The organism is Kineococcus sp. G2, from assembly GCF_037154035.1.
Classification (GTDB): Bacteria; Actinomycetota; Actinomycetes; order Actinomycetales; family Kineococcaceae; genus Kineococcus.
Genome location: NZ_JBBBEM010000093.1, coordinates 1 through 57671 on the forward strand (window position 1 = coordinate 1; position 57671 = coordinate 57671).

General features: G+C 75.6%; 54 protein-coding genes (1 of these 54 running past the window's edge). 16 read left to right on the top strand and 38 right to left on the bottom strand.

Annotation, left to right across the window (positions count from 1 at the left end; translation table 11 throughout):
• Positions 1–40: 40 nt before the first annotated feature.
• The 5 genes from V9U69_RS13465 to lysS all read right to left on the bottom strand — a co-directional run bounded on the left by V9U69_RS13465 (position 41) and on the right by lysS (position 4378).
• Positions 41–883 carry a hypothetical protein gene (locus V9U69_RS13465; RefSeq protein ID WP_337062329.1) on the bottom strand — a complete coding sequence of 281 codons (843 nt, stop codon included), beginning with the start codon at positions 881–883 and terminating at the stop codon, positions 41–43.
• On the bottom strand, positions 880–1887 hold the full coding sequence (locus V9U69_RS13470; protein WP_337062330.1) for an ATP-binding cassette domain-containing protein: 1008 nt from the start codon (positions 1885–1887) through the stop codon (positions 880–882). The genes V9U69_RS13465 and V9U69_RS13470 overlap by 4 nt, the downstream gene beginning before the upstream one ends.
• Positions 1888–2105: 218 nt before the next feature.
• On the bottom strand, positions 2106–2477 hold the full coding sequence (locus tag V9U69_RS13475) for a histone-like nucleoid-structuring protein Lsr2 (RefSeq protein WP_337062331.1): 372 nt from the start codon (positions 2475–2477) through the stop codon (positions 2106–2108).
• 168 nt (positions 2478–2645) lie between these two features.
• Positions 2646–2810: a hypothetical protein gene (locus V9U69_RS13480; RefSeq protein WP_337062332.1), complete on the bottom strand. Its 165-nt coding sequence runs from the start codon at positions 2808–2810 to the stop codon at positions 2646–2648.
• 41 nt (positions 2811–2851) lie between these two features.
• Positions 2852–4378 carry a lysine--tRNA ligase gene (gene lysS / locus V9U69_RS13485; RefSeq protein WP_337062333.1) on the bottom strand — a complete coding sequence of 509 codons (1527 nt, stop codon included), beginning with the start codon at positions 4376–4378 and terminating at the stop codon, positions 2852–2854.
• A gap of 178 nt (positions 4379–4556) precedes the next feature.
• On the opposite strand from lysS, the gene V9U69_RS13490 reads away from it, so the two are divergent.
• Positions 4557–5387 carry a type IV toxin-antitoxin system AbiEi family antitoxin domain-containing protein gene (locus V9U69_RS13490; RefSeq protein WP_337062334.1) on the top strand — a complete coding sequence of 277 codons (831 nt, stop codon included), beginning with the start codon at positions 4557–4559 and terminating at the stop codon, positions 5385–5387.
• Positions 5388–5480: 93 nt separating this feature from the next.
• On the opposite strand, the gene panC is transcribed toward V9U69_RS13490, so the two are convergent.
• From panC to V9U69_RS13530, 8 genes are all read right to left on the bottom strand, one after another.
• On the bottom strand, positions 5481–6338 hold the full coding sequence (panC, locus tag V9U69_RS13495) for a pantoate--beta-alanine ligase (RefSeq protein WP_337062335.1): 858 nt from the start codon (positions 6336–6338) through the stop codon (positions 5481–5483).
• The gene (locus V9U69_RS13500; protein ID WP_337062336.1) at positions 6331–7257 is read right to left on the bottom strand and encodes a Rossmann-like and DUF2520 domain-containing protein; all 927 of its coding nucleotides are present in this window, start codon (positions 7255–7257) and stop codon (positions 6331–6333) included. The genes panC and V9U69_RS13500 overlap by 8 nt, the downstream gene beginning before the upstream one ends.
• 151 nt (positions 7258–7408) lie before the next feature.
• Complete coding sequence (locus V9U69_RS13505) at positions 7409–8698, bottom strand: NAD(P)H-dependent oxidoreductase (RefSeq protein WP_337062337.1); 1290 nt, start codon at positions 8696–8698, stop codon at positions 7409–7411.
• Positions 8695–9240 carry a dTDP-4-dehydrorhamnose 3,5-epimerase gene (gene rfbC, locus V9U69_RS13510; RefSeq protein ID WP_337062338.1) on the bottom strand — a complete coding sequence of 182 codons (546 nt, stop codon included), beginning with the start codon at positions 9238–9240 and terminating at the stop codon, positions 8695–8697. The genes V9U69_RS13505 and rfbC overlap by 4 nt, the downstream gene beginning before the upstream one ends.
• Positions 9237–10283 (bottom strand): NAD-dependent epimerase/dehydratase family protein, encoded by a 1047-nt coding sequence (locus V9U69_RS13515; protein WP_337062339.1) that lies wholly within the window; start codon positions 10281–10283, stop codon positions 9237–9239. The genes rfbC and V9U69_RS13515 overlap by 4 nt, the downstream gene beginning before the upstream one ends.
• A gap of 28 nt (positions 10284–10311) precedes the next feature.
• Positions 10312–11133 carry a glucose-1-phosphate cytidylyltransferase gene (gene rfbF, locus V9U69_RS13520; RefSeq protein WP_337062340.1) on the bottom strand — a complete coding sequence of 274 codons (822 nt, stop codon included), beginning with the start codon at positions 11131–11133 and terminating at the stop codon, positions 10312–10314.
• Positions 11134–11364: 231 nt separating this feature from the next.
• Positions 11365–12519 (bottom strand): glycosyltransferase family 4 protein, encoded by a 1155-nt coding sequence (locus V9U69_RS13525; RefSeq protein WP_337062341.1) that lies wholly within the window; start codon positions 12517–12519, stop codon positions 11365–11367.
• On the bottom strand, positions 12516–13673 hold the full coding sequence (locus V9U69_RS13530) for a glycosyltransferase (RefSeq protein WP_337062342.1): 1158 nt from the start codon (positions 13671–13673) through the stop codon (positions 12516–12518). Before V9U69_RS13530 ends, V9U69_RS13525 begins: the two co-directional genes overlap by 4 nt.
• Before the next feature lie 385 nt (positions 13674–14058).
• On the opposite strand from V9U69_RS13530, the gene V9U69_RS13535 reads away from it, so the two are divergent.
• On the top strand, positions 14059–15063 hold the full coding sequence (locus tag V9U69_RS13535; RefSeq protein WP_337062343.1) for a glycosyltransferase: 1005 nt from the start codon (positions 14059–14061) through the stop codon (positions 15061–15063).
• A gap of 19 nt (positions 15064–15082) precedes the next feature.
• Here V9U69_RS13535 and V9U69_RS13540 read toward each other — a convergent pair whose 3' ends face one another.
• Together V9U69_RS13540 and V9U69_RS13545 are read right to left on the bottom strand one after the other, a co-directional pair.
• Positions 15083–16195 (bottom strand): glycosyltransferase, encoded by a 1113-nt coding sequence (locus V9U69_RS13540; protein ID WP_337062344.1) that lies wholly within the window; start codon positions 16193–16195, stop codon positions 15083–15085.
• Between the two features lie 289 nt (positions 16196–16484).
• Positions 16485–18029 carry a malectin domain-containing carbohydrate-binding protein gene (locus tag V9U69_RS13545; protein WP_337062345.1) on the bottom strand — a complete coding sequence of 515 codons (1545 nt, stop codon included), beginning with the start codon at positions 18027–18029 and terminating at the stop codon, positions 16485–16487.
• A 224-nt stretch (positions 18030–18253) separates the two neighbouring features.
• On the opposite strand from V9U69_RS13545, the gene V9U69_RS13550 reads away from it, so the two are divergent.
• The gene (locus V9U69_RS13550) at positions 18254–19102 is read left to right on the top strand and encodes a hypothetical protein (RefSeq protein ID WP_337062346.1); all 849 of its coding nucleotides are present in this window, start codon (positions 18254–18256) and stop codon (positions 19100–19102) included.
• A 72-nt stretch (positions 19103–19174) separates the two neighbouring features.
• Here V9U69_RS13550 and V9U69_RS13555 read toward each other — a convergent pair whose 3' ends face one another.
• Positions 19175–20665 (bottom strand): hypothetical protein, encoded by a 1491-nt coding sequence (locus V9U69_RS13555; protein ID WP_337062348.1) that lies wholly within the window; start codon positions 20663–20665, stop codon positions 19175–19177.
• Positions 20666–21018: 353 nt separating this feature from the next.
• Between V9U69_RS13555 and V9U69_RS13560 the strand changes: the two genes are divergently transcribed.
• Positions 21019–22413, top strand: a complete 1395-nt coding sequence (locus V9U69_RS13560; RefSeq protein WP_337062349.1) for a hypothetical protein — start codon at positions 21019–21021, stop codon at positions 22411–22413.
• Positions 22414–22483: 70 nt separating this feature from the next.
• Here the strand turns inward: V9U69_RS13560 and V9U69_RS13565 are convergent, their stop codons facing one another.
• Both V9U69_RS13565 and V9U69_RS13570 read right to left on the bottom strand, forming a co-directional pair.
• A complete protein-coding gene (locus V9U69_RS13565; protein WP_337062350.1) occupies positions 22484–23773 on the bottom strand; it encodes a hypothetical protein in 1290 nt (429 codons plus the stop codon).
• Between the two features lie 98 nt (positions 23774–23871).
• On the bottom strand, positions 23872–24906 hold the full coding sequence (locus tag V9U69_RS13570) for a glycosyl hydrolase (protein WP_337062351.1): 1035 nt from the start codon (positions 24904–24906) through the stop codon (positions 23872–23874).
• A gap of 357 nt (positions 24907–25263) precedes the next feature.
• Here V9U69_RS13570 and V9U69_RS13575 point away from each other — a divergent pair, with 357 nt between their 5' ends.
• Positions 25264–25974: a methyltransferase domain-containing protein gene (locus V9U69_RS13575; RefSeq protein ID WP_337062352.1), complete on the top strand. Its 711-nt coding sequence runs from the start codon at positions 25264–25266 to the stop codon at positions 25972–25974.
• A gap of 95 nt (positions 25975–26069) precedes the next feature.
• Positions 26070–26246, top strand: a complete 177-nt coding sequence (locus V9U69_RS13580; RefSeq protein ID WP_337062353.1) for a hypothetical protein — start codon at positions 26070–26072, stop codon at positions 26244–26246.
• A 21-nt stretch (positions 26247–26267) separates the two neighbouring features.
• Here the strand turns inward: V9U69_RS13580 and V9U69_RS13585 are convergent, their stop codons facing one another.
• Entirely contained in the window at positions 26268–27809 is a 1542-nt protein-coding gene (locus tag V9U69_RS13585) for a PH domain-containing protein (protein WP_337062354.1), read from the bottom strand.
• Positions 27806–28357, bottom strand: a complete 552-nt coding sequence (locus V9U69_RS13590) for a PH domain-containing protein (RefSeq protein WP_337062355.1) — start codon at positions 28355–28357, stop codon at positions 27806–27808. Before V9U69_RS13590 ends, V9U69_RS13585 begins: the two co-directional genes overlap by 4 nt.
• A gap of 56 nt (positions 28358–28413) precedes the next feature.
• Between V9U69_RS13590 and V9U69_RS13595 the strand changes: the two genes are divergently transcribed.
• The 5 genes from V9U69_RS13595 (at position 28414) to V9U69_RS13615 (ending at position 35731) form a co-directional block, all read left to right on the top strand.
• A complete protein-coding gene (locus V9U69_RS13595) occupies positions 28414–29655 on the top strand; it encodes an ABC transporter ATP-binding protein (protein WP_337062357.1) in 1242 nt (413 codons plus the stop codon).
• A 7-nt stretch (positions 29656–29662) separates the two neighbouring features.
• Positions 29663–30697, top strand: coding sequence for an endonuclease/exonuclease/phosphatase family protein (locus V9U69_RS13600; protein ID WP_337062358.1), 1035 nt, complete (start codon positions 29663–29665; stop codon positions 30695–30697).
• A 96-nt stretch (positions 30698–30793) separates the two neighbouring features.
• Complete coding sequence (locus tag V9U69_RS13605; RefSeq protein ID WP_337062360.1) at positions 30794–32404, top strand: methyl-accepting chemotaxis protein; 1611 nt, start codon at positions 30794–30796, stop codon at positions 32402–32404.
• A gap of 126 nt (positions 32405–32530) precedes the next feature.
• Positions 32531–34147 (top strand): methyl-accepting chemotaxis protein, encoded by a 1617-nt coding sequence (locus V9U69_RS13610; protein WP_337062362.1) that lies wholly within the window; start codon positions 32531–32533, stop codon positions 34145–34147.
• 84 nt (positions 34148–34231) lie between these two features.
• Positions 34232–35731, top strand: coding sequence for a GGDEF domain-containing protein (locus V9U69_RS13615; protein WP_337062363.1), 1500 nt, complete (start codon positions 34232–34234; stop codon positions 35729–35731).
• Here the strand turns inward: V9U69_RS13615 and V9U69_RS13620 are convergent.
• From V9U69_RS13620 to dacB, 12 genes are all read right to left on the bottom strand, one after another.
• Positions 35674–36147, bottom strand: a complete 474-nt coding sequence (locus V9U69_RS13620) for a DUF3180 domain-containing protein (RefSeq protein WP_337062364.1) — start codon at positions 36145–36147, stop codon at positions 35674–35676. The genes V9U69_RS13615 and V9U69_RS13620 overlap by 58 nt on opposite strands.
• Positions 36144–36659, bottom strand: a complete 516-nt coding sequence (gene folK / locus V9U69_RS13625) for a 2-amino-4-hydroxy-6-hydroxymethyldihydropteridine diphosphokinase (RefSeq protein ID WP_337062365.1) — start codon at positions 36657–36659, stop codon at positions 36144–36146. The genes V9U69_RS13620 and folK overlap by 4 nt, the downstream gene beginning before the upstream one ends.
• Positions 36656–37069 carry a dihydroneopterin aldolase gene (gene folB / locus V9U69_RS13630; RefSeq protein ID WP_337062366.1) on the bottom strand — a complete coding sequence of 138 codons (414 nt, stop codon included), beginning with the start codon at positions 37067–37069 and terminating at the stop codon, positions 36656–36658. Before folB ends, folK begins: the two co-directional genes overlap by 4 nt.
• Positions 37066–37962 carry a dihydropteroate synthase gene (gene folP / locus V9U69_RS13635; protein WP_337062367.1) on the bottom strand — a complete coding sequence of 299 codons (897 nt, stop codon included), beginning with the start codon at positions 37960–37962 and terminating at the stop codon, positions 37066–37068. Before folP ends, folB begins: the two co-directional genes overlap by 4 nt.
• Positions 37959–38582 (bottom strand): GTP cyclohydrolase I FolE, encoded by a 624-nt coding sequence (gene folE, locus V9U69_RS13640; protein WP_337062368.1) that lies wholly within the window; start codon positions 38580–38582, stop codon positions 37959–37961. Before folE ends, folP begins: the two co-directional genes overlap by 4 nt.
• On the bottom strand, positions 38579–40546 hold the full coding sequence (gene ftsH / locus V9U69_RS13645; protein ID WP_337062370.1) for an ATP-dependent zinc metalloprotease FtsH: 1968 nt from the start codon (positions 40544–40546) through the stop codon (positions 38579–38581). The genes folE and ftsH overlap by 4 nt, the downstream gene beginning before the upstream one ends.
• Before the next feature lie 372 nt (positions 40547–40918).
• Positions 40919–41326, bottom strand: coding sequence for a hypothetical protein (locus tag V9U69_RS13650; protein WP_337062371.1), 408 nt, complete (start codon positions 41324–41326; stop codon positions 40919–40921).
• Complete coding sequence (locus tag V9U69_RS13655) at positions 41323–41946, bottom strand: nucleotidyltransferase domain-containing protein (RefSeq protein ID WP_337062372.1); 624 nt, start codon at positions 41944–41946, stop codon at positions 41323–41325. The genes V9U69_RS13650 and V9U69_RS13655 overlap by 4 nt, the downstream gene beginning before the upstream one ends.
• Before the next feature lie 86 nt (positions 41947–42032).
• Positions 42033–42584 carry a hypoxanthine phosphoribosyltransferase gene (gene hpt, locus V9U69_RS13660; protein ID WP_337062373.1) on the bottom strand — a complete coding sequence of 184 codons (552 nt, stop codon included), beginning with the start codon at positions 42582–42584 and terminating at the stop codon, positions 42033–42035.
• A gap of 45 nt (positions 42585–42629) precedes the next feature.
• Positions 42630–43643: a tRNA lysidine(34) synthetase TilS gene (gene tilS, locus V9U69_RS13665; protein WP_337062374.1), complete on the bottom strand. Its 1014-nt coding sequence runs from the start codon at positions 43641–43643 to the stop codon at positions 42630–42632.
• Between the two features lie 13 nt (positions 43644–43656).
• Positions 43657–44841, bottom strand: coding sequence for a zinc-dependent metalloprotease (locus tag V9U69_RS13670; RefSeq protein WP_337062376.1), 1185 nt, complete (start codon positions 44839–44841; stop codon positions 43657–43659).
• A 73-nt stretch (positions 44842–44914) separates the two neighbouring features.
• On the bottom strand, positions 44915–46348 hold the full coding sequence (gene dacB / locus V9U69_RS13675) for a D-alanyl-D-alanine carboxypeptidase/D-alanyl-D-alanine endopeptidase (RefSeq protein ID WP_337062377.1): 1434 nt from the start codon (positions 46346–46348) through the stop codon (positions 44915–44917).
• A 203-nt stretch (positions 46349–46551) separates the two neighbouring features.
• On the opposite strand from dacB, the gene V9U69_RS13680 reads away from it, so the two are divergent.
• Entirely contained in the window at positions 46552–47079 is a 528-nt protein-coding gene (locus V9U69_RS13680; protein ID WP_337062430.1) for an inorganic diphosphatase, read from the top strand.
• A 37-nt stretch (positions 47080–47116) separates the two neighbouring features.
• Here the strand turns inward: V9U69_RS13680 and V9U69_RS13685 are convergent, their stop codons facing one another.
• Positions 47117–48313: a C40 family peptidase gene (locus tag V9U69_RS13685; RefSeq protein WP_337062378.1), complete on the bottom strand. Its 1197-nt coding sequence runs from the start codon at positions 48311–48313 to the stop codon at positions 47117–47119.
• 246 nt (positions 48314–48559) lie between these two features.
• On the opposite strand from V9U69_RS13685, the gene V9U69_RS13690 reads away from it, so the two are divergent.
• Positions 48560–48994 (top strand): MerR family transcriptional regulator, encoded by a 435-nt coding sequence (locus V9U69_RS13690; RefSeq protein WP_442907773.1) that lies wholly within the window; start codon positions 48560–48562, stop codon positions 48992–48994.
• A gap of 20 nt (positions 48995–49014) precedes the next feature.
• On the opposite strand, the gene V9U69_RS13695 is transcribed toward V9U69_RS13690, so the two are convergent.
• From V9U69_RS13695 to V9U69_RS13705, 3 genes are all read right to left on the bottom strand, one after another.
• On the bottom strand, positions 49015–49887 hold the full coding sequence (locus V9U69_RS13695) for an SMP-30/gluconolactonase/LRE family protein (RefSeq protein ID WP_337062380.1): 873 nt from the start codon (positions 49885–49887) through the stop codon (positions 49015–49017).
• Positions 49888–49968: 81 nt separating this feature from the next.
• Positions 49969–50673 carry a response regulator gene (locus V9U69_RS13700; protein WP_337062381.1) on the bottom strand — a complete coding sequence of 235 codons (705 nt, stop codon included), beginning with the start codon at positions 50671–50673 and terminating at the stop codon, positions 49969–49971.
• On the bottom strand, positions 50670–52301 hold the full coding sequence (locus tag V9U69_RS13705) for a sensor histidine kinase (protein WP_337062382.1): 1632 nt from the start codon (positions 52299–52301) through the stop codon (positions 50670–50672). Before V9U69_RS13705 ends, V9U69_RS13700 begins: the two co-directional genes overlap by 4 nt.
• A gap of 165 nt (positions 52302–52466) precedes the next feature.
• Between V9U69_RS13705 and V9U69_RS13710 the strand changes: the two genes are divergently transcribed.
• A complete protein-coding gene (locus tag V9U69_RS13710; protein ID WP_337062383.1) occupies positions 52467–53858 on the top strand; it encodes a cation:dicarboxylate symporter family transporter in 1392 nt (463 codons plus the stop codon).
• 143 nt (positions 53859–54001) lie between these two features.
• On the opposite strand, the gene metX is transcribed toward V9U69_RS13710, so the two are convergent.
• Both metX and V9U69_RS13720 read right to left on the bottom strand, forming a co-directional pair.
• Complete coding sequence (gene metX / locus V9U69_RS13715; protein ID WP_337062384.1) at positions 54002–55309, bottom strand: homoserine O-acetyltransferase MetX; 1308 nt, start codon at positions 55307–55309, stop codon at positions 54002–54004.
• 38 nt (positions 55310–55347) lie between these two features.
• Positions 55348–56682 carry a bifunctional o-acetylhomoserine/o-acetylserine sulfhydrylase gene (locus V9U69_RS13720; RefSeq protein WP_337062385.1) on the bottom strand — a complete coding sequence of 445 codons (1335 nt, stop codon included), beginning with the start codon at positions 56680–56682 and terminating at the stop codon, positions 55348–55350.
• 349 nt (positions 56683–57031) lie between these two features.
• Here V9U69_RS13720 and V9U69_RS13725 point away from each other — a divergent pair, with 349 nt between their 5' ends.
• Positions 57032–57388, top strand: coding sequence for a hypothetical protein (locus V9U69_RS13725; protein ID WP_337062387.1), 357 nt, complete (start codon positions 57032–57034; stop codon positions 57386–57388).
• A 62-nt stretch (positions 57389–57450) separates the two neighbouring features.
• Positions 57451–57671: the 5' end (the start) of a zinc-dependent alcohol dehydrogenase gene (locus V9U69_RS13730; protein WP_337062389.1), read on the top strand. 793 nt of this gene lie beyond the right edge of the window; only the first 221 of its 1014 coding nucleotides appear in the window; it begins with the start codon at positions 57451–57453; its stop codon lies beyond the right edge, outside the window.

Below are 57671 nucleotides of genomic sequence, written 5' to 3' on the forward strand. Positions count from 1 at the left end.
GACAGCATGGCCCATCAGCACCGACATCTGAAACAGTCACTCAGACGTCCCGGCTCTTCAGGGACAGCGCCCCCAGGCCCAGCAGGACCACGACCCAGGCGGCGAAGACGCCCAGTCCGGGCACCACGTCCAGGTACTGCGGCTGCTCGGTGACCGCGGTGGCGTTCATCACGGCGTTGTTGAACCAGTACTCGCGGATCGTGTCGCCGCCCCAGGACTCCGGGACCAGCATGAGCAGCAGCGGCACCACGAAGATCGCGGCCAGCACGGTGGAGATGGCGCCGGCGGTGTTGCGCAGCAGCGCGCCGACGCCGAGGCCCGCCAGCGCCACGCCCACGAGCATGGCGACGTTGCCGGCGAGGGCCCGCACCACCCCGTCGTCGCCCAGGGAGGCGCCCACGCCCTCCCGGTCCAGGAGGGCCTGGCCGGCGAGGAAGGCGAGGAGCACGGCGACGGCGGACAGCACCGCGACGGACACCGCCAGGACGAGCGCCTTGGCGGCGAAGGCGCCCAGCCGGCCGGGGGCGGTCACGAAGGTCGTGCGGATCATCCCGGTGGAGAACTCCCCGGCGATGACGATGACGCCGACGGCGGCGACGATCAGGGTGGCCAGCTGGGCGCCCTGGAGGCTGATCGCGGTGGCGTCGACGCCCTGCGCGGCCATCTGCGGACCGATCTCCGGGTTCGCCAGGGTGCTGGCGGTGCCCCAGGAGATCAGCACGCCCAGGCCGACGATCGCGACCGCGGCGGCCACCACGGTCACCACGACGGAGCGCACGCTCCAGAACTTGATCCACTCGGACCTCACCAGCCCGCCGAAGCTCACCCGGTAGGGGGTGCCGGCGTACTGGGGGAAGCCCTCGACCTCGGTCGTCGCGCTCACCGCGACACCTCCTCACGGGCGGGGCGGGCGTCGACGCCGGGCGCCGACGGGACCGCGGTGGACGGGGCGGGGGCGGCGGCCGGCGGCGCTCCCGCGCCGCCGGCGTGGGCCTGGTACTCGACCGCGCCGGCGGTCAGCTCCATGAACGCCTCCTCCAGGGAGGCCTTGACGGTGGTCAGCTCGTGCAGGGCGATGCCGCGGGCGGCCGCCGCGTCGCCGATGCGCTCGGCGGTCAGCTCGCGCACGTCGAAGGAGCCGTCGCCGATCGGGCGCAGCGTGCCGCCTGCCGCGCGCACCAGCTCGGTGAGCTCGGCCACCTGCGGGGTGCGCACGACCACGCCGCGCGGCTGCACCCGGTCCACGAAGGACTGCACGCTCTCGTCGGCGATGAGCCGGCCGCGGCCGATGACGACGAGGTGCTGCGCGGTCAGCGCCATCTCGCTCATCAGGTGCGAGGAGACGAAGACCGCGCGCCCCTCGGCGGCGAGGTCCTTCATGAGGTTGCGGATCCACAGGATGCCGTCGGGGTCCAGGCCGTTGACGGGCTCGTCGAACATGACGGTGGCCGGGTCGCCCAGCAGCGCGGAGGCGATGCCGAGGCGCTGCCCCATGCCGAGGGAGAAGCCACCGGCGCGCTTGCCGGCCACCTCCCCCAGGCCCACCAGGTCGATGACCTCCTCCACGCGGCGGCGCGGGACGCCGGCGGTGGCGGCCATGGCCTGCAGGTGCTTGCGGGCCGAGCGGCCGGTGTGGACGGCCTTGGCGTCCAGCAGCGCCCCGACCGCGGAGAGCGGGGCGTGGTGCTGCGCGAACGGCTTGCCGTCGACGAGGACGTGGCCGGCGGTGGGCCGGTCGAGGCCGACGACCATCCGCATGGTGGTGGACTTGCCGGAACCGTTGGGGCCGAGGAAGCCCGTGACGATGCCGGGCCGGACGGTGAAGCTCAGGTCGTGCACGGCCACCTTCTTGCCGTACACCTTGCGCAGGCCGACAGCTTCGATCATGAGCTGGCCCTTCCTCCTCGCGTCGGGTACGAGCAGGAGCCTGCCGGTGCGGGCGGCGGCGGGGCATCCCCCGACCGGCTGCGGGGGCATCCGGCGCAGGGTGCACCCGCACGACGACGGCCGCGCCCGCCGGTGAGGGCGGACGCGGCCGTGGTCGTCCGGGCGGCGCCCCCGGGGGCGCCGGTCGGCGCCCCGCGCGGGACGGGGCGCCGACCGGCTCAGCTGCCGGCGTGGGCGTCGTCGTAGGCCTGCACGACCTCGGCGGAGATGCGGCCGCGGTCGGAGACGGTGTAGCCGTTCTCCTTGGCCCAGGTGCGCACGGCGCCGGTGTCGCGCGACGGCTGCGACCCGGAGCCCGAGCGGGATCCGCCGCGCTCGCGCTGGGCGGAGCGGCGCGAGCCGCCGCCGGAGCGGCCGCTGACCTTGCGGGCGTGGCCCACCCACGTCGCCAGCGCCTCGCGCAGGGCGCCGGCGTGCTCCTCGGAGAGGTCGATCTCGTAGTCCACGCCGTCGAGCGAGAAGGACACCGTCTCCGCGGCGTCACCGCCGTCGATGTCGTCGACGAGCAGCACCTGGACCCTTTGAGCCATCGCGGAGCACCCTTTCGGGATCGAATCCTCAGCGCCTCGCAGGAATGCGGCCGCCTGCGGCAGTCTGGCGCATTTCCGGGATTCCTGTCAAAAAGGCGGGAAGGAGACCGGCGAGCGCGGCGGGCTTCCGGGGAACGGTGCGCGCAGAAGGGGCGCGGAGAAGCGGTGTCAGGAAGCGCCGCCCTGACGGGCGGCCTTTTCCCGGGCGCGCTCCTCGCGCGCCCGGGTGGCCGCGGCCCGTTCCCGGCGATCGGCGTGCAGGATCGAGCGCATCAGCAGCACGAAGAGCACGAGCAGGCCGGCGGGCGGCAGCAGCGCGACGAGGGCGTCCACCGCTCAAGGGTACGTCCGCCGCGCCGCCGCCCCGTCCGGGCTCAGCGCGGCTTGACCAGCGGGAAGGTGATGGTCTCGCGGATGCCCAGGCCCGTCAGGGCCATGAGCAGGCGGTCGATGCCCATCCCCATGCCGCCCGTGGGCGGCATCCCGTGCTCCTGGGCGCGCAGGAAGTCCTCGTCGATGCGCATGGCCTCGTCGTCACCGAGGGCCCCCAGGCGCGCCTGCTCGGTGAACCGCTGCCGCTGCACCACCGGGTCGACCAGCTCGGAGTAGCCGGTGGCCAGTTCGAAACCGCGCACGTACAGGTCCCACTTCTCCACCACGCCCGCCGTCTCGCGGTGCGCGCGCACCAGCGGGGACGTTTCCACCGGGAAGTCCCGGACGAACGTCGGGGATTGGAGGGAATCCGCCACGCGGTGCTCCCACAACTCCTCGACGAGCTTTCCGTGGGTCCACCGGACGGTGTCCACGGAAATCCCGAGGCGCTCGGCGACGGCGATGAGGTGCTCGCGGGACGTCTCCGGGGTGATCTCCTCGCCCAGCGAGGCCGACAGCGACGGGTACATCGACAGGGAGGTCCACTCCCCGCCCAGGTCGTACTCGGAGCCGTCGGCCAGGGTGACGACCTGCGTGCCGAACGCCTCCTGCGCGGCGGTCTGCACGAGGGTGCGCGTCAGCTCCCCGATGGAGTCGTAGTCCCCCCACGCCTGGTACGCCTCGAGCATCGCGAACTCCGGCGAGTGGGTGGAGTCGGCGCCCTCGTTGCGGAAGTTGCGGTTGATCTCGAACACGCGCTCGATGCCGCCGACGACGCACCGCTTGAGGAACAGCTCCGGGGCGATGCGCAGGTACAGGTCCGTGTCGAACGCGTTCGAGCGCGTCACGAACGGGCGGGCGCTGGCACCGCCGTGCAGGGTCTGCAGCATCGGCGTCTCCACCTCGAGGAACCCGCGGTCCTCCAGGGTGCGGCGCAGCGAGCGCACCACCGCCGAGCGGGCGCGCACGTTCTCCCTGGCCTGCTCGCGCACGATGAGGTCCACGTACCGCTGACGGACCCGCGCCTCCTCGGACAGCTCCTTGTGCAGCACCGGCAGCGGTCGCAGCGCCTTGGCGGCCATCGCCCAGGAGTCCGCCATCACCGACAGCTCCCCGCGCTTGGAGGAGATCACCCGGCCGCGCACGAACACCACGTCGCCCAGGTCCACGTCGGACTTCCAGCCCGCGAGCGCGTCCTCGCCGACGCCGTCGCGGGACAGCATCGCCTGCAGGCGGGTGCCGTCCCCCTCCTGCAGGGTGGCGAACACGAGCTTGCCGGTGCCGCGCAGGAACACCACGCGACCGGTGACGCCGACGACGTCGTCGGTCTCCTCACCGGGCTGCAGGTGCGCCCAGCTCTCGCGCACCTGCGCCAGGGAGTGCGTGCGGGGCACGCCCACCGGGTACGCCTCGCCACCGGAGGCGAGGATGCGGTCGCGCTTCTCGCGGCGGACCCGCACCTGCTCGGGCAGGTCCTCGAACTCCTCGTCGGCCCCCGCGTCCACCGGTCCACCCTGCTGATCGCTCACCCGGCAAGGCTAGCCGCGCGCGGGGCCACCCCGGACCGGACAGTGGCGCTGCAGCGCGACGGCGCCGCGCCGCGCCGGGAGCTGTGGCACGCCGTGGAACTCGGAGGGCCTGCAGCACGGCTGTCCACCTGTGGACGGCGCGGCGGCCTCGCGGACGGAACGGTCCACCCTGCGGGACGTGGACGTGCTGCAAGCGCTGGAACGGCTGGGGGGCGCGGGGCGCACCGGGGAACTCACGCACGTCTCACGTCGTGCCCTGCTGCGGGCGGTGGAACGCGGTGAGGTGCTGCGGCCGGCGCGCGGGGTGTTCGCCCTGCCCCGCTGCGAACGGCACCACCTCGCCGCCGTCCTGGTGGACGGCGCCCTGACGTGCGCCTCGGCGGCCCGTGCGCACGGGCTGGAACTGCTGGAGCCGCCCGGGACGCCTCACATCCGGTGCGCGCGGGGCAGCCGCCTGACGCACCCGCGCGTGGTGGTGCACCGGCGAGGGCGGCCCGCGGGCGTGCGCGTCGTGGACGTGCTGACCGCGGTCCTGGACTGCGCCCGGTGCCTCCCGCTGCCGGAGGCCGTGGCCGTGTGCGACAGCGCGCTGCGCCGGGGGCTCCTCGACGCCGACGACCTGGCCGCAGCCGTCGGGCACCTGCACGGCACGGACCCGCGAGTGCGCCTGGTGGCGCACGCCGACGCGCGCGCCGACTCCCTGCTGGAGTCGGTCGTCCGCGTGGAGCTGCGCGAGCGCGGGTTGCTCGTGGAGGTGCAGGTCACGCACGACGACGTCGGGCGCGTCGACCTCCTCGTCGGCGGCTGGCTCGTCGTGGAGCTCGACGGGTACGCCTTCCACGCGGCCCGGTCGGCGTTCCGCCTGGACCGGCGGCGCGGGGTCGAACTGGCCCGACAGGGCCGGGTGGTACTCCGGTTCACCTACGAGGACGTGCTGCGCCGGCGGGAGTGGCTGATCGACGCCGTGGTGGACGTCCTCGCAGCGGGGCGGCCGCCCTTCGCCGCGTGAGCGGACAGCGGTGCTGCAGGGGTGGCGGGACACGCCGCCGGTCGGTGGCCGGGGACGGGGCGTCTCGTGCGCCCCTGCAGCACCGCTGTCCGCTCAGCCCTCGCCGCGGCCGACGACGAGGGGGACGTTGTCGATGAGGCGGGTGGAGCCGACCCGCGCGGCCACGGCGAGCAGCGCCTCGCCGCGGTGGTGCTCGGGCACGTCCGCCAGGTCGTGCGGGTCCACCAACGCCAGGTAGTCCACGCGGGCGGCGGGTTCGGCGACGAGGACGTCGCGGGCGGCGCGGCGCACCGCGCTGGGCCCCTCGGCGGCGGCGGCCTCCCCCGCGGCCAGGGCTCGCCGCAGCACGAGCGCGACCTCCCGGTCGCAGGGGGTCAGGTAGCGGTTCCGGCTGGACATCGCCAGGCCGTCGGGTTCGCGGACGGTGGGCACGGCGACCACCTCCACCCCCAGGTCGAGGTCGCGCACCATGCGGCGCACCAGCAGCAGCTGCTGGGCGTCCTTCTGCCCGAACAGCGCCAGGTCCGGGCGCGTCAGGTGCATCAGCTTGGCGACGACGGTGAGGACGCCGTCGAAGTGGCCGGGGCGGCTGGCACCCTCCAGCACGGAGCCGAGCGGCCCGGCGCTGACCCGCACCCCGGGTTCGCCGTCGGGGTAGACGACGTCCGGGGTGGGGGCGAACACCAGGTCCGCGCCGTGCGCGGCGGCCAGTTCCAGGTCCGCGTCGAGGGTGCGCGGGTAGCGGGCCAGGTCCTCCCCCGCCCCGAACTGCAGCGGGTTCAGGAAGATCGTCACCACGACGGAGGCGGCGCGGGCTCGGGCCCGCTCGATCAGCCGCGCGTGCCCGGCGTGCAGCGCACCCATCGTCATGACGACCGCGACGGGCCCCTCCAGCTGCGAACGGGCGGCGCTCAGCTCCGCCCGGGTGCGCGCGACGAGAAGTTCACCCACGGTCCTGCTGCTCCTCACCTCGCCGGGCGCTGCCCGCCCGGGACTCCTCGAGAGCCTCCCGCGCCGCGCCGGCCACCCGGTCCGCGACCGGCGCGGGCAGGCGCCCGGCGGCGGCGGCGCGGTCGGCGGCGACGAGGGCGAGCTGCGCGTACGTGTCGGCGGTGCCCCGGCCGGCGCGTTCGGCGAGCACCCGCAGGTGCGCGGCGACGGTGCCGGCGTCCCCGCGCGCGACGGGCCCGGTCAGGGCCGCGTCCCCGGCGTCCAGCGCGTTGTCGAGGGCCGCGGACAGCAGCGGGCGCAGCACGTCGGGCGCGGCGTCGCCGACGGCCTCGCGGGCGGCGGCCAGCGCCTGCGCGACGAGGGTGACGAGGTGGTTCGCGCCGTGCGCGAGGGCCGCGTGGTAGACGGGCCGGTCCTCCTCCGCGACGGGCACGGGGACGGCGCCCCACTCGCGCACGAGGGCGTCGGCGATCGGCAGCAGCAGCGGCGGCACGGTGACGGCGACGACGGCGCCGCGCAGGCGGCCCAGGTCCAGCGAGGTGCCGGTGAAGGTCATCGCCGGGTGCAGGGCGGCGGGCATCGCGCCGGCGGCGGTCAGCGGTTCCAGGACCGCGGTGCCGTGCAGGCCGCACGTGTGGGCGACGAGCTGCCCCGGCCGGGCGCGGGGCGCGAGGTCCGCGACCAGCGGGGCGAGGACGTCGTCGGGCACGGCGAGGACGACGAGGTCGGCGGTGAACGCCTCCGCCGGCTCGATCCACGGCACCCCGGGCAGCAGCGCCTCGACGCGCTCGGCGGCGGTGCGGGTCCGGGCGGCGATCCCGGTGACGCGGTGCCCGGCGGCGCGCAGCGCGGCGCCGAGCACCGGGCCGACGCGGCCGGCGCCGACGACGGCGACGTCCAGGCGCCCGGCGGAGTTCACCGCGGAACCCTAACGCGGCGAGGGTCCCGGAACGCCGACAGCCCGCGGTGATCAAGGAAGAGCCACAGCGCCGTTCCCGCGAACCACTCGGTTCGCGGACGGGGCGCCGTGGCTCATTCCTTGATCACCGCGGGCTGCGGCTGCGCCTGCCTCAGTCGGCGAGGATCGCCGCCTGCTCGGCGCGCAGGGCGTCGATGAGGCGACCCTCGGGCAGGACGACGTCGTCGTAGGTGAGGACCTCGTCCTTCTTCACGTCGCGCTTGAGGACGCAGCCCTCGGCGACGCCCATCGGCAGCAGGTTCTGCGCCTTCGTGACGTCGTAGCGCTCGGCCACGCCGAAGGTGTCGTACCCGCCGAGGCGGTCGATCGTCCTGCCTGCCGAGAGGTCGGTCTTGGCGGTGGTGACGACCTCGACGGTGACGGTGTCGCCGGGCACGATCGCCGCGTCGCGGAACAGCACCGCGCGCGCCACGGTGAGGGGGACCTCGAAGTGGCACAGGTGGTACGGCGTGTAGAAGGAGTACAGCGGTCCCTCGCCCAGCTTGTACAGGTTGAGGTAGTGCTGCTGCTTGGGGTCGTCGTGGGTGCCCAGGACGTACACGCCCGGGCCCGGCTTGGCACCGACGACGTAGTCCACGACGCCGCCGAGCTCCTTGAGCTGGTCCACGTCGTACTTCGCGGTGAGCTCGTCGACGTGGCCGTGGTGGTCGGCGCCGCGCATGCCGCGCTCCTCCACGGTGAACCCGGCCGCGTTGGCGACGAGGGCCTGCTCGAACGACACCTTGGTGCCGTCGGCGAAGCTCGTCACCATGTACGGGTCCTGGCCCCACTTCTTCGCGAACCCCTCCTGGGTGGTGGGGTTGCGGTACTCGTCCTGCAGGCCCTTGATGTTGCCGGCCACGAGCGGGGTGACGCCGATGGAGCGCACGAACCGCAGCAGGTTCATCTGCACGCCGGGCTGGTCGCCGTCGGCGCCGGTGTAGACGACGCCGGCCTTCTCGGCGCGCTTGCGCAGCGCCAGGCCGGCGGTGCCGTCGACCTCGGCGTTGAGCAGCACGACGTGCTTGCCGGACTCGATGGCGCGCACGACGACGTGGGCGCCGTACTCGGTGTTGCCGGTGGCCTCGATGACGGCCTCGACCTGGCCGGCGTCGACGACCGCCTCGTACGAGGCGGAGACCACGGGCGTGCCGGCGGAGATCGCCTTGTCCACGGCGGCGGCGTCGTCGGCCTCGACCACGCCGGTCAGCCCGGCCTGCTCGTAGGCGTCGCGCGCCTTGGACACGGTGCGGTTGGCGATGGCGACGAGGTCCATGCCGGGCACGGAGTTCACGACCTGGTTCACCACGCCGCGGCCCATGAACCCGGCGCCGACGAGGGCGACGCGGATCGGGCGGCCCTCGGCCTGGCGCTGCTTCAGGGCGTTGTCGACGATGATCACGACAGCACCGCCCCGTCGGCCAGCAGCGTCCAGGACTTGTCCTTGTCGCTGATGACGGCGACGTCGCGGGCCCACGGCAGGGCCAGGTCCGGGTCGTCGTAGCGCAGGCCGCGCTCGGTGCCCGGGGTGTACTTCTGGCTGACCTGGTACACGACCTCGGCGCCGTCGGTCAGCGTGAGGTACCCGTGCGCGAAGTACGGCGGGACGTACAGCGCGCGGCGGTTCTGCGCGGTCAGCTCCACGGCCACGTGCTCGAGGTACGTGGGCGAACCCTCGCGCAGGTCGACGATGACGTCCTGGATCGCGCCGGCGGTGCAGCGCACCAGCTTCGCCTCCGGGGCCGGGTCGACCTGGGTGTGCATGCCGCGCAGCGTGCCGGCGAGGTGGTTGTACGACAGGTTGCACTGCTCGACGGCCGGGACCAGCCCGGCGGCCTCGAACTCGTCGCGGCAGAAGGTGCGGGCGAAGAACCCGCGCTCGTCGGCGCGCTCCTCGAGGTCGACGATGGCGACGCCCTCGATGTCGGTCGTGGTGATCTTCACTGGGCGATCCCGCTGGTCGGCTGGTAGTTCCAGAACAGCTCCGCATCGAGCTGCCCCGTCCTGATGAGGTGCTCGAGCTGCTTGAGCCGGGTGTGGCCGCGGCCCTTGAAGGTCTCCTCGTCCAGGTCGATGGCCTTGAAGACCTCGACGAGCTGGGCGGCGCCCTTGTCGGCGTCCCAGTCGCAGGAGAAGCCGGGCAGCGTCGAGTGGATCTTGTCGAAGTTCACCTTGTAGCTGCGGTTGTCGCCGTTGCTCTCGCCGAAGGTGATCTCGGCCTCGGGCAGCGCGCGGCCGACGGCCTCGGCGATCTCGCGGACGCGGTAGACCTGCTGGGAGTCGCCCACGTTGAAGACCTGGTCGTGGATCGCCTCGCGGGGGGCGTCCAGGACGGCGCGGATCGACTTGGCGATGTCCAGGCCGTGCACCAGCGGCCGCCAGGGCGAGCCGTCGGAGGTCATGGCGATCTTGCCGGTGGTGAACGCCAGGCCGGCGAGGTTGTTCAGCACGATGTCGAAGCGCTGGCGCGGCGAGGCGCCGTAGGCGGTCGCGTTGCGCATGTACGTCGGGGAGAAGTCGTCGTCCGCGAGCGGGGACAGGTCGCGCTCGACCATGACCTTGCACTCGGCGTACGCGGTCTGCGGGTTGACCGGGGAGGTTTCGTCGACGGTGTCGTCGGCGACGCCGTACACCGAGCAGGAGCTCATGTAGACGAAGCGGGAGACGCCCGCGGCCTTGGCCATCTCCGCCAGGCGGACCGAGCCCTTGTGGTTGACGACGTAGGTGACGTCCGGGATGAGCTCGCCCAGGGGGTCGTTCGAGAGCTCCGCCATGTGCACGACCGCGTCGGCGCCGCGCAGGTCGTCGGCGGTGATGTGGCGGATGTCCTTGGCGAGCGTCTCGACCGAGGCGGTGACGCCGTTGTAGAGCCAGCCCTGCTTGTAGTAACCGGTGTCGATGCCGAGCACGGAGTGGCCGGCCTCGAGCAGGGTGGGGGCGAGCAGGCAGCCGAGGTAGCCCTCGGTCCCGGTGACGACGATCTTCACTGCGGTTCTCCGGTTCCTAGGGGGTTTCTCAGTCTTCCCAGATCTTCCACGGGGCCTTGCCGGAGTCCCAGAGCTTGTTGAACTCGGTCCACTCGCGGAAGGTGTCCATGCCCAGCCAGTAGCCCTCGTGCTGGGAGACCGTGAGCTGGCCGTCGCGGGCCACGGTCTGCAGCGGCTTCTGCTCGAGCATCATGTCGGGGTCGTCCTCGAGGTACTTGTCCGCGAAGGCGCGGTCGAAGACGAAGAAGCCGCCGTTGACCCAGCCGTCCGCCAGGGTCGGCTTCTCGTTGAACTCGGTGACGGTGTCGCCCGTGACGTGCATCTCGCCGTAGCGCGAGCTCGGGTGCACCGCGGTGACGGTGGCCAGGCGGCCGCCGGCCTCGTGGTCGCGCAGGGACTTGGCGATGTCGACGTCACCGAGGCCGTCGCCGTAGGTGAGGAGGAACTTGTCGGCGGTCAGGTGCTGCTCGACGCGCTTGATGCGGGCCGCGGTCGCGGTGGTCAGGCCGGTCTCGACGAACGTGATCTCCCAGTCCTCCTGCACACCGTTGGTGTGGTAGGTCGGGGCGTCCTGCGAGGAGAGGTTCAGCGTGAAGTCGCCCGCGTTGATCCGGTAGTCCAGGAAGTACCGCTTGATCATGTCGCTCTTGTAGCCCAGGCACAGCACGAACTTTCGGAAGCCGTGGGCCGAGTAGAGCTTCATGATGTGCCAGAGGATCGGCCGGCCGCCGATGTCCACCAGCGGCTTGGGCAGCTTCTCGCTGGCCTCGCGCAGCCGGGTGCCCATGCCCCCGCAGAGGATGACGACGGGGATCTCGGAGACGGGGGTCTGCGTGTCGGACGGGCTCATCGGCCATTCCCTCACTCGGTGTCGAGGCGTGTCGAGGCGTGCGGGTGCGCACGGCGGAGTGGGGGTTGCACGATCGGCCCGGTTCTGCGACCGAGGCCCGTAGCGGCGACGGCGCGACCCCCCACGAACCGCGCTGCCACCGTCGTCCGGTGCGCTGGGAAGGCTACTACAGGGCCTCGAACACGGAGCGTGAGATTCCGACGTTCGACGCAGAAGCCGCCCGTCTGCCCCTCAGCGATTACGCATAGAGGTGAGCAAGTCACGCAGAGGAGTCATGGCGCTCTCCCACGAGAAGGACCGGGCCGCCTGCGCGGCCACCGCGCCGAGCCGCGCCGACTCCTCGGGGTCCGCGAGCAGGCTCGCCAGAGCGTCCGCGAACGCCGGCGCACCGTCCGCCACGCGCAGGACCTCGCGGTGCTCCTCCAGTCCCTCCAGGCCCAGCGAGGTGGTCACCACGGCCCGGCCGCGCGAGAGCGCCTCCACCAGCTTGATCTTCGTGCCGCCGCCGGACAGCAGCGGCACCACGCACACGTCGGCCTGCTCGTAGAAGGGGTCCACCGACGCCACGTCGGAGTGGAACTCCACGCCGTCCGGTTCGCCCGACGGGCGCGGGTGGCTGCCGGCCAGCCCGCGCCCGACCGCCGCGAACCGCGCCCCCGGCACCCGCTGCAGGACCAGCGGCCACACCTCGTCCAGGAACCAGCGCAGCGCCTGCTTGTTCGGGCCGTAGTCCATCGCACCGACGAACAGCGCCCGCCCGGTGCGCGGCGGCTCGGTCGCCCCCGCCGCGGAGACGGTCACGCCGTTGGGCACGAACGTCGAGGCGATCCCCGCCGCGGCGAGCACCTCCTGGTCGCGGCGGCTGCAGGCCGTCACGACCCGCGCGCGGCGGGCGCTGGCCAGCTCGAAGCGCGCGAACCGGGCCACCTCCGGCGCCAGGAGACGCCCCAGCAGCCGGTGCTCGGTGCGCAGCCGGCGCCGCAGCAGGTCCGCCTCCACGTTGTGCAGGTCGAGCACGTCGACGGGCACCCCCGCGGGGACGTTCACCGCCATCTGCGGGAAGTCCACGTGCACGACGTCGCCCGGGCGCACCTGCGCCGCGAGCAGGTCCCGGATGCGCGCGGAGAACCACTTGCCGGCGAAGACGGAACCGCGCAGCACCGCGCCCGGGGTGGGCGACGGCGCGGGGACCTCGTGCACGGTGACGTGCCCGGGCAGGTCCTCGCGCCACGCCGGCCAGGTGTCGAAGCCCACGACCTGCACCTCGTCGAACACCGCCGCGTAGGCGTCCAGCACCGCGCGCGAGCGCTGCCGGCCCCCCGAGTCGGTCCGGGCGGGCAGCTGCTTGAGCACCACCCACGCGCGTCGGCGCACCGGCGCGCTCACCGGCTGCGCTTCTTCCACGCACCGCTGGTGGGACGGCGCAGGGCACGGGGCAGCGCGAGGCAGAAGACGGTCACAGGCATGCCGACAGCTTGCCCCAGGAGGCGCAGCGGGGCGGCGGCAGGACCCCCCAGACGGTCCCCGGTGAGGTAGGCCGCCACCGACAGCGCCTCCGCGGCCAGGAACGCGCGGTTCCAGGGGTTGCGGGGCCGGGCCGCGCACACCGCGGTCAGCGTCAGCTGCGCGGCGGGGCCCACCGTGGACCGCCACACCTTGTGCAGGGCGAACCGGGTGAACCGCTCGTCGCCGGAGACGAAGCTGGCGCGGAACTCCCAGAACAGGCGCAGCTGCCCGCTCATGATGCGCACGCGGCGCTCGAGCTGGTCGGCGCGCGGGGCGGAGTCCTCCACGGCCACGCAGCCGGGCTCGACGCCGACCCGCAGCCCGCGGCGGGCGAAGTCGAACGCCAGGTAGAGGTCGTCGTTGTGGACACCGGCCGGGATGGGGCCGAACGCGTCGCGGCGCAGGGCGACCGCCTCGCCGACCAGGGCGAGGGAACCGCCCAGCCACGCCTCAGCCCGCTTGATCCAGTTCTCGTAGCGCCAGTAGAGCGACTCGTCCTCGGCACCGGACTCGGCGCGCACCCCGGAGGCGAGGTCCAGGTCCCCGGTGACGACGCGGTCGACGAGCGCCTCCAGACCGTCGACGCGGGCGTTGGCGTCCAGCAGCACGACCACGCCGGAGCGCGCGCCCGCGACGCCGCGGTTCACCGCGGCGGCCTTGCCGCGGCGCTCGGGCGCGTGGTCGACGCGGCAGCCGAGGCGCAGCGCCGCGTCCCGGGTCGCCTCGTCCTCGTCGACGACGACGGTGACGCGCTCGCGCGGGACGCCGGCGGCGGCCAGGTGCTCCACCGTGCCGGCGAGCACGCCGGCCTCGCCGAAGGCGGGCACGAGGACGTCGACGTCGTCCCACGTCCAGCGCACCCGCGCCGGGTCCCCGTGCTCCCCGACGGCGCCCGGGGACGCGGCGGGGGCGGCCCGGGCCGCCGCCCGGCGCGACCCGGTGCGCGAGACCAGGTAGAGCGGGTAGAGGACGTGCCCGGCGAACGACAACAACGTCAGCCCGCCGACGGCCCTGCCCGGAAGCCTCTGCCACATGCGGTTCCCCCGTTCCCGGCCGGACGGCGCCCCCCTGCGGGAGACGCCGGCCGGCACCGGCTGCGCCGCGGCCGCCCACGCCCCTCGTGGGTCCCCACCGCGACCGAGCCGCAGCGTGCACGGACATCGTTGTGACCGCAATCACACAGGGAGTCACCGGTTCGGCGTCACGGCGCGGCGGTTGCTCCGTCCGGGCCGGTCCGGCGCACGGCGACGGCCGGGAGTGCACGGGGAGCGCTCGCGCGGATCCGCCCCGTGATCACCCTGTCGGCGGAGGTCCTGCGCGGAACGGTGGTCGCCCGCGCTCGCCGTCGGCGATGATGCCGGACGGGACCGGCCGGTCCGCTGGACCGGCACGTGCGACGGAAGACGGGACGTGGGTGCGGTGGACGACGCGGTGGACGACGTGGTGAGGAGCGCGGCGGGGGGTGCGGTCGGCGCACCGCCCAGCACCACCCGCGACGTCGAGCTCGTCCTGGTGAGCTACCGCAGCGCCCACCAGATCCGTGAACTGCTGGCGGGCTTCGACGAGGACCTGCCCGTGGTCGTCGTCGACAACGCGCAGAACTCCGACGGCGTCCGCGAGGTCGTCGAGAGCCGGCCGAACGGGCGCTACGTGGACTCCGGCGGCGGCAAGGGCTTCGCCCGCGCGGCGAACATGGGCGCGCGCAGCTCCACGCACGAGTTCCTCGTCTTCGGCAACCCGGACTCGCGCCCCACCGCCGAGCACCTGGCCCCGCTGCTGGACGACGTGGCGGGCGACCCGCTGTGCGCGGCGAGCGCGGCCACGATGGTCGGCACCGACGGCCGCGTGGAACTGGGCGTCGGCGGGTGGGAACCCACCGTGCGCCGCGCCCTCGTGCACTCGACGGGCCTGCACAAGGTGCTGCCGCGCGCGGGCCTGTACGCCCGGCCGCGGCCCGGCGAGCGGATCCGCGTGGACTGGACGACGGGGGCGTGCATGGCGGTGCGGCGCAGCACGTTCCTGGAGCTGGGCGGGTTCGACGAGGCGTTCTACGTCTACAACGAGGACATGGCCTACGGCCGCGCGGCGCGGGCCGCGGGGATGCACGAGAAGCTGCGCACGGACGTGCTCGTGCCGCACGCGGCGGGCGGCTCCGGTGCACCGTCGCTGGAGATGCTGCGGCTGCGGGGCGCGGCGATGTCGCGCTACCTGGCGCGCGACCACGGGCCGGCGGGGCACCGGCTGCTCACGACGGCCCTGGCAGCGGGGTACGCCGTGCGGGCCGCCCAGCGCACCGCGACCCGGCAGCGCGACCTGGCGAGCCAGCACTGGGCGTACGTGAAGGGCGTGACGACCGGGCGCGCGAGCGTGGCGGGCCGGGTGGTCATCGACGGCCCCGAGCGGGGCCGGGCACCGATCCGGTGAGCGGGCCCGGCCCGCGGGTTCAGCGGGCGGGCTTGTCCCAGCGGAGCACCCGGTCACCGCGCAGGCAGCGGCGCATCCCCCCGAACGCGACGAGCTGCAGGTAGAGCACCTGGGCGGCGACGCGGCCCGGCAGCGGCACGGTGCGGCCCTTCTCCTGGGCCAGCAGCGCGCCGGCGGCGACGGCGTGCCCGGCGAGGAAGACCCGGGCGGTGCGGCTGCGGTGCGCGCTGGACGCCGCGACGCCGAGCAGGGCGAGGTGGCTGAGCGGCCCGGCGGTGGACCGCCACAGCTTGTGGCCCCACAGCTCGGCGCTGACCAGACCGGCACGGGGGTGGAGCAGCCGGCGCTTGCGCCACATCACCCACAGGCCACCGCCCAGCACGCGGGTCTTGCGCTCCCAGGACAGCTCGAACGCACCGATGGAGGGTTCGCGCATGAGCGCGCGCGGTTCGTAGGCGACGGCCCAGCCGCGCTCCATGAGGTCCAGCGCGATCCAGAAGTCGTCGTTGGAGATGTCGGCGGGGATGGGCACCCACGCTTCGCGCCGCACGGCGCACAGCCCGCCGTCCAGGCCGAGGGTGGTGCCCAGCCTGGCCTCGTTGCGCTTGACCCAGCTCTCGAAGCGCCAGTAGGCGAGCTCACCGCCCTCGCCCTCCAGCTTCTCGCCGGCGACGGCACCGGTCCCCGGGGTCAGCAGCGCGGAGACGAGGTAGCCGATGGCGTCGTACTCCAGCTCGGAGTTCGCGTCGCTGATGACGACGACGTCGTGGGCGGCGGCGGCGACACCGGCGTTGAGCGCCTGGGACTTGCCGCGCCGCTCGGGCAGCAGGAGCACCCGCGCGCCGACGGACTCGGCGACGGCGGCCGTACCGGGGTCGCCGTCGGCGACGACGAGGACCTCCAGCTCGCCCTGGTAGCCGTTCTTGCGGACGTTGTCCACCTTCGCGGCGATGACGCCCTCTTCGAGGTACGCGGGCACCAGGACCGTCACCGCCGGCCACTCGGGCGGTGCGGGGACCTCGACGGCCTCCCGCCGGCGCGCGGCCGCGTGCACGGCCAGCGGGTAGACGACGTGGCCGACGGCGGCTGACGCGCCGAGCGCGAGTGCCAGTGCGGACCGCTTGAGCGACATTCGAGTTCCCCCCGGTGTGACCTGCGCGCGCTGCGAGCCGACGCCGGTCGCTCCTCCCCCTGGACCGTCCGGCGCGGTGCACAGGAGTCTAACGGGGCGGAACCGTGCAGGACAGTACTCACCCGATTACGACACGTGGCGACTTCCGGGCGCCACCGGCAGCCACGAGCACGACTGTCAGGAATCGGTTTGTCACTGCGCGTCACGAACGCCGCAGGGCGGGAACCGGCCACCGGTTCCCGCCCCGCGACCCGCCGGCCACCCCGGCGGGGCGGCCGGCGGGTGGCCGTCAGAACAGCTCGCGGTACTTCGCCGCCGACCGGGGCATCCGGGTGCCCTCGCTCAGCAGCCAGCGCTTGCCGTCCCGGTCGACGTTGAACTGCACCTCGTAGAGGAACTTCCCGGCACCGGTGCCGCCGTGGGCCTCGAAGAAGTCGTGCATGCCCTGGACGAAGGCCGGCGAGTCGCCGTTGTCGGCGTTGCCGGACCACTCCGAGACGGACAGCGGCAGGCCGACGCTCCCGGCGAACTCCAGGTGCTTGGCCAGCCCCTTGGGCGCACCGTAGCGGTCCACCTGCTGGATCGCCGAGGCGAACGTCGCGGCGTCACCCGCGTACGGGTACTGGTTGTAGTAGTCGACGCCCATGACGTCCACGTACTGCGCCCCCGGGAACGTCTTCCGCCAGTCCACGCCGTTGCCGACAGACTCGCGGTTCACGTTGAAGACCAGCTTGGAGGCGGGGAAGACCTCCTTCTGGACGGCGCGGTAGCGCTTCCAGGCGGTGATGAAGTCCTGGTGGTTGCCGGAGTTCACCGACCACGGGTACCAGTTGCCGTTCATCTCGTGCGCGAACCGGATGTAGACGGTCCCGGGGCGCGAACCCCACTTGTTCTTCAGCGTGGTCAGCGAGGCGCGCCAGCGCGCGTCGTAGGCACCCCGGGCGGCGCCCGCCCAGGACTCGCCGCGGTCGAAGGCACCCACCGCGATGTCGAGGTCCTTGTTCCAGGCCCCGAACTCCGCGCCCTTGTCGAGCTGCCAGAAGTTCGCGGCCGCGGTGTTGTTGTCCGACCAGGTGGCGGAGACCTCGAGCTCGCTGCCGCGCCAGGCGCCGAACCCGCCGGAGGCCGCACCGACACCGGAGGCACCGGACTTCCAGTCACCGGAGGAGACCGGCGCGGAGGACACCGGGGCGCTCGGGGCGGTGGTGGGCGCGGTGGTGGGCGCCGACGTCACGGGGATCCGGGGGGTGGGGCTCGTCGGGCGCGGTCGCGCGCTCACGGTGCCGCCCCCCGTCGTGGTGGAGCGCACCAGGATCGCGTCGACCTTCGCGTTGTTGCGGGTCGCGGAGAACCCCAGGTCCAGGGAGCCGTCGGCGACCTGGACGACGAACTTCTTGTCCAGAGCGACGTTCTTGCCGACCTCGGCGAAGATGTCGAGGTTCGTGACGACCGGCCGGCCCTCGGCGCTGACGGAGAACACCCGGGTGTTGCGCGAGCCGAAGTACGTCTCCGCGAGCTTGAGGGTGACCTCGTAGCTGCCGTTCGGCACCTTCGCGGTCCAGCTCTTCATGCCCCAGTGCTCGTTGCGGTAGAGCGGGTCGGCCTCGGTGCCCTCGATGGCGCCCTCGGTGACGCCGGACACCTGGTAGCCACCGGAGAAGCCGCTGTCGGCCTTCCAGACACCGCCCGACGGGTCGGTGTAGTCGGTCTTGCCGGTGCCCTGGCGGATGGTCAAGCCGGCAGCCTCGGCCGGGGTGGCGGTGACGGCGGAGAAACCGCTCGCGACGGTGGCGACGGCGACTGCGGACAGGAGGAACCTGGAGACGGTGCTCATGGGGAGGATCGACCTCGCTGATCGGTCGGGGTCCCACCGCGGAGGGGGGATCGGCGGAACCGGGCTTGCCCGCTCGGGGCGACACACCAGCTATCGGGGCGCTCGGGGAGCGCCTTGAGGAACTGGTTCGGAGAAATCCGTAACGCGGTCCCGGGCTCGCGCGATGTGCATCCCCTCGATCACGTCAGGGCCTGGTGAACCCCGTGACCCGATAGCATCGGCGGGTGACCCGACCCGCTCAGCTGCACGTCGTGTACCGCTCCCACGGCGGCGAGAACAGCAAGGGCCGACCCGCCTGGTACAGCAAGCTCGCCGGCCTCCGGTCCTTCTGCCGGGCGGTGCAGGTCCTGAGCGAGCAGCGCCCCGACGCAGGACCCGACGTGGTCTTCCTCAACGACGGCCCCGTCCCCCCGCAGCGGCTGGACGTCATGGAGCGCTGGGGTGAGCCCCTGACGATTCGAGGTGGCTCCAACCGGCGCAGCTACCTGCAGGGGCTGGCGCTGGCCAGGCGCCGCGGCTGGGCGGCCGACGACCTCGTCCTGCTCGCCGAGGACGACTACATGTGGCGCCCCGAAGCCCTCGTCGCCCTCGTGGACGCCGCCCGCGACACCCGCCACGCCGACGTGGACTACTTCGCTCCCTACGGCCAGCAGGTCCCCGACGACGGCACGCCCACCCGGTGGGCGCCCGTGGGGTCCACGACGAGCACGTTCGCGGTGCGCGTCGCCGCCCTGCGCCAGGACGAGCGCCTGATGCTGCTGTGCGCGCTGTCGGGCGGCGACTTCGACCACTCGACGTGCCTGACGCTGCAGGGCAAGCCGCGCTTCGGCGTGCACGACATCGTGCGGCACCACCCTCCCGCGCCGGGCACGCCCGCCTGGAGGAGCGCCGCCCGCGGGGCCTACCTCACCGTCATGCGCACCGCCGTGGACCTGCGTTCGCTGCGCCGCCCCTCGCGGCGGCGGCGGATGCTGGGCGCCGAGCCCGCACTGGCCACCCACATGGAGGAGGGCTGGATCGCCCCCGGCCCGTGGGAGGACATCGCCGCCGCCCACACCGGCCCGGACGCGTGAGGACCCGCAGCGCTCCCCGTCGAGCGCTGCGGGTCCCGGCTGCCGCACCCGCCGGAAGCACCGGCGGGCCGGTCAGCCCCGGCGGCCGGCCCCGACCTCGTCGGGCTGCGAACCGCTGACGACCGGGCGCACCCGCGGCTCCACGCGGTGCACCTCGCCGCCGGAGCCGGAGGCACCGTCCACGACGACCTGCGCGACGACGGCGGGAGCCGCGATGGACAGCTGCGCGAGCGTCTTGCTGACGACCTCGGCGCGCGGGTCGGCCTCGACCTGCACCAGGACGGCGTCCACCTCGCCGGCCACCGCGAACGTGACGGGGCTCGTCGCGATCGAACCGCCCACGAAGATCACCAGGTAGCCCGCCTCCACGAGGTGGCGCACGCCCAGGCCGACGACGTGGGGCTGCACCGAACGGGTGTCGAGCGGCAGCACACCGACCACCGCGCCGCCACCGATGCTCCAGGGGCGGATCTCGTCGATGCGCACCCGCGCCGGGGTGGGGCCCGCCGCCGCGCTCACGGGAGCCCCGTGGCGCTCCAGCCCGCTGCCGCTCTCGTCCGCGTCGATCAGGACGACGCGGCGCCCGGCACGCGCGGCCGAAGCCGCCAGTCCCGCCGCCAGGCTCCCCGAGCTGCCCGAGGCCGCGGTCACGAGCACGCTGCTGATCTCCAGCCGCGGGGTGCGCAGGTGCCCCAGGTGCTGCAGGCCCACCAGCACCACGGCCGCGCTGCGGCTCGGCGCGCTCTGCGGGTCCGCCAGCGCACGCACCGAGGGGACAGAACCCCAGCGGGCCAGTTCCGCGACCCCGCCCAGCGGCGGGGCGGTCACGCGCTGCTTCAGGTGGGCCGCCCACGCCACCGCACCGGCAGCGGCGAGCAGGCCCACGACGCCCGACACGAACCCCACCTGCCACGCGTACGGCGGGGACGCCGCCTCGGGGACCTCCGCCTCGTCGATGTTGAGCACGCCCGAGCCGTAGCTGGTCGCGGCGATGTTGATCTGCTGGACCTGGTCGGTGTCGCCGTCGGCCACGTTGGCCAGGGCGGCGTCGCGCGCCGCCGTCACCGCGTTCTGCGAGTACGTCCGGTAGGCGTGGGCCACCGCGTCGGCGACCAGCGCGGCGTCCTCGGCCGTGCCGGCCGTGGCCGTGACCGTGATCTGGTTGGTGTCGGTGCTCGCCTCGATCGTCAGCCCGGCCCGGAAGTCGTCCGCCTCCGCGGCGGGCACGGTCACCGTGCGCCCGTCCGCCGTGGTCAGCGGCGTGGTGGCGAGGTCGAGCACCTCGCCGGTGTCCACCACCGCCGCCTGCAGGGCCGCCCACTGCGTGGGGTCGCCCAGCTGGAGGGCGCTGTTGCCCGTGGCCGACGCGTCGAAGGGGCGGTCCTTGCTCAGCGTGATGGTGGCGGTGGCCGTGTAGCTCGGCGACAGCAGGGCACCGGCGCCGAAGTAGCCGGCGACCGCCAGCACCAGGGCGACCGCGAGGACCTTCCAGCGGTGCCGGAAGACGGCGGACCACGCCCCCGACCCGTTCCGCTCCGTCGTGCCCACCGGTGCTCCAGCCACGCGCCACTCCTCCTGCTCCCCCGGGCAGTCCCCCCACCCGGCCGACCGCGCGGAGCGGCCGTCGAACCGTCACTATCCCACCTGGGAACACCCCTCCGGGGGCGGACGAGGCGTCCGTGGACGCCGTGACCCGCTCGGCGCAACCCCCGGGCGCTCCGGACGGGTGAATCCGCCACCCGGGGCGCACGGGCGGTGGTGGATCACCACCGACGAGCCCCGGCGCCGTTCCCGGCCGACCTACAATGGCACGCGGCCGGAGCCGTGGGGAGAATCCGGGACGAGCGCTCACGAGATCCCCACCGCCCCTCACCGGCACCGTCCGGCCCCTGCCCCCACCGACCGGGAGAACGCGCGTGACGACGGCCCCGCAGTCCCCGCCGCCCTCGGCGCGACCCCGGTCCGCGGGGCCGACGGCCAGCTCGATCGCCGACCGCCGCGTCATGGCGGTCGTCACGGCCCTGCTGATCTCCATCACCGTCCTGCAGCGCTTCGGCCTGCCGCTCGGCCCGGTGCAGTTGTCGGTGAGCGTCCTGGTGGCCCTCGGCGGCATCGGCTACCTGCTCTTCCACGGCGACGCCGTGGAGAACTCCGGCGCGACCCGCGTGTTCGCCGCGGCGATGGCCGTGTGCTTCCTGGTGGCGGGGATCGTCCTGCTGCGCGACCGCACCGGGAACATCACCTCCCTGGTCTACCTGCCGGTGATCTGGGTGGTGTTCTGCTTCCGCCTGCACCCGGCGAGGTTCCACCTCTACCCGCGGGTCCTGGACCGGTTCGAGAAGATCATGGTCGCCTTCGCCGCGATCGGCGTGCTGCAGACCGCCGCACAGGCCGCGGGGGTCTGGAGCTACCGGGACTTCGTGCTGGACCTGGTGCCCGCCGAGCTGCTGTTCACCGGTTACAACACCTCCTACCCCATCGAGTACGGCTCGCCGATCATCAAGGCCAACGGCTTCGTCTTCCTGGAACCGTCGGTGTACGCGCAGTTCCTCGCGATGGCCCTCCTCAGCGTGCTCGTGCGGCGCGCGAGCCCGGTGCGCGCAGGCGTCCTCGGCATCGCCCTCGTGTGCACGATCTCCGGCACGGGCCTGCTGTTCGCGGGGTTCGGGATCGCGGTGCTCGCCGTGCGCCGGGGCGGACGCTGGACCGCGCGCATCGTCGCGGCCGCCGCGCTGGCCGGCGCGGTGGCCCTCGCCACCCCGTTCGGGGAGATCATCGCCAGCCGGATGGGCGAGACGTCGCAGACGAACTCCAGCGGCAGCCTGCGCTTCGTGCAGCCCTACCAGCGCATCGTGGATACGTGGGGGGCGGACCCGTTCTCGGTGCTCATCGGTGACGGCGCCGGCCGCGCCGACGAGCTGGCCGACCGCATCTTCCGGGCCACCGGGCTACCCATCAACTTCTCGGGAGTGGCGAAGCTGCTGCTGGAGTACGGGGTCGTCGGCGCGGTGCTGTTCGGCGCGTTCGTGGCGCTGGCGCTCGTGGCGCGCGCACCCGCACCCACCCTGGCGTGGAGCGGGGTGTTCGCCAACGCCTTCCTCACCGGGGCCCTCCTGCAGCCGCAGGTGCTCTACCTGCTGGTGCCGCTGAGCTCCCTGTTCATCGGCCTGCGGTTCGAGTCGCAGCTGGACGAGGAGCGGCGCGCGCGCCCGCGCCGGTCGCCACGCCCCGCGCACGACGCCGGCCAGCGGCTCGGCGAGGTCCCCGTCACCGTGGTTCCCGCCCGCCCCAACGGCCTCGAGCGCTCCTGACCCGGCGTGGTCCGCAGCACCGGTGGAGCACCCGACCGCTGGACCGCCTCGTCGCGGTCCGTGGCGCCGCTCAGCTGACCGGAGCGGGAGCCGCCGGCGCCGACGGGGGGACGGAGGTGCGCCGCAGGTGCCGGCGCACCGCCAGGAACCACCACGGCACGGTGAGCCAGAAGGCGCCGGCCATGCCCCACGCGGCTCCTTCCGCGCCCCACAGGAACGCTCCCGCCGTCGACAACGCGATGAGCAGGACGGCGTAGACGGCGTGCAGGCGGATGGTCACCTTGGCGCCCTCGGTGGCGTACAGGACCGTCGCCGGCCCGACGGACAGCGCCGATCCCGCCTGCCCGACGATGATCGGCACGAGGACGTCCCGGGTGCCGTCCCAGGAGTCGCCCAGCACGAAGAGACCGACCTGCGCGGGCAGCAGCAGGAACAGCGACCCCCACACGAGACCCGTCACCGCGACCGCCCCGGAGACGCCCAGCGTCGCCGTCGTCCACGACCGCACCGTCATCCGGGAGCGGCGGCGGACCAGCTCGGGCACGGCGAACGTCATGAGCCCCGTCGCGAGGATCGTGGCGGGCACCGTCAGCATGTTCGCGCCGCGGAGGGCACCCGCAGCGGCGACGCCGGCGAGCGCCGCTGCGATGACCACGGCCAGCTGGGCACCGGACTGCAGCAGCACGTACTCGGGCACCAGGTAGCGGGTCAGCGACCACTGCTCCTTCAACCACGACCCGGCGCGCAGCGGTCGCGGGCGGGTGCGAACCTGCGCCAGGCCGATGAAGGAGGCGGCGATCGCCGCCCCGCCCCACGCCAGCACGTAGGTCCACACCGCGCGACTGCCCTGCGTGTACAGCACGAGGACGGCTGCCAGCTGCAGCACGCCCCACGCGCCGTCCAGGACGCACGCGGCGGCCGGGCGCAGCCGGGCGAAGAGCACCTGTCGCCACGCGTCCTGCAGGAGGAGGCCGGGCAGGACCACACCGAGCGCGACGAGGCACTGGCCGAGGACGGCGGAGAACGGCCCCAGCAGACCGAGCGCGACCAGGGCGGCGCCCGTGACCAGGCTCCCGGCGAGCACCAGCCCCACCGAATCCGCCGCCGCGCGGCCGAACTCGCGGTCGTCGGCGGCGGCGAAGCGCATGCCCACCGGGGACGTCGCGAGCGCGCGGAAGAACCCGGTGGCCACCGAGAAGATCGCGAAGGCGATGGCGAAGGTGCCGAAGTCGGTCTCGCTCACGGAACGCGCGATGACGACCTGCACCAGGAAGTTGTTCGCGCTGGAGATCAGCTGGTCGCCGATGTTCCAGACGCCGCGGGTCACACCCGCCCCGCGCACCTTGGCGGCCAACCCCACGACCATCCCCCCTCGCCGAGCCGCAGGACGTTCCCCGGCCGCGGTACCGGCGGAGGTGTCGACCTCTCCGCGGCGGTCCGCGCCGACGCTACCGTGCGTCACGAGTCCGAGGGGACGGCGTCACCCGATGCGCCGAAGCGCGCCAGGTAGGCGGCGGAACCCTCCGGGGCGTCGGCGAGCGTCATGCCCACACCGCCCTCGGCGGTGTTGAAGTACGCCTGGTAGCGGACCGGCCGGCTGCGCACGACGTCGGCGATCTGGTTGATGAACTCCGGGCTGTCACCGCCGCCGTCGGTCTCGCCCTCGGCGACCATGGCCCACTCGGGGAAGCTCATCGGCTTGTCGTGCGCGGCGGCGAACTCGGCGACCGCCGAGATGGAGTTGACCTTCTCGTCCTTGGCCTGCCAGCGCGCGGCGGGGTCGATGGGGGCGATGTAGGAGTCGTAGACGTCGATGCCGATGATGTCGACGTAGTCGTCACCGGGGTAGAGACGGTCGATCTCGACGGAGTCCTGCGGGCCCTCGGCGATGTTGAAGTCGATCTCGAAGTCGGAACCCTCCACCTCCATGGCCATGACCATGCGGCGGAAGTACTCCTTCCACTGCTCGCGCTTCTCCTCGGTCTCGCCGACGTAGTGCGTCTCGTACCAGTCGCCGTTCATCTCCCAGCCGATGCGGATGATGGACGACCCCAGGCCGACGTCGACGAGGTTGCTGCCGAACGAGCGCCAGTGCTCGTCGTACTCACCGGCGGCGCCGCGCTCGCGCCAGTCCTCCGGCGGGTTCTCGGGGACCATGGCCGTGGAGATCACCAGGGTGCGGTCGTCGGGTGCCTCGCGCACCCACGCGGCCCAGTCCTGCCCGGGGGGGGCGTCGATGGCGAACCAGGGCCCGGTGATGGCCGCCCAGTCGTTCTGCGCACCGAAGACGACGACGCAGTCCAGCGGGCGACCCAGCCACTGCTCGAACTCCTCGGCCACGGACACCGTGTGGGTCTGCACGCCGACCCACTTGGTGTCGAGGTCGGCGGCCGTCACGTGCTCCCGAGGCGTCCACTGCGGCGCGGGGACCTGCTGCACGGGCTCGTCGTCGCCGCGGGTGGCGAGCCAGGTGGCGCCCCCGGCCACCGCCACGGCGGCCGCTCCCGCACCGAGGACCCAGCGACGTCCGGGGCCGCGCGGCCCGGGCGCGCTGCCCGACGTGGGCCTCTCCTGCCGCGTCGTATCCACCACTGCGCCCGCTCCCCCTCCACCTGGACGGGGGACAGCGCACGCGTTCCCCCGTCGTCCTCGACCGCCGCGCACCCGTTCCCCCCGGGCGCTCGTTCGCACCCTCGATGCTAGGTGAGCGCGGGACAGGGTGACGCCACGTGAGAGTGCTCCTTCACGGCATCTTCGACCGATCGGGCGCCAGCCGTGACCGGGCGTCTCCGCGGACGTACCCGCTGTGACGGAGGACGCGGCGCGGCCGCCGTCACCTAGTCTGCGCGCGTGGGCCGCTTCGAGAACGTCGCAACGCTCGCCCGCCCCTTCGCGGGATCGGTCGCCCTCGACCTCGCCTGCGGTTCCGGGCGCACCACCCGCGCGCTGCTGGCCGCCGACCCCCGGACCGTGCACGCCGTCGACGTCGGCTCCACCCTCGACGACGACCTGCTGCTCGACGGGCGGGTGCGCGCCCACATCGCCGACCTCGACGACCTGCCCCTCGACGACGGCACCGCCGACGTCGCCGTCTCCCTGAACGCCGTCGAGCACCTGGCCGACGCCGGCGCCCACCTCACCGAGGTCCACCGCGTGCTGCGGCGCGGGGGCACCGCCGTCCTGGCCCACTCCGACTGGGACACCGCGCTGTTCACCAGCGACGACGACGCCCTCACCCGCACCCTCCTGGACCGGTTCGTGGCGCACGCCCCCGCCGGCGGCTCCCCCGTCGACGGCTTCGCCGGCCGCAAGCTACTGCGGCACGCCGCCCGCAGCGCCTTCACCGTCGAGTCCGTGCACTCCTGGGCCGACCCGCACCGCCGCTTCGACGAGGGCTCCGTCGCCTGGAAGGTCGCCACCGGCGTGCTGGCCGCCGTCTCCGACGACCCGCAGCTCGCCGCCCGCGCCGCCGGCTGGATCGAGGGGCTGCGCCGCAGCGCCGCCGCCGGGGAGTTCCTCTTCACCGTCACCGACGTCGCCGTGGTGCTGCGCAAGGACTGACCCGAGCCCCGGTGGCGCCCCCGCGCACGGCGCGAGAGCGTGTCGCCAGCGCACCGCGCGGACGGGCCGGCGGGCGCAGAGAGGGGGCGGGTGCAGTGGCCGGAGGGCTCGTCGGCAAGGTCACGAGGTTCCTGTCGACGCCGCAGGGGCGGCGGGTCGCCCAGGAGGCGACGCGGCGGCTGCAGACCGCCGCGAAGGACCCGGCGACCCGGCGGAGGATCGACGCCGCGGTCTCGCAGCTGCGGCGCCGCGGGGGCGGCACGCACCGCTGACGCGACCGGTCGCCGGGCCGGTCAGTCGCCGGCGTCCGCGGACATCCAGCGCTCCGGCCCGGCGGCGGCGCGCGCGGCGCGCGCCCGCTCCGCCTGCTCGGTCAGCAGGCACGCCGCCACGGGCGCGGCCAGGTGCTCCACGCGCGGTTTCACCGGCCCCGACGTGGAGTGCAGGGCGACGGTCGCCAGGCCGAGGCGGCGCTGCAGCGGGCCCTGCGCCACCCCCAGGCTCTGCGTGCGGGCGTGCGGCACCACGTCCAGGCGGCGCACGAGGCGGCCGCCGCGCGCCAGGAAGGCGTGCTCGGTGACCCGGTAGCCGCTGCGCCGCCACGCCACCGGGTCCAGCCAGCGCGCCGAGCGCGGCACGGCCGTGTACCCGCCCTGCTCGTCGCGGCCGCTCAGCCCGTCGTGCACCAGCGCCAGCGCCGCCTCGGGACCGGGGCCGGCGGCGCCCAGGGCGGGCAGCACGATCGCCAGCAGGCGGGCCAGCTCCTCCTCGGTGCCCACCGGCAGCACCGTGGTGGCCTCCTGGCCCGACTCGCCGGGGCCGGCGGCGTACCCGGCGACGTTGACCTGCACGCGCCACCAGCCGGGCCGCCGCCACAGCAGCGGCTGGGTGATCCGCAGCGCCTGCACGCGGCCGGGCGGCAGGGTCTGCGAGCGCAGCTCCAGCAGCCCGTGCGTCAGGCGCACCCCGTCCGGGGAGTGCGCGACGGTGAAGTTGAAACCGCGGGTGAAGCGCTGCCAGACGGCCGACACCACCCCGACCGCGCCGGGCAGGGCCGCCACCAGCGGTGTGGTGCTGCGGGCGGCGACGCTGCCCACGACGAGGCCGACGACCGCCAGCACCACCAGCACGGTCGACGCGGAGCGCAGGGTGGCGGCGACCAGCCGCCCCGGCGGCACGTGCACGACCGGCCGCTGCGGCGCCTCCGGGGCGCTGGGCCCGGCGCCGTCCGCGTCGTCCAGGCCGAGCCCGGCGGCCGCCGCGAGCAGCGCGTTGCGCACCCGCTGCGCCTCGTCCTCGCGCAGGTACGCCAGCGACACCTTGCTGCCGGAGCCGCCGGCGACCTCCAGGCGCAGCTCGGCGAGCCCGAACAGCCGGCCCAGCAGCGGGCGCACCACGTCCACCGCCTGCAGCCGGTCCAGCTGGGCGCTGCGCTGCTGGCGCCACAGCACCCCGCGCTCGACGCGCACCGCCTCGGCGTCGACGCGGTAGCGGGTGCGGCGCCACGCGACCGCGCTGTAGACGGCGCCGACGACGGCCAGCGCGAGCAGCCCGCCCAGCACGATCAGCGCCAGCAGCCACGGCTCGACGTCGATGCGCAGCAGCTCGTCGACGTTCTGGACGACGGCGAACGCCAGGACGGCCGCGACGATCTTCCAGGCCCGCAGCACCGGCGTGACCGGGTGCAGCCGGCGCCAGCCGGCGTCCTCCAGCACCGCGCGGGTGGGGGCGTCCAGCCGCTGCGCGACGGCGGGGTCGACGACGTCCACCGCCGGCTCCTCCTCGCGCGCGTCCCCACCGGCGGCCGCGGCACCGGCGTCCCCGCCGGAGCTCACAGCCCCGCCAGCCGGGCGCGGCCGCGCTCGGCGAGGCGGTCGCGCAGCCGCGCGGCCTCCTCCGGGGACAGGCCGGGGATCGCGGCGTCGGAGTCCGGCGAGGCGGTGTGCAGCTGCACCTTCGCCAGCCCGAAGCGCCGGTCGACGGGGCCGGCCTCGACGTCCACGTACTGCAGGCGGCCGTAGGGCACCACGACGAGGGAGCGGAAGAGCAGGCCGTGGCGCACCAGCAGGTCCTCGTCGCGCTCGGCGTACCCCCAGGCGGGCACCTGCCGGCCGCTCAGCCACCACCCCCACGCCCACAGGGCCGCGACGACGGCGGCGCCCAGCGCGATCCACCAGGTCAGCAGCGCGGCGAGCACGAGCAGGACCACGACGACGGGTGCCGACCACAGGGTGCTCGTCACGCGCTGGGAGGTCACCAGCCGCGGCGACACCCGCCGCCACGTCACGCCCGGCGGGTCGAAGGGCTCGACCGCCCGCACCTCCGCGTCCGCCGGCCCGCCCGTCGCGGCCGCGCCGCCGTCCCCGCCGTCCGCATGATCCACACCGCAAGGGTGCCAGACGCGTTGCGCCGCACGACGGCGTCGGCGAGGCTCCGGGGGTGATCGGCGAGGTCGGGGACGCACCGGGCGGGGTGGACGAGGCGGACGGGGCGGGCGAGCAGCCCGCCATCCGCTTCGAGGGGGTCGGCAAGCGCTACCGCGACGGCACCGAGGCGGTGCGGGAGCTGACGATGGACGTGCGCCGCGGCGAGCTCGTGGCCCTCGTCGGGCCCAGCGGCTGCGGCAAGTCCACGATCCTGCGGATGGTGAACCGCCTGGTGGAACCCACCAGCGGGCGCGTCCTCGTCGACGGCCGCGACACCGCCGGCGTGGACGAGGTGGAGCTGCGCCGCGGCATCGGCTACGTCATCCAGGCCGGCGGCCTGCTGCCGCACCGCTCCGTGCGCGACAACGTCGCCACCGTGCCCAAGCTGCTCGGCTGGGACGCGCCCGCGCGCCGCGCCCGCGCCGACGAGCTGCTGGAGCTGGTGGGGCTGGACCCGGCCGTGCACGGGCCCCGCTACCCGGCGGAGCTGTCCGGCGGCCAGCAGCAGCGCGTCGGCGTCGCCCGCGCCCTGGCCGCCGACCCGCCGGTGCTGCTGCTCGACGAGCCGTTCGGCGCGGTGGACCCGGTCGTGCGCGACCGCCTGCAGGGGGAGTTCCGCCGCCTGCAGAGCGAGCTCGGCAAGACCGCCCTGTTCGTCACCCACGACCTGGACGAGGCGGTGCGCCTGGCGGACCGCATCGCGGTGCTGTCCACCGGCGGGCACCTGGAGCAGTACGCCGACCCGGTGACGCTGCTGTCGCAGCCGGCCACCGACTTCGTCGTGGAGTTCGTCGGCTCGGACCGGGGCCTGCGCCGCCTGGCCGTCACCCCGATCCGCCCGGAGGACCTGGAGGCGCCCACCGTCCTGGCGCCGGGCGACGGCGTCGCGTACGCCTCCACCGCGCTGGAGGTCGACGGCCGCTCCTGGGGCGTGGTGCTCGAGCCCGACAGCCGCGAGCTCGTCGGCTGGGTGCCGCGGGCACCGCTGACCGAGGCCGCGCGCCGCGGGGACCGCGCCGGGCGGGTGGCGGACTGGACGCAGCCGTTCGCGACGACCGTGCAGCGGGCCGAGACGATGCGCACCGCGTTCTCCACGCTGCTGGCGCAGGAGCAGCGCTTCCTGCCCGTGCTGGACGGCGCGGAGTTCCTGGGGGTGCTCACCCCCGACGTGGTGCACACCGCCCTGCGCGCCGGTCGCGGCGCGGACGGGGGCGCCGCGACGGCCGGCAGCGGCAGCGGCAGCGGCGCGGCGTGATGCACCGGTGAGCGGCGCCGCCGGCGCCGCACGGGTCCTCGCCCTGGTCTACGGCGCCGGCGCCACCTCCGCGCTCGCCGCGATCGCCGTGCTCGGCGACTCCACCGCACCCACCTACGTGGCGGGGCTGACGGCGTTCTGGTGGCTGCTGCCGGCGCTGGCGCTCGTCCCGGCGGCCGTGGCGGTGCGCGCGTGGGCGGTGCTGGCGTCGGTGGTGGCGCCCGCCGTGGCGGCCGGTGCGCTGCTGGGCCCGTACGCGCTGCCGGGCCGCGGCGGCGGTGACGCGGACCTGCGGGTGGCGACGTTCAACCTCACCGGCACCCGCGGGCTGGACGGGCTGCGCCTGCTGGTGGAGCGGTGGGAGCCCGACGTGCTGCTGCTGCAGGAGGTCAGCCCCGCCGCCCGCCGGTTCCTCGACGAGCGCTACCCGCGGTACCCGCACCGCTGGTACGGCCCGGCGAGCACGGTGGGCGACGGCTCCGGCAGCAGCGACGGCGACGCCGTCTGGTCCACGGTGCCGGTGGTGGGCACGCAGGCGGTGCGGGGCCTGCCGGACGGCGCCCGGCCCGGCGAGGTGGTGGTCCTGGACGCCCGCGCCCTCGGGGGCCCGGCGCGGCTGCCCGTGCTCTCGCTGCACCTGGCCTCCCCCTGCCTGGGCTGCACCCCGCGCGAGGAGGAGGACAACCCCGCCGGCGGCACCGCGCGGGCGGCGCGCACGCGCGTGGCGGAGGCGCTGCGCTACGCCGACGTGGCCCGGGACCTGGCGGCCGACGGGCCCGTCGTGGTGGGCGGCGACCTGAACTCCTCGGACTTCAACGAGCCGCTGCGGGTGCTCACCGGGGACGGCCCGGACGGCGGTGGCCTGACCGACGTGCACCGGGTCGTCGGCGGCCGCCCGCAGCTGACCCGCGGGTCGAACCCCGGGTACGCGCGCGTCGACGCCGTCCTCGTGGCGGGGCTGGAGCCGGTGGCGGACGCGGAGGCGCCCTCGGGCGGCAGCACCCACTCCCCCGTCGTCGCGGACCTGCGCTGGGAGCGGTGAAACCCTCAAGCACACCTGCCCGGACGCCGACGCAGGGAGAGGACGAGCAGGTGGAGGAGCCGCCGGGCCGTCCGCCACCGCCGAGGAGAACCCCGCATGGACGCGCCCGACACCCCCCGCCGCCTGCTCGCCGACCGCTCGGTGACGACCAAGATCGCCGCGGCGGTGCTCGCGGCGTCCGCGGTCGCCGTCGGGGTCGGGGCCGTGGGCGTCTCCGGCATGGCGGGCCTCAACGAGGACCTGGAGGTCGTCGAGGCCCAGCACGTGGAGGGCATGCGAGCCATCGCCGACGTGCGCGCCGGGATCACCGCGATGTACCGGGCCGACATGCTGCACGGGCTCGGCGTCCCCGAGGTCGAGGGGGTCACGCCCCTCGAGGCGGCGCGGGCCGCCGACGAGCAGGTCGCGGAGGCGCTGGACCGGTACGCCGCCGGGTCCTCCGGCGCCACCGCGGGAGCCGTGGAGGACCTGCGCTCCTCCTACGGGGACTACGCGGCCCTGCGCGACGTGGTCCTGTTCCAGCAGGCCCCCCCGGCCGGCTTCACGATGCCGGCGGCCGAGCAGGTCGCTGCCAGCTTCACCGCCGCCGAGCAGGGCTTCGGCGCGGCGATCACCGCGCTGCAGGAGGCCGAGACCCAGCAGGCGCACGCCCGGGGCGAGCAGGCCGCGGCCGAGTACCGCACCGCCCGCACCACCGTGCTCGCCGCCCTCCTGGCCGGCCTGGCGCTCGCCGCGGCGCTCGCCGCGTTCGTCGTGCGCACGGTCCGCCGCCAGCTGACCTCGGTGGGCGCCGCCCTCGACGCGGTCGCCGCCGGCGACCTGACCGTGGCCGCCGCCGTCCACTCCCGCGACGAGCTGGGCACCATGGCGGGGGCCGTGAACCGCGCCCGCGACGGCATCGCCACCCTGGTGCGCCAGCTCTCGGAGTCCACCGGCACCCTCGACCACAGCTCCCGGCAGCTCGCCGGCGTCACCGAGCGCATCGCGGCCAGCGCGCAGGAGGCCGCCGGGCAGGCCGACGTGGTCGCCGCCTCCGCGGCGGACGTGTCCAGCAGCGTGCAGACCGTCGCCGCCGGCGCCTCGGAGATGGGCCTGTCGATCCACGAGATCTCCCAGAACGCCAACGACGCCGCCCGCGTGGCGCAGGAGGCCGTCGAGGTGGCCTCCCGCACCAACGAGACGGTCTCCAAGCTCGGGGAGTCGTCCGCCGAGATCGGCAACGTGGTGAAGGTCATCACCGCGATCGCCGAGCAGACGAACCTGCTCGCGCTGAACGCCACCATCGAGGCCGCCCGCGCCGGGGAGATGGGCAAGGGCTTCGCCGTCGTCGCCGGCGAGGTCAAGGAGCTGGCCCAGCAGACCGCGCAGGCCACCGAGGACATCGGGCGCCGGGTCGCGACCATCCAGACCGACACCGAGGGCGCGGTGCGGGCCATCGCGGACATCAGCCGCATCGTCGGGACCATCAGCGACTACCAGGGCACGATCGCCTCTGCCGTGGAGGAGCAGACCGCCACCACGGCCGCGATGAGCAGCAGCGTGGGCGAGGCGGCCGGGGGTGCCGCGGGCATCGCCGGCAGCATCGACGGGGTCGCCGAGGCCACCCGCACCACCACCGCTTCCCTCGCCGAGGGCGAGGCCGTCGCGCGCGAGCTGGCCGAGACCTCCGCACGGCTGCAGGAGCTGGTGGGCCGCTTCCGCGTCTGACGCACCGCCCCCGCGGGGGCGCACCCCGGCCCGGGGCCCGGCCGCTCAAGGCCGGGCCCCGGGCCGCCGATGCGTCCCGGGGGGACGCGCACCGCGGACCCGGGACGACGGGGGGGGCAGGACGACGTGAGCAGCGACGGGTACCGCGGGACGACGCAGCCGCAGGGGGCGTTGCGGCGCTGGCTGGCGGACCGGAAGGTCGGCACCCGACTGCTCATGGCCACCGCCCTGGTGGCGGTCGCCACCCTCGCCGTCGGTCTGGTCGCCCTGTCGGTGACCGCGGACCTGCGCTCGCAGCGGCAGGAGGAGGTGGGGCGGGCGGTGCCGTACATCACCGGGCTGCAGCAGGCCGCCCTGGCCGCCAAGGCCGCCGCCACCGACGAGCGCGGCTTCTTCATCACCGGCGAGCAGGACTTCGCCGACGAGAGCCTGGGCCGCCAGGAGGACTTCGACGCCGCGCTCGACCAGGCCCGCACCGCGGCCCGCACCGGCTCCGAGCGCGTGGCCGTCGACGCGATCGGCACGCAGGTGGACGCCTGGTTCGACGCGCTGCGCGCCGAGTACGCCCTCGCCGCCACCGACCGCGACGCCGCCGTGGCCGCCTCCTTCGGGCCCAACCGCGACGCCCGCAAGGCGTACGAGGAGGCGCTGGCGACCGAGACCGAGCGGGCGAGCGCCGAGCTGGCCGCCGGGCGCGAGTTCGCCGCCACCGTGCGCAGCGCGCAGCAGAGCGTGCTAGTGCTGCTCGTGGCGAGCCTCGCGGTGGCCGTGGCCGCCGCCCTGGTCATCCGCCGCAGCATCGTCGGCCCGCTGCAGCGGGTCACCGGCGTCCTGCAGCTGGTCGCCGAGGGCGACCTGACCGCGACGGTGGGCCTCGACAGCCGCGATGAGATCGGCACGATGGCGCGGGCGCTGGACCACAGCACGGACCGCTTCCGCGGCGCCGTGCAGCAGCTCACCGGCGAGGCGGGGCGGCTGGGCTCGTCCGCGCAGCAGCTGAGCCAGGTCTCCGCGGAGCTGTCCGCCGGGGCCGACGGCTCCGCGGCGCAGGCGCAGGTGGTCTCCGCCGCCACCGAGGAGATCAGCACCTCCATCGCCACCGTCGCCGCCGCCGGCGACGAGATGTCCGCGGCGATCCGCGAGATCGCCTCCTCCACCGCCGAGGCCTCCGGCGTCGCCGCGGCCGCCGTCTCCAGCGCCGGTGAGGCCTCGGCGATCCTGGAGCGCCTGTCCGCCTCCTCCCGGGAGATCGGCGAGGTCGTCAAGCTCATCACCTCCATCGCCGAGCAGACGAACCTGCTGGCGCTGAACGCCACCATCGAGGCCGCCCGGGCGGGGGAGATGGGCAAGGGCTTCGCGGTCGTGGCCGGGGAGGTCAAGGAGCTGGCGCAGCAGACCGCGCGGGCCACGGAGGAGATCACCGGCCGGGTGGGTGCCACCCAGGCCGACGCCTCGGCGGCCGCCAGCGCCATCGGCGGCATCACCGAGGTCATCGCCCGCATCGACGCGTTGCAGGCCACCATCGCCGCCGCGGTGGAGGAGCAGTCCGCCACCACCAACGAGATGGTGCGCAACGTCACCGAGGTCTCCACCGGCAGCCAGGAGATCGCCGCGAACGTCTCCGGCCTCGCGGACGCCGCGGCCCGCACGACCAGCAGCGCCGCCCGCACCGCCGGGGCGGCCGAGGAGGTCAGCGGCGCCGCCGACGACCTGCGCCAGATCGTCGGCACCTTCCGCTGCTGACGCACCGCCGGACCAGCGCCGTCGCCCCACCGCCGCGGGCGCCGGGGGCTCAACCCCGGCACCCGCGGATCCGATGATCCGGGGGTGACCCCTCCCGCCCGGCTGCGCAGCGCGGCCGTCCCGGCCGGGTTCGCCGTGCTGCACGCCCTGGCCGTGCTGCTGGGGCGGGCCTCGGTGCCCGAGGGCGCCGCGGTGGCCGTGCTGTGGCCCGCGGCGGGCGTCGGGTTCGCCTGGCTGGCGCGGTCCTGGAGCGACCCGCGCGCCCGCCGGCGTGACACGGTCCTGCTGCTGGGCTCCGGCGCGGCGGCGCAGCTGCTCAGCGGGCAGGCAGCGGCGGCGGCGCTGCTGATGGCCGCCTCGGGTGCCGTGCACGCCCTCACGGCCTGCTGGGTGCACCACCACCTGCAGCCGCGGGGCTTCCGGTTGCGCAGCCCCCGGGACGTGTGGGTCCTGCTGCTCGCGGCGACCACCGGTGCCCTGGCCGGCGCGGTCGTGGGGATTCCCGCCGTCACGCTCACCTTGGGTGCCGAGCCCGTCACCGCCCTGGTGGGCTGGGCGGTGCGCCACACCGCGAGCACCCTGCTGGTGGCGGTGCTGTGGCTGCGCGCCGGCGACCGGCAGCGCACCGAGGTGCGCTGCGAGGCCGGCCGCGCGGAGGTGCTGCTGGTCACCGTCGCCGCCTGCACCTTCTTCGGCTGGCTGTTCGCGCAGCCGTTCAGCCTGCCGCTGGCGTTCCTGCTGGCGCCGGTGTCGGTGTGGGTGGGCCTGCGGCTGTCCTCCACCACGGCCCTGTGGGCGACGGTGCTGGGCGGTGCCGCCATGGTCCTGCTCCCGGGGGTGGGCGTCTTCCAGACCCTGCCCGGCCCGCGCGCCGTCCTCTTCGCGCAACTGCTGGTGATCGTGCTCGTCGTCGTCGTCGCCCCCCTGGTGCTGCACCGCGAGGAGCGCGACCGCCTGGACGCCGAGGTGCGCGCCGTGCATCGCCGGGCGGCGGCCGCGCTGGAGCACCAGGCCCGCCACGACGCGCTGACGGGGCTGCCCAACCGGGTGCTGCTGCGCGAGCGGCTGGAGGAGGCGCTCGCCGGAGGCAGCGCGGGGGTCCTGTACTGCGACCTGGACGGCTTCAAGGACGTCAACGACACCGCCGGGCACGGCGCCGGCGACGACGTGCTGCGGGAGGTCGCCGGCCGCTTCGCCGCCCGCCTGCGCCCCGCCGACACCCTGGCGCGCCTGGGCGGGGACGAGTTCGCCGTGCTGTGCCCGGCGGGCTGCGGGGTGGACGGGCTGCGCGAGGCCGGCGAGCGCCTCGTCGCGGCGCTGCACGAGCCGGTCGTCGTGGCCGCGGGCACCTTCGCCGTCGGGGTGAGCGTCGGCGCCGCCACGGCCGGGTCCGGCGGCAGCCCCGCCGAGCGCGCCGAGCGGCTGCTGGCCGTGGCCGACGCGGCCATGTACGCGGCCAAGCGCGCCGACAAGCACCGCGTGCACGTGCACGCCGACCCGGTGCGGCTGCCGCGCCAGGCGGTCGGTCAGGCGGGCGAGCCGTCCCCGTCGGAGCCGTCACCCTCCGGGGGCACCCGGCAGTAGCGCTCCACGACCAGGCCGGCGGCCAGCAGGAGGGCGGAGACCACCAGGTCGGCGAGCGCGACGAGGAACTGCTCCCGGCGCGCGGCGATCTCCAGCGTGGGCAGGTAGTGCACGGCGAACCCCGCCGAGACGCCCGCGAACAGGGCACCGGCCACCGAGGCCGCCTTCGCCAGCACCGCGGTGCGCGCCGCGCGCAGGGCGTCGATGCGGCGGGCGCGGTCGCCGCGCACCCACTGGCGCACCGGCCAGCCCAGGCCGAAGACCGCCACGGCCAGCAGCGTGAGCGTCAGGACCGTGCGCCACAGCAGCTGCGGCTCGACCGCGCCGGTGGCCGTCCAGGCCCGCAGCCCCGACCACGTCAGCACCGCGGCGAGGAAACCGACGGCCAGCAGCACCCCGGGGCGGGTGGGCCTCACGCGTCCTCCCCCACCAGGCGGGCCAGCAGCTCGCGCACCGGGCCGCCGCGCGGGCCCGGCAGCACCGCGCCCGGGTCCAGCTGCGCCCAGGGCGCCAGCACGAAGGTGCGCTCGTGCGCGCGCGGGTGCGGCAGGACCAGGTCCGGCTCGTCCAGCACGAGGTCGCCGTGGGCGACGACGTCCACGTCGATGGGGCGCGCGCCGCCGGGGACCTTCACCGAGCGGTCGAGCCCGCCGCGGCGCTCCACCTCGTGGCACAGGGCCAGCAGCTCCCGAGGCGCCAGCTCGGTGCGACCGAGCACGACGAGGTTGAGGAACTCCGGCTGCTCGCGCACCGGGCCCACCGGTTCGCTCGCCAGGGGTTCGGAGACCGCGTCCACGACGAGGCCGTCCGCGGCGCGCAGGGCGGCCACCGCCGCGTCCAGGGCCGCCGCCCGGTCGCCCAGGTTCGCGCCCAGCGACAGCACCACCGGCAGGGGGCGGCCCGTGTCCCGGGCCCCGGCGGCGCTCACGCCCGCACCCGCCGCACGGCCACCTCGACGTCGTCGAACGGCACGCTCAGCGGCGCCTGCGGCTTGTGCACGACGACGTCCACGGCGGCCACCCGCGGCGAGCGCGCCAGGCAGGCGGCCGCGACCCGCTCGGCCAGCGTCTCCAGCAGCGCCACCGGTTCGCCGGTCAGCACGGTCACCAGCTCCTCGGCGAGCGCGCCGTAGTCGACGGTGGCGGTCAGGTCGTCGCCGGCGGCGGCCTCGGCGACGTCCAGGTGCAGCGCGACGTCCAGCGCGAACGTCTGCCCGTCGCGGCGCTCGGCCTCGAAGACGCCGTGCCGGCCGACGGCCCGCAGGCCGCGCAGCACCACGCGGTCCAGCACCCGGCCGTCCGCGGTGGTCACGGGCCCGGCGGCGTCCAGGGAGCTCACGGCACCCCCGCACCGGCGGTGGCGGCCTCGGGCGTCCCCGCGCCCGCGAGGGCCCACGCCCGCGCGACCCGCACGGCCGCCGCGGAGGCCGCGGCCTCGTGCACCCGCACGCCCCACGCGCCGGCGGCCGCGGCCAGCGCGGACACCGCCGCGGTGGCGTCGTCGCGCCCGGCGGGCGGCGGGACGGTCCCGTCCCCGGCGGCCAGCAGCGCGCCCAGGAACCGCTTGCGGGAGGCGCCCACCAGCAGCGGGCGGCCCAGCCGGGCCAGCCGCGGCAGCGCCGCCAGCAGCGCCCAGTCGTGCTCGGCGACCTTCGCGAAGCCCAGGCCGGGGTCCAGCACGACGCGGGCGGGGTCCACGCCGGCGGCGGTGACGGCGTCCAGGCGGCCCGCCAGCTCGCGCTCGACCTCGGCGACGACGTCGCCGTAGACGGCCAGGGAACCCATGACGTCGGAGTGCCCGCGCCAGTGCGAGAGCACGTACCCGGCGCCCAGCTCCGCCACGGTGGGGGCCATCGCCGGGTCGGCCAGGCCGCCGGAGACGTCGTTGACGAGGACGGCGCCGGCCTCCACGGCGGCGCGGGCGACGTCGGCGCGCATCGTGTCCACGCTGACCGGCACGCCCCGGCCGGCGAGCTCGCGCACCACCGGGACGACGCGGCGCAGCTCCTCGCCCGCCTCGACGCGCCCGGCGCCGGGGCGGGTGGACTCCCCGCCCACGTCCACGACGTCGGCACCGGCGGCGGCCAGCGCCAGCCCGCGGGCGACGGCGTCGTCCACGGCGAGGAAGCGCCCGCCGTCGGAGAAGGAGTCGGCGGTGACGTTGACGACGCCCACGACGCGGCAGCGGCCCGGCGCCAGCAGCGCGTCCAGCGCAGCCGGGAGCGCGCTCACCGGTGGCCCGCCACGATGAGGCTCATCGCCTCCGCGCGGGTCGCGGGGTGGCGCAGCCCGCCGCGCACCGCGGAGGTGATGGTCTTCGCGCCCGGCTTGCGCACGCCCCGGTACGTCATGCAGGAGTGCTCGCACTCCACGACGACGATGACGCCGCGCGGGTGCAGCCCGTCGACGAGGGCGTCGGCGACCTGCGTGGTCAGCCGTTCCTGCAGCTGCGGGCGCCGGGCGTACACGTCCACCAGGCGGGCCAGCTTCGACAGGCCCGTCACCCGGCCGTGCTCGCCGGGGATGTAGCCGACGTGCGCGACGCCGTGGAACGGCAGGAGGTGGTGCTCGCACGTGGACTGCACCTCGATGTCCTTCACGAGGACCAGCTCGTCGTGCTCGAGGCCGAAGTCGGTGACCAGCACGTCGGCGGGTTCCTGCGCCAGGCCCGCGAACAGCTCCCCCGCCGCCCGCGCCACCCGCGCCGGGGTGTCGCGCAGCCCCTCGCGCTCGGGGTCCTCGCCGATGGCCAGGAGGAACTCCCGGACGGCGGCCTCGGCGCGCGCGGTGTCGACGCCCGCGCGCGCCGGGGTGCCGGCGGTGGTCGGACCGGGGGTGGTGCCGCCGGTCACGGCTCCTCGTGGGTGCGGTTCAGCGGCACCTGCGCCCCGTGCCCGTTGAGGGCGGCGCGCTCGCGCGGGCCGGCCACCGGCGGGAGGTCGGAGACGTGGCGGCGCTCGCTGGACAGCCACACCGGCCGCTGCGGGCGCTTGACGACGGGCGCGAAGATCTCCGCCAGCTCGGCCTGGTTGAGGGTCTCCTTGTCCAGCAGGGCGACGACGAGGTCGTCGAGGACCTGCCGGTGCTCCACGAGGATCTCCCACGCCTCGTCGTGGGCGGCCTCGATGAGGCGGCGGACCTCCTCGTCGACGATGCCGGCGACGCCCTCGGAGTAGTCGCGCTCGTGGCCCATGTCGCGGCCGAGGAAGACCTCGCCGCCACCGGTGCCGAGCTTGATGGCGCCGATGCGCTCGCTCATGCCGTACTGGGTGACCATCTTGCGGGCCATCCCGGTGGCCTTCTCGATGTCGTTCGAGGCGCCCGTCGTGGGGTCGTGGAAGACGAGCTCCTCGGCGACGCGGCCGCCCAGGGCGTACGCGAGCTGGTCGAGGATCTCGTTGCGGGAGGTGGAGTACTTGTCCTCCGTGGGCAGCACCATCGTGTAGCCCAGGGCCCGCCCGCGCGGCAGGATCGTCACCTTCGTCACCGGGTCGGTGTTCGGCAGGGCCGCCGCCACCAGGGCGTGCCCGCCCTCGTGGTAAGCGGTGACCTTCAGCTCCTTCTCGCTCATCCGGCGGGTGCGCTTCTGCGGGCCGGCCATGACGCGGTCGATCGCCTCGTCGAGGGCGGCGTCGTCGATGACCTTCGCGCCGGCGCGGGCGGTGAGCAGCGCGGCCTCGTTCAGGACGTTGGCGAGGTCCGCGCCGGAGAAGCCGGGCGTGCGGCGGGCCACGGAGAGCAGGTCGATGCCCGGGGCCATGGGCTTGCCCTTGGCGTGCACCTGCAGGATCTTGTGCCGGCCCTCCATGTCGGGGGCCTCCACCGCGATCTGCCGGTCGAAGCGGCCCGGGCGCAGCAGCGCCGGGTCCAGGATGTCGGGGCGGTTGGTGGCCGCGATGAGGATGACGTTCGTCTTGACGTCGAAGCCGTCCATCTCCACGAGCAGCTGGTTCAGGGTCTGCTCGCGCTCGTCGTGCCCGCCGCCCAGGCCGGCGCCGCGGTGCCGGCCGACGGCGTCGATCTCGTCGACGAAGATGATCGCGGGGGCGTTCTGCTTGGCCTGCTCGAAGAGGTCGCGCACGCGGGAGGCGCCGACGCCGACGAACATCTCCACGAAGTCCGAGCCGGAGATCGAGTAGAACGGCACCCCCGCCTCCCCGGCGACGGCGCGCGCGAGGAGGGTCTTGCCGGTGCCGGGCGGGCCGTAGAGCAGGACGCCCTTGGGGATCTTCGCGCCGACGGCCTGGAACTTGCCGGGCTCGGAGAGGAACTCCTTGATCTCGTGGAGCTCCTCGACGGCCTCGTCGGCGCCGGCGACGTCGGCGAACGTCGTCTTGGGGGTGTCCTTGGTCATCATCTTGGCCTTGGACTTGCCGAACTGCATGACCCGGCTGCCGCCGCCCTGCATCTGGCTCATCAGCCACCAGAACAGCAGCAGGAGCAGGAGGATCGGGCCGACCGTGAACAGCAGGGAGGAGAGGATGCTCGTGGTCGGCACCTCGTCCGTGACGCTCTCGACGTCCGAGGCCTCCAGGGCCCTCAGCACCTCGTCACCGCGCTGGGAGATGTAGTACGAGCGCACGGTGGTCGCGCCGTCGACGTCCACGCCCTCCTTCAGGCGCAGCTCGATGCGCTGGTTGCCGTCGGTGAGGGTGGCGCTCTCGACCTGGTTGTCGTCGATGAGCTCCAGGGCGCGCGTGGTGGACACCTCGGTGGTGCCGCTGGAGGCGAAGAAGGACGCGCCGATCGCCACGACCGCGACGGCCACCACGATCCACAGCCACGGCCCGCGGACTACACGCTTGAGGTTCGACATCGTGTGGAGGGGTCGCCCCCTGTCCCTCCTGCTCGGTCCTGCCAGACGCTCGACGGTACACCGGGGCGACGACACGCCGCCCCGGCGAGTCGTGCGCCCGGTTGTCAGCGGGACCAACGGGCGGCGGCGGGCTGCTGTTCCGGTCGCGTCCCACCGGTTCGCCGTGAGCGGAAGAGCGGTGAGTGCAACGCACGCCCCTCGAGCGCCCCCTCCTCTCACTTTCGGCCTCGCCCGAAGTGGAAGAGGCCGGGTGCTGTCCGGCCGGGCGCGATGCGCACTCCCTGCTCCACCAGCCCGTCGAGCCGGGTCCGGGGCACTCGTGCAGTGGTGCTCCGGTCGGGGCCTCACCGCAGTGCAGAGCGCCGGCAGGGGTCATCGCACTCGCACGACTGCGGCCTCGACGAGCGCCTTGGCTCGACGCAGGGCCGCGAGGCAGTTGGCCGACGAGACGTTGCTGAGGCCGTGGTGCCCCGCGTCCTCGAGGTCGAGGATCTCGCGCAGGGCGCGCGCCAGGGCCGCGTCCGCCGTGACCTCCTGGAGCAGAGCGATCGCCTGCCGGTAGTCCTGCCCCCGGGACCGGACCCCGGCCGAGGCGCAGCAGATGGCGTCCGCTGCGGCGATGGCGGCCAGGACGGCGTTGCCGGTCGCGACGGTGGCCGCCTCGGAGAGCTCCTCCGACTGCACGAGCTCGGCCGCCTCCAGGTGCAGCTGGGCCTGCCGCAGGCGGGTGCGGGCATCGACCGCCGTGCACGTCCCGGTCCGTCCCGGCCGGCCGCTCACGCACGCGCCCCTTCCGCCAGCAGCGCCCGCAGCCCCGGCCCGGCGAGCACCCGGCCGTCGGCCCGCAGACCGGCCAGCAAGGGCTGCCCCTCTCGGACGGCCGTCGACAGCTGTGAGCGCGTGACCTGCACGAACTGCACCGCGTTGCCCGTCAGCGCCTCCAGGTCCTCCCCCAGCCGGTGCACCTGCTCGCCCCACGGGCCGTCGAGGTCGACGCCGTCGTCGCGCACGAGCAGCAGGTCCAGGTCGCTGTCGGGCCCGGCCTCGCCCCGAGCCCAGGACCCGAAGAGGACCGCCGCCACCGCGGGGAGGGACCACTGCCGCAGGCGCTCGACCAGCCGCTCCTCGACCGTTCCCGTGGCGTTCACCGCCGCCAGCACGGCGCCGGCGAGGACGTGGTCCCGGTTGAGGCGGTACTGGACCGCCGGCCCGGTGTCCTCGGCGAGCAGCAACCCGTGGGCGAGCAGCCGGTGCAGGCACGCACGGGTCTGTGCGTACGAGCGACCGGCCAGCCGGGCGATCGCCGCGCCGTTGAGGGGCCGATGGGTGCGGGCGAGAGCGTGCAGCACGTCGGCGTCCACCGTGGGTGCGATGGACCGCAGCGGGTTGGTGGCGTCCACAACAGAACTCTATCGGTATTCCGATAGAGTTATCGGCATACCGATACGCTTTTCTGCGCTGAGCGTGCCAGGCACCCGCGCGGCGGTCAGCTGTAGACGTGCGGGGCGAGCGTGGCGACGCAGTCGAGGTTGCGGTACTTGTCCGCGAAGTCCAGGCCGTAGCCGACGACGAACTCGTTGGGGATGTCGAAGCCCACGTAGGCGACGTCCACCTGCACCTTCGCCGCCTCCGGCTTGCGCAGCAGCGTGCACACCCGCACCGACGCCGGCTCGCGCGAGCCGAGGTTCGCCAGCAGCCACGACAGGGTCAGGCCCGAGTCGATGATGTCCTCCACCACGAGGACGTGGCGGCCGGAGATGTCGGTGTCGAGGTCCTTGAGGATGCGCACCACGCCGGAGGACTTCGTGCCCGAGCCGTAGGAGCTGACGGCCATGAAGTCCATCGACAGCGGGATGCTCATGGCCCGCGCCAGGTCCGCCATGACCATGACGGCGCCCTTGAGGACGCCGACCAGCAGCACGTCCTTGTCCCGGTAGTCCTCGTCCAGCTGGGCGGCGAGCTCGGCGACGCGGGCGGCCACCTGCTCGCGGCTGAGCAGGACGTGGTCGAGGTCGGTGCCTGCGTCGGCGGCGTCCACGGGGTCCTCCGTGCGGTCGGTTCGGCGGGGTCTGGCTGCGGGCGCTCAGCCGGTGGGGTCCCCACCCGCGGGCGTGAGCACGAGCCTGCCACACGCCCGGTGCGCCCTCGCACCCCCCGGCAGGTGCACCGGCCCCTGCCCGCGCCAGCGCAGCAGCAGCGCGTCGACGGCGTCGACGTGCCGCGCCGCCAGCACCCCCGCGGGGCAGCCGGCCGCCAGCGCCGCCGACCGCAGCCAGCGCCGCCGCAGCGCCGCCGGCGCCGCCAGCAGCTCGGTGACCGCCGCGGAGCTGCCGGCGGCGCCGTCGGGGTCGGCGCGGAACGGGTCGCGCCGCGCGGCCAGCTCGTCGAGGGCGTCGGCGTCCTCGCGCAGCGCCGCCGCGGAGCGGGCCAGCGCGGCCGCCACCCCCGGCCCCAGCGCCGCCTCCAGCGCCGGCAGCGCCTCGTGGCGGGCGCGGGCGCGCGCCAGGCGCCGGTCGGCGTTGGACGGGTCCTCCCACGGCGCCAGGCCCCGCGCCGCGCAGGCGGCCCGCACCACCGCGCGCGGCACCCCCAGCAGCGGCCGGCGGAACACCCCGCGCACCGCCGGCATCCCCGCCAGGGACCGGGTGCCCGAGCCGCGCGCCAGCCCCAGCAGGACCGTCTCCGCCTGGTCGTCCAGGGTGTGCCCCAGCAGCACCGCGACGGCCCCCGCCTCCGCCGCCAGCCGCTCCAGGGCGGCGTACCGGGCGGTGCGGGCGGCGGCCTCGGGACCACCCGAGCGGCCGACGGCCACCCGGGTGAGCAGGACCGGGTCCAGGCCCAGCGGGCCGGCGCACGTCTCCCGCACCCGCCGCGCCACCTCCGCCGAACCCGGGTGCAGGCCGTGGTCGACGCTCACCGCCCCGGCGCGCAGCCCCGCGCGGGGCGCCTCGAAGGCCAGCGCCGCCGCCAGCGCCAGGGAGTCCGCGCCACCGCTGCACGCGGCGAGCACCAGGGAGCCCGGCGCGGCGGCCAGCGCGCGCAGGTCCGCGCGCACCGCCACCCGCACCGCCGCCACCTCCCGCGCCGGCCCGGTCACCGGTGCGCGCGCCTCAGCCGTGCACCCGGCGCACCCACGCCGCCGGGTCGGCGACCTCCTCCGGGGACGGCAGGGCGTCGGGACCGGACCACACGACGTTCAGGCCGTCCCAGCCGACCCGGTCCAGCACCCCGCGCACGAAGCGGGCGCCGTCGGCGTACTGGCGGGTCTTCGCGTCCAGGCCCAGCAGGCGGCGGGTGACCTGGTCCAGCGAGCCGCGACCGCGCCGGCGCTCGGTGAAGCGCGCCCGGATCGTCGCCACGGTGGGCACCACCTGCGGGCCGACGTCGTCCATGACCACGTCGGCGTGCCCCTCCAGCAGCGACATGACCGCCACCAGGCGGCGCACCCGCTCGCGCTGCTCCGGCGTCTGCAGCAGGTCCGCCACGCCCGCGCCCGAGCCCTGCTCGCCGCGCAGCAGGTCCGGCAGGCCGCGCACCACGCCGCCGAGGCGCTCGGCGAGGTCGCGCGGCTGGGCGAGCAGGTCCGCGGACAGCTCGCGCGCCTGGTCGGTCACCCAGCGGCGCAGCCACGGGTTCGCGCCGAACTGCAACCGGTGCGCCTCCTCGTGCAGGCACACCCAGCGGCGGAAGTCGGCGGGCACCACCTGCAGGTCCCGCTCGACCTGCAGCACGTTCGGGGCCACCAGCAGCAGCCGCCCGGGCCCGCCGGAGTCGACGCCGGAGAAGACGTCGAACTGCCCCAGCACCCGCGAGGACAGGAACGCCAGCAGCGCACCCACCTCCCCGCCCGTGGTGCGCCGGCCGACGGCGGTGGCGGCGCGGTCGGCGCGCCCGCCGGGGCGGGCGCGGGGAGCAGGCGGCAGCGGCACGGCGACCGGTTCCAGCAGGGCGCGGAACGCCTCCACGTTGGCGCGCGCCCACGAGGCCCGGTCCACCACGAGGGCCGGCGGCTCGGGCGCCAGGGCCGGGTCGCGGTGCAGGCGGGCGGTCGCGGAGACCGGCCCGGCGGCCTGCGCGGCGGCCTCGCGCAGCGCGCCGACGACGTCGGCCACCTCCTCGCGCCCGGCGGACGGCCCCGGCGGCACCAGGCGGGCGGCCAGCCGCGCGCCCAGGTCGAAGTCCACGAACGCCCCCACGGTGCGCACCGCCGAGCGGTCCCCGGGGTGCCCCCCGTCCCGCGTGGCGGCGCTGCTGCGCTGCGCGCTGTCGGCGTGACGGCCCCCCGGTGCGTCCATGGCGGCACGCTACGCGCCGCGCCCGGCGGGGCACGCGGCGCGGTGGGGCTGGGCCGTGCGGGGGACGGGAGGGTCAGGAGCAGCCGCAGCCGGCGAGCGCGGCGGCGAACGCGTCCTCGGCGGCGCGCGCGCCCCACGAGGCGCCCGCGGGCACCGCGTCGGTCATGACCGCGAAGGCCAGCGGGCGGCCGTCGGCGTCGCGCACGTACCCGGCCAGGGAGCTGACCCCGGTCAGGGTGCCGGTCTTGGCGCGCACCACGCCCGCGCCGGCGGCGGCCGCGCCGCCGTAGCGCTCGGCGAGGGTGCCGGTCACGGCCGCGACGGGCAGGCCGCTGACCAGCGCGGACAGCTCCGGGTGCCCGTCGGCGGCGGCCAGCACCAGCAGGTCGGTGAGCACCCGGGCGGGCAGCCGGTTGCCGTGGCCGAGCCCGCTGACGCCCTGCAGCTGCACGCCGGTGACGTCCACGCCGAGGTCGGCGACGGCCTGCGCGACGGCGGCCGCCGCGTCCTCGAAGGTGCCGGGGCGGCCGTCGGCCAGCGCCACCCGGCGGCCCAGCACCTCGGCGAGGGTGTTGTCGCTGGCGGTGAGCATCAGCTCGACCTGCCGGGCGGTGGTGGCGGACTCCACCCGGGCCAGCACGGGCGCGGCGGGGTCGGCCGCGGCGCGCGCCACACCGCCGTCGACGTCCGCGGGGGCGAGCGCGATCCCCCGTTCGCTCAGCAGCCGCGCGAAGGTGCGCGCCGCCTCCAGCGCCGGGTCCGCGGCGCGCGGCGCCTCCCGCCCGGCCACCAGGCGCCCCTCGTCCACGGCGAGGGGCGCGACGGGCGCGACGTACCCGGCGGCGACGTCACCGGCGCCCCAGGCGGGCGAGACGGCCGCACCGGTGAACAACCCGTCGTCCAGCCGCACCGCGACGGTGGTGCGGCCCGCCTCGCGCAGGGCGCTCGCGGTGGCGTCGGCGAGGTCGGCCAGGCCCGCGCGCCCGGCGACGGCGCCGGGGTCGCCGGCGCCCGCGGCCAGCAGCACGTCGCCACCGGCGACGAGCACCACCTCGTCGGGCGAGGTGCCCTCGACCACGGTGGTCGCGGCGCGGGAGGCGGGCCCCAGCACGTGCAGCGCCGCGGCGGCGGTCAGCAGCTTGGTGACGGAGGCGGGGGTGCGCGGCTCGTCGGCGGCGCGGGCCAGCAGCACCTCGCCGGTGAGGGCGTCGGCGACGACGGCGGAGGGCGCGGGCCCCAGGGCCGGGTCGGCCAGCGCGGCGGCCACCCGCTGCTGCAGCGCCGCCGGGTCCGGCACGGGGGCACCGGTGGGCGGCGGGGCCAGCACGGGGGCGGCGCCGTCGGCGGGCAGGGCGGCGGCCGGGGCGGTCGGCAGCGGCGGCGCGGTCGGCGGCGGCGTGGTGGTCAGCGGGCCGGGCACGGCGCCGGCGACGTCAAGCCCGGCGTAGCCGCCGGCGAGCAGCACGGCCGCGGCCGCACCGGCCAGCCCCACCACGGCTCTGCGCACCAGGCCCCCCGCCCGTCGTCCCGACACGCCCGGTCCACCGCCGGGCACCACCCGTCCGCAGCGGCACGGGGACTGCGCGACACTAGCGCGACCGCCGGGCGCCGGACGTGGCGCCGGCCGACAGGACGGGCCCGGCCGGGCCCTGCGAGAGGAGCAGCGTGACCAAGGCACCCACGTCGGAGAACCACCCCTCGGACGAGGTCGTGAAGCCGACGCAGCCGACCGAGTTCGACGCGACCATCGAGATCCCCAAGGGCCAGCGCAACAAGTACGAGGTCGACCACGAGACCGGGCGCATCCGGCTGGACCGCATGCTCTTCACGTCCACGCGCTACCCGCACGACTACGGGTTCATCGAGGGCACGCTGGGCGAGGACGGCGACCCGCTGGACGTGCTGGTCCTCCTGGACGAGCCCACGTTCCCGGGCTGCCTCATCGCCTGCCGCCCCATCGGCATGTTCCACATGCGCGACGAGGCCGGCGGTGACGACAAGGTCCTCGCCGTGCCGGCGGGCGACCCGCGCTGGGACAAGGTCCAGGACCTGGACGACGTCAGCGAGTTCGACCGCCTGGAGATCCAGCACTTCTTCGAGACCTACAAGGACCTCGAGCCGGGCAAGTCCGTGGAGGGCGCCAACTGGACCGGCCGCGCGGAGGCCGAGAAGGAGATCCAGGCGTCGTACGAGCGGGCCAGGGGCACCTCGTACGAGGCCGGCGCCGGCGGTCACTGACCCCCGCACCCCCGGGCGGTGCGCCGCCCGGGGGTGGTCAGGCCGGGCGGGTGCCGTGCGGCAGCAGCCCGGAGCGGTAGATCGAGGCGGTGCGCACGACGGCCCCGGTGTGCGGGGCCTCCACCATGCGGCCGGGCGAGACCACCATGCCGACGTGGTGGACCGTGGACGGGTCCGAGGTGTCGGTGGCGTAGAAGACGAGGTCCCCCGCGCGCAGCTGCGCCAGCGGCACCTTCGCCTGACCGGAGTACTGCAGGCGCGAGGAGTGCGGCAGCCGCACCCCGGCGGCCTCCCAGGCGCGCAGCGTCAGCCCGGAGCAGTCGAAGGCGTCGGGACCATCACCGCCCCACAGGTAGGGGTCGCCGAGCTGCCCGAGGGCCCAGGCGACGGCGGTGTCCGCCCCGGGGGTCGGCCCGGCGGCCGGCGCGGGCGCCGCCCCGGCCGTGCCGGCGGCCCCGACCTCGCTGCGCACCGCGGCCTCGCGCCGCGCCTCCTCCTCGGCGGCCAGGCCGGCCTGGCGCTCGCGCTCCAGCTCCACGGACGTGCTGCGCAGCCGGGCCAGCTCGGCGATGAGCTCCTCGGTGCGGGCGCGGGTGGCGGCGACGAGGGCCTGCGCCTCGGTGGCGGCGGCCTCGGCGGCGGCGCGGGCCTCGGCGGCGGCGGCGGTGGCCCGCTGCTGGGCCGCGGCGGCGGCGTCGGCGGCGGCGCGGGCGTCCTCGGCGCGCCGGTGCGCCTCGTCGGCGGCGGTGACGGCCTCGTCCCGGGAGCCGGTGACGTGGGCCAGGGTCGCGGTGCGCTCCGCGAGGTCCTGCGGGGAGCGCGCCGCCAGCAGGGAGGCCAGCGGGCCCAGGTCGCCGGCGCTGCTGCGGTAGCTGCGGGAGGCGAAGCGCCCCAGCGCCAGGCGCGCCCGCGCCAGGGAGGTCCCGGCGGCCGCGGCGGCCTCCGACGCGCTCGCGGCCTCGGCGGCCCGCTGCCGCAGGACGGCCTCGGCCTCGGCGTGGTCCTCGACGGCCACCGACACCCGCACGTGGGCGGCCTCGAGCTCGGCCTGCCGGGCGGTCAGCTCCGCCTGCAGGGCGGCGACGCGGGCGGCGGCGTCGTCGGCCGCACGACGGGCGGCGTCCACGTCCTCGCCGCTGGGGACGGGGGCGGCGGCGGCCGGGACGGCGGTCAGCAGGGGCAGGGCACCCGCGGCGGCCAGGAGCAGCGCCCGGCGGGTGGTGCGCTCAGCCACGACCGGCGCCCGCCGCTGTCGCGTCGCGGTCCGCGACCAGTCGTGTCACAGCGGGCAGGCTAACGAGGAACCACCCCGCCGGGAACACCCGCCCGCTCCCCGCCGGGACGCGTCCGCACGGGTGCGCGCTCCCGCCGGCCGCACCGGAGCACGAGGTGCGGAGCGTACGATCGAGGGCTGGACCGCGGGCCCCACCCGTGCAGCGCGGCGACGGAGGACGGGGAGGAGCTGCCGTTGAGCGAGCTCATGCAGATCGGCGAGGTGGTCGAGCGCGTCGGCTACAGCTTCCGCACCATCCGGTACTACGAGGAGATGGGCCTGGTCACGCCGTCGGCGCGCACCCCGGGCGGTTTCCGCCTGTACACCGAGCTGGACGTGTACCGGCTCCTGGTCCTCAAGCGCATGAAGCCGCTGGGCTTCTCCCTCGACGAGATGCGCGAGCTGCTCGGCATCCTCGACGCCCTCGACGGCCGGGTGCTCTCCGACACCCCGCGCGAGGAGCTGTTCGACCAGCTCGACACCTTCCGCGCCGCCGCCGACACCCGCGTGCAGCAGCTGCGCGACAAGCTCACGATGGCCGAGGAGTTCGCGCAGCGGCTGCGCGACGAGGCCGCCGGCCGCAGCGGCGGCAGCTCCCCCGCCCCCGCGGCGGTGCTGCACGAGGACGCCGCGGCGAGCTGACCCGCGCGCCGGCCCGGCGGTCAGCCCGCGAAGGGCAGCACCGGCAGGCCCCGCACGCCCGGCACGTACCGGAAGAGGCTGCCCGCCGCCGGGTCGTCGTCGTCGGCCAGGTTCTCCCGCGAGGTGGTGATGAACAGCTCGCCGAGGTCGTCGCCGCCGAAGGTGCACGCCGTCACCTGCCGCGCACCGACCTCCACCACGGCGTCCAGCGTGCCGTCCGGGGCGTAGCGGCGCACCGAGGAGCCGCCGAACAGGGCCGTCCACACCCCGCCCTCGGCGTCCACGCACAGCCCGTCGGGGTTGAAGCGACCGGAGTCGTCGTTGACCTGCGCGAACGGGCGTCGGTTCACCAGCCCCGCCTCGCGGTCGTAGTCGAAGACGTCGGTGCGGCCGGTGGGGGTGTCGTTGTAGTACGCCAGCGCGCCGTCGGGGCTGAAACCGAGGCCGTTGGAGATGGTCACGCCCGTCAGCACCGTGCGCACCGACCCGTCGGGGTCGAGGCGGTGCACCGAGCCGCGGCCCTCGCCGGCGCCGCCGGACTGCTCGTACGCCATCGAGCCGGCGTAGAAGCGGCCGTCGGGGTCGCAGCCGCCCTCGTTCATCCGCAGCCCGGCGTCGGCCCCCCACAGCTCCGCAAGCGGCGTCAGGGAGCCGTCGGCGTCCTCCAGGACGAACCCGCGCTCGACCGCCACGACGGCGCCGCCGCCGGTGCGCGGGCGCACGATGGCCGCGACGTCGCCGTAGTGCCGGCGCGTCAGCTCCCCGGAGGGGGTCAGCGTGAGCACGTCACCGGCGATCATGTCGACGAAGCGCAGGCCGCCCCAGGAGGGGGACCAGCACGGCCCCTCGCCGTGGTAGACGACCCGGTCGGTGATGCGTTCCGCTGCGGCCACGCCCCGCACCCTAGGGGGCTGCGCGTCGCCGCGCCCGGGTGGCCCCGCCCCACCGCCCGCCCCACCGCCCGACGCGCCGCGTCACAGCGCCGCCGTCGGCAGGTACGCCAGCTCCGGGCGCCCGGAGCCGCCGTAGCGCGGTTCCCTGCGCACTCGCCCGGCGCCGGCCAGGTGCTCCAGGTAGCGGCGGGCGCTGACGCGGGAGAGGCCGGTGGCGGCGGCCGCCTCCGCCGCGGACAGGCCGGTGCCGGGCGGCGCGGCGCGCAGCGCGCCGACGACGGCCTGCAGGGTGGCGGGGGCGACCCCGCGCGCGGGCCCGGCGGAGGTGCGCAGCTGCGCCAGGGCCTCGTCGATGGCGTCCTGGTCCATGGCGGCCCCCGCGGCACCACCGGCGCGGGCCACCTCGTCGCGGAAGCGCGCGTAGGAGCGCAGCCGCTCCTCCAGCGACGCCGCCGTGAACGGCTTCAGCAGGTACTGCACGACCCCCATCGACAGCGCCTGGCGCACCACGGCCGGCTCGCGCGCGGCGGTGACGGCGATGACGTCGGCGCTCACGGCGGCGGCGCGCAGCGCCCGCAGCACCTGCAGGCCGTCCACGTCGGGCAGCGTCATGTCCAGCAGCACCAGGTCGACCCCGCCGGCACCGACGGCGGCCAGCGCCTCCCGGCCGGAGTGCACCGTCCCCGCCACGGTGAACCCGGCGACGTCCGCCACGAGCCGGGCGTGGGCCGCGGCGAGCACCGGGTCGTCCTCCACGACGAGCACCCGGACCGGGCCGGCGCTCACCGCCGCCCCACCGGCAGGCGCACCACGAGGGTGCCGCCGCCGTCGTCGAGGGTCACCGGTTCCTCCACGGCCACCGACCCGCCGTGCCGGCGCACCACCTGGCCCACCAGGGCCAGCCCCAGCCCGTGCGAGCCGCCGGGCGACAGCCGCTGCTCCTTGCGCGACCAGCCGCGCCGCATCGCGCGCTCGAGCAGGTCGGCGGGCAGCCCCGCACCGGAGTCCGTCACCCGCACCTCCACGGCCCGCACGCCACCACCGCCACCCCCGCCCTCGTCACCGCCGCCCTCGCAGGTGGTGCGCACCCGCACCCAGCGCGGCTCGGTGCCCGCCATCGCCGCCTCCACCGCGTTGTCCAGCAGGTTGCCGACGACGGTGACCAGGTCGCGCGCAGGCAGCAGCCCCGCCGGCAGCGCCGTGTCCGGCTCCACCTCCAGCTCGACGCCGCGCTCGGCGGCCTGGGCGGACTTGCCCACCAGCAGGGCCGCGACCGCCGGGTCGGCGACGTCCGCGACGACGAGGTCGGTGAGCTCCTGCGCCGCGGCCAGCTCCGCGGTGGCGAAGCGCACCGCCTGCTCGGTGCGGCCCTGCTCCACGAGCGTGACCACGACGTGCAGCCGGTTGGCCGCCTCGTGGGCCTGCGAGCGCAGCGCGTCGGCGAGGCCGCGCACCGCGTCCAGGTCGCGCGTGAGCGCCTGCAGCTCCGTGTGGTCGCGCAGGGTGACGACGGTGCCGACGCGGCGGCCCTCCCAGCGGGCGTCGAGGCGGCTGACCACCAGGACGCGGTCGTCGGTGACCTGCACGTCGTCGACGACGTCCTCCGCGCCCTCCGCGAGGCGGCGCACCGCCGGCGGCAGCTCCACGCCCGCCTCGCCGTCGGCAGCGCCCTCCGGGCCGGGCGGCAGCAGCCGGCGCGCCTCGTCGTTGACGACCTGCACCCGCCCCTCCGGGTCCAGCACCACCAGGCCCTCCCGCAGCGAGTGCAGGACCGCGTCGGTGACCTCCCACAGCCGCGTCAGGTCCGCCGGCTCCAGGCCGTGGGTGCGCCGGCGCACCCAGCGGCTCAGCGCGAGGCTGCCGGCCACGGAGACGGCCAGGGCCACGGCCGCGGCCCCCAGCACCAGAGGCAGCCGCCCCAGCAGGTCCTGCGCCAGCGCGCGGGTCGTCACCCCGGCCGCCACCGCACCGACGACGCGGCCGTCGGCGGCGCGCACCGGCACCACCGCCCGCACCGACGGCCCGAGGGTGCCGGTGTAGGTCTCCACCACCCGCCCCCCGGCCAGGGCCGCGGCCGCGTTGCCGACGAAGCGGCCGCCGACCCGGTCCGGGTCCGGGTGCGTCCAGCGCACCGTGCCGGTGTCCATGACGGTGATGAAGTCGGTGCCGGTGCGGCGGCGCACGTCCTCGACGTGGGCCCGCACGGCGGCGCGCTCGTCGGCGAGCGCCGGGTCGGTGGTGCCGCCGGGCACGGCCAGGCCGGTGCGCACGTCCGGGTCGGTGGCGACGGTCTCCGCGACGGCGGTGACGAGCTGGGCGGCGTCGCGGTGGCCGTCGGCGCGCAGCTGCCACACCAGCGCCGCGACGCAGCCGACGGTGACGACGGACACCACGAGCAGCTGCAGGACGAGCACCCGCGAGGCGAGGGTCCAGCGCCGCCGGCGGGACGGGGGCGTCGCTCCCCCGGTGCGGCGGGCGGCGCGGCGGGCGGCGCCGTGAACGAAAGGTGCAGAAGCACGACCGGCGCGCGAGCGTGTGAGCACCATCACCTCCGTACCCCCCGGTCACAGGAGGATCCCATGAGCACAGGCGCTCAGCCCGGCACCCGCACGAAGGACCGCACCCACTACCTCTACATCGCCGTCATCGTCGCCGTGGCGCTCGGCATCGCGGTGGGCCTGCTGTTCCCCGACGTGGGCACGGCCCTGAAGCCCCTCGGCACGGGCTTCGTGGCCCTCGTGAAGATGATGATCTCGCCGATCATCTTCTGCACGATCGTGCTGGGCATCGGGTCGGTGCGCAAGGCCGCCCAGGTGGGCCGGGTGGGTGGCACCGCGCTGCTGTACTTCATGGTGATGAGCGCGTTCGCGCTGGTCATCGGCCTGGTGGTCGGCAACCTGCTGCCGACGACGGACCTGCAGCTGACCGACGACCTGCGCGGGCGCGGCGGCGAGCTCGCCGAGGCCGCCCACGAGTCCGGCGGCACCGTCGACTTCCTGCTCGGCATCATCCCCACGTCGCTGCTGTCCGCCCTCACCGACGGCTCGGTCCTGGAGACGCTGTTCGTGGCGCTGCTGGTGGGCTTCGCGATCCAGGGCCTCGGCGAGCGCGGGGAGGGCGCGCTGCGGGGCGTGGAGACCATCCAGCGGATCGTCTTCAAGGTGCTCGCGATGGTGATGTGGGTGGCCCCGGTCGGTGCGTTCGGCGCCATCGCCGCGGTCGTCGGCGAGACCGGTGTGGACGCGCTGAAGGCGCTGGCGACCGTGATGGTCGGCTTCTACGTCACCTGCGCGCTGTTCGTCTTCATCGTGCTGGGGCTGCTGCTGCGCCTGGCGGCGAAGGTGTCGATCTTCACGCTGCTGCGCTACGTGGCCCGCGAGCTGCTGCTCATCGTGTCCACGTCCAGCTCGGAGACGGCGCTGCCGCGGCTCATCGCGAAGATGGAGCACCTGGGCGTCTCGCGCCCCACCGTCGGGATCGTCGTGCCCACCGGGTACTCCTTCAACCTGGACGGCACCGCCATCTACCTGACGATGGCGTCGCTGTTCATCGCGAACTCCCTCGGTCAGCCGCTGTCGATCGGTGAGCAGGTGTCGCTGCTGGTGTTCATGGTCATCGCCTCCAAGGGCGCGGCGGGCGTGTCCGGGGCGGGCCTGGCCACCCTGGCCGGCGGCCTGGCCTCGCACCGCCCGGCGCTGCTGGACGGCGTGGGCCTCATCGTGGGCATCGACCGCTTCATGTCCGAGGCGCGCGCCATCACGAACTTCATCGGCAACGCGGTGGGCACCGTCGTCATCGGCACCTGGACGGGGCAGATCGACCGGGCCCGCGCCGCGCAGGTCCTCGCGGGTCGGCTGCCGTTCGACGAGCGGAGCATGGACCCCTCGCACGAGCAGCACACCGAGGTCCTGGAGCCGGAGACCGGCGCGGGCGGCACCCCCGCCCCGCGCGAGGTGGCCGGCACGCGCTGACCGCCCCCTCCCCCGACCGGCGCCGCCGGTCCACCGACGAGGCCCCCGCCGCGCACGCGGCGGGGGCCTCGTCGCGTCCGGCGACGGCCAGCGGCACCCGGACGGCGACGGCGGAGCCGTGCGCGCACCCCCGGGCGGCCGCGTCAGCGGGCGCCGAGGGCGAGGACCTCGCGCACGAGCGGGGCGATCTGCTCCGCCTCCACCAGGAAGCCGTCGTGGCCGGCGGTGGAGGTGATCAGCCGCAGCCCGCCGACGGTGGCCGGGGAGGCGGCGGTGCGCTCGGAGTCGGCCACCGGGTACAGCCGGTCGGAGTCCACGGCGGCCACGACCATCGGCACGGTGATCGCCGCGAGGGCGGCGTCGGTGCCGCCGCGCCCCAGCCCGACGTCCCAGGTGTTCAGGGCGTCGGTGAGCGCGACGTAGCTGCCGGCGTCGAAGCGGCGCACGAGCTTGGCGGCGTGGTGGTCCAGGTAGGACTGCACGGCGAAGCGGCCGGGGCGCTCGGGCGCCAGGGGGTCCTCACCGGGCTGGGCGAGGCGGCCGAAGCGGGCGTCGAGCTCGGCGGGGCTGCGGTAGCTGAGGTGCGCGAGGCGGCGGGCCAGCCCCAGGCCGGTGTGCGGGCCCTGCCCGTCGGGCAGGTCGTGGTAGTCGCCGCCGCACCAGCCGGGGTCGGAGACGACGGCGGTGATCTGCGCGCTCTGGGCGCCGATCTGGTCGGCGGTGGAGGCGGGGCACGTGGCCAGCACGAGGGCGGCGCCGACCCGTCCCGGCTGGGCGGCGGCCCACTCCAGGGAGCGCATCCCGCCCATGGAGCCGCCGAGGACAGCGACGAAGCGGGCGATGCCGAGGTGGTCGGCCAGGCGGGCCTCCGCGGCGACCTGGTCGGCGACGGTGATCCGCGGGAACGCCGAGCCCCAGGGCCGGACCGAGCCGGGCCGGCGCGTGGCCGGGCCGGTGCTGCCCTGGCACCCGCCGAGGACGTTGGCGGCCACGACGAAGAAGCGGTCGGTGTCCAGCGCCCTGCCGGGACCGACGAGCTCGGGCCACCAGCCGGGCGTGGGGTGGCCGTCGCCGGCGTCGCCGAGGACGTGGGAGTCGCCGGTGAGGGCGTGCTCGACGAGCACGGCGTTGGAGCCGTCGGGGGCGAGGGTGCCCCACGTCTCGTACGCCAGGCGCACCTGCGGCAGCACCCCGCCGAGCTGCAGCGGCAGGTCGCCGACGTCGGCGAACCGGCGCCGGCCGACGGGGTCGCCCTCCCGCCAGGCGCCCGTGGCCGGCGGGGCGGCGGTGCGCGCGGCGGGCAGGGCCGCCGCCACCGCGCGCGCGGCCGCCGCCGGGCCGTCCGCCGCCTCGTCCAGCGCGGCACCCGGCGCGCCGCCCACCACCCCGTCCGACGCCTCGCCCACCACGCCGTCCACCACGTCGACCGCCACGTCCCCCGCGCTCCTCATCCCGTCCAGTGTCGCCCCGCGCCGTGCGTCCGCCGCGCTCAGGCGGCGGCCGCGGCGAAGCCGAGGGCGAGGTCGGCGAGGACGTCCTCGACCGCCTCGATGCCCACGGACAGGCGGACCAGGCCCGGTGTGACTCCGGAGGAGAACTGCTCCTCGACGGTGAGCTGGCTGTGGGTGGTGGAGGCGGGGTGGACCACCAGGGAGCGCACGTCACCGATGTTGGCGACGTGGCTGTGCAGGACGAGGGCGTCGACGAACCGCTTGCCGGCCTCGAGCCCGCCGGCGATCTCGAAGGCGAGCACGGAGCCGGAGCCGCGCGGGACGTACCGCTGGGCGTTGGCGTGCCAGGGCGAGGACGGCAGGGAGGCGTAGTTCACCTTCTCGACCTGCGGGTGGGCCTGGAGGAACTCGGCGACGGCGCGGGCGTTGCGCACGTGCCGCTCCATGCGCAGCGACAGCGTCTCCAGGCCCTGGGCGATCAGGAACGCGTTGAACGGGGAGGCGGCGGGGCCGAGGTCGCGCAGCAGCTGCACGCGCGCCTTGGTGACGTACGCGGCCGGGCCGACGGCGTCGGTGAAGACGACGCCGTGGTAGCTGGGGTCGGGGGTGCTCAGGCCGGGGAAGCGGCCGGAGGCGGCCCAGTCGAAGCGCCCGGAGTCGACGAGGACGCCGGCGATGGAGGTGCCGTGCCCGCCGAGGAACTTGGTGGCCGAGTGCACGACGACGTCGGCGCCGTGCTCGATCGGGCGCACCAGCCAGGGGGTGGCGATCGTGTTGTCCACGACGAGCGGCACGCCGGCGGCGTGGGCGGCGTCGGCGACGGCGGCGATGTCCATGACGTCCCCGGCGGGGTTGGAGATCGTCTCGCCGTAGAACAGCTTCGTCTCCGGGCGCACTGCGGCGGCCCAGGAGGCGGGGTCGTCGGGGTCCTCGACGAACGTGGTGGTCACGCCCGTCTTGGGCAGGGTGTGCTTGAAGAGGTTGTACGTGCCGCCGTACAGGCGCGGGCTGGCGACGACGTGGTCGCCGGCGTGGGCGATGTTGAGCACCGCGAGCGTGGCGGCGGCCTGGCCGCTGGCGGTGAGCAGGGCGCCGACGCCGCCCTCGAGCGCGGCGACGCGCTCCTCCACGACCGCCTGGGTCGGGTTCATGATGCGCGTGTAGATGTTGCCGAGCTCGGTGAGGCCGAAGAGGGCGGCGGCGTGGTCGGTGTCGCGGAAGGCGTAGCTGGTGGTCTGGTAGATCGGCAGCGCCCGCGCGCCCGTGGTGGGGTCGGGCTGCTGGCCGGCGTGGACCTGCAGGGTGTCGAAGCTCCACGCGGCGGTGGCGGCGGGGCTGGCGGGGGGCGTGCCGGGGTTCTCGTCCGTGCTCACGGTGGGGTCCTCGTCCGTCGGGGGTGGTGGGGGCGTCAGCGGTGACGCGGACACCAGCCGTCGAAGAGGTACGGGCGCCGGCCCGGCCAGAACGGGTCGAGCACGACCAGGACCGGGAGCATGGCCCGATGGTGCCGCCGGGACGCCCGTGCGGGCAACTCCCGGCGGGTGCGGGGGGGCGGGGGACGCGCGGCCGTTCCCCTGATCCCCCGTACCGCGACCCGCAGTGCCCGACCCGTCGCCCAGCGAGACGAGGAGGCATCTGGCAGTCTGGCCGCGACCACGATGGGCGACCATGTGATCACACAGGATCACCACGCCTGCGGAACCCGCGAACAGCAGGAGCAGCATGGACGACGACCGCACCACCACCGCCGACGCCGCCGTCGTGGACGAGTCCGTCCAGGTCGTGCGCTGGGACGCGCCCCCGTGGGCCTCCCGCGGCCTGGAGGTCGAGGGCGGCTGGCTGCACCGCTACGAGGCGCGCGTCGTGCCGCTGGAGGGTGACGAGGGCGCCGAGCGCCCCTGCCCCGTGCGGCTGGAGTCCACCGACCTCGCCTACGCCGAGGACGGCCAGACGGTGCTGCGCCGCTTCGGGCCCCGCGTCTTCCTCGGCGACACCGCCCAGCTGTCCCTGCCCGAGGCGCGCCGCCTCGTCGCCGCGCTCACCGAGGTCATCGAGCGCGCCGAGGACGGCCGGCGCTAGCACGCCGGCCGCCGGTGGCGGCCGGCGCGGGGACGTCCACGGTGGGCAGTAGGTTCTGGCGCATGGCTCCCTCCCGCGCCGTGCGCGTCGTCTCCCCCGGTCAGCTCGAGGTCGTCGACGTCGAGGTGGCGCCCCCCGGCCCCGGTGAGGCCCTGGTGAAGGTCGCCCACTGCGGCATCTGCGGCTCCGACCGCGAGGTGTTCGCCGGCACCCGCCCCGCCGAGTTCGTCCGCTACCCCGTCGTGCCCGGCCACGAGTGGTCCGGCACCGTCGAGGCCGTCGG

Bases quoted from the DNA above. Each gene is read 5' to 3' on its own strand.
- V9U69_RS13545 (WP_337062345.1), bottom strand. From the start codon at position 18,029: ATGAGCACCGTCTCCAGGTTCCTCCTGTCCGCAGTCGCCGTCGCCACC.
- V9U69_RS13605 (WP_337062360.1), top strand. From the start codon at position 30,794: ATGGACGCGCCCGACACCCCCCGCCGCCTGCTCGCCGACCGCTCGGTG.
- V9U69_RS13690 (WP_442907773.1), top strand. From the start codon at position 48,560: ATGCAGATCGGCGAGGTGGTCGAGCGCGTCGGCTACAGCTTCCGCACC.
- ftsH (WP_337062370.1), bottom strand. From the start codon at position 40,546: ATGTCGAACCTCAAGCGTGTAGTCCGCGGGCCGTGGCTGTGGATCGTG.
- V9U69_RS13725 (WP_337062387.1), top strand. From the start codon at position 57,032: ATGGACGACGACCGCACCACCACCGCCGACGCCGCCGTCGTGGACGAG.
- V9U69_RS13470 (WP_337062330.1), bottom strand. From the start codon at position 1,887: ATGATCGAAGCTGTCGGCCTGCGCAAGGTGTACGGCAAGAAGGTGGCC.
- V9U69_RS13540 (WP_337062344.1), bottom strand. From the start codon at position 16,195: ATGTCGCTCAAGCGGTCCGCACTGGCACTCGCGCTCGGCGCGTCAGCC.
- V9U69_RS13530 (WP_337062342.1), bottom strand. From the start codon at position 13,673: ATGTGGCAGAGGCTTCCGGGCAGGGCCGTCGGCGGGCTGACGTTGTTG.
- rfbF (WP_337062340.1), bottom strand. From the start codon at position 11,133: ATGAGCCCGTCCGACACGCAGACCCCCGTCTCCGAGATCCCCGTCGTC.
- V9U69_RS13475 (WP_337062331.1), bottom strand. From the start codon at position 2,477: ATGGCTCAAAGGGTCCAGGTGCTGCTCGTCGACGACATCGACGGCGGT.
- V9U69_RS13710 (WP_337062383.1), top strand. From the start codon at position 52,467: ATGAGCACAGGCGCTCAGCCCGGCACCCGCACGAAGGACCGCACCCAC.
- metX (WP_337062384.1), bottom strand. From the start codon at position 55,309: ATGAGGAGCGCGGGGGACGTGGCGGTCGACGTGGTGGACGGCGTGGTG.
- V9U69_RS13670 (WP_337062376.1), bottom strand. From the start codon at position 44,841: ATGGACGCACCGGGGGGCCGTCACGCCGACAGCGCGCAGCGCAGCAGC.